This is a genomic window from Ruegeria sp. CDSB013, assembly GCF_059611165.1.
In genome coordinates this window covers 167,660-225,330 of the sequence record NZ_JBXWPA010000002.1, presented here as the reverse complement: position 1 = coordinate 225,330, position 57,671 = coordinate 167,660, and the positions used below count along the sequence as shown (strand labels likewise).

Below are 57,671 nucleotides of genomic sequence, written 5' to 3'. Positions count from 1 at the left end.
CGCAGCTGCCCTCGTGCTGTGAAGTGCGGCATAGTTTTTAGAAAAACGCAAACCTGCCTCTGCGTAAGCGATGGCATCGCGGTCTCGACCAAGCATTACGCAGGAGGTCGCGGCACCTCCGGAAGCCCCCACGAAAACGGCTCCATATCGGCCCAACCGAAGCGCTGTCTGAAAGCAGCTTAGTGCCATTTTCGGAAACCCGGCCCAGTTGTATCCCCAACCCATAAACAAATGCAGACGGGCATCTAATGGCGCTCGTTGCCGGATTTGCTCCAGCGCCACGGAAAGTCGATCTGCGTCCCCGTCAACATTGTAGTCAGCCACGGCAACACTCAGATCAAGCGTTGGGCTTTGACCTGCCATGTGTCGTCCGGCCTCGATCCAGTTTGGCAGTTTCTCGTAGTAAGATGAAAGTTTGCGACTAAGATCATAGGTTCTCGCGCCATTCATTGTCCAAATAGCCTCGGCATAGGCGGCAGCGAGGTTTGGTTTAGCTTCAATGGCCCTGGCGTGGTACGACAACGTCTCTTCATAGCTGCCGATGCTTGCCTCCGACCATGTGATCATGCCCATCAAGACGCACTGCTCGGCAGTCAGTTCGTCTTCAGGCAAAGCGGAGAGCTTTGCGGTCAGCGACTGGATCAAGATCCCACTAACGGCATCCAACAGCTTTTCTACGACCTCGTCTTGCCAATCAAAGATAGCTTCGACCGAACCGTCGAACTTCTGGGTCCAGATTTCAGAACCAGAAGAATCATTTAAGCGTGCTTCCAGGCGCAATCGGTCGCCGTGTCCACGCAGCACGCCACGAAGTGCATATCCCTCGGATGCTTCCGTGGAGGTTATTGCCGCGTTTAACCAGTTGATCGTCCGAAAATAAGAACCGAAATCTGAAGTGAGAGCTGCGGCCATTTCCTTGGGCTCAGCGCGTTGGTCGCTGCACGTGACAGGATGGATGGATAGCTTTGGCAAGCTCGTCTCTGAAAAAGAAGGCGAGCTTTGCGGTGCACCCACGTGTGGTCCATCGTGAATCCACACATCCAGGCTGCGCTGGATGTTCTTGAGCTTCTTTTTCCCCACCGCTTTGAAAGCATCTGCCAGAATGTGTTCAAGGTTCAAGTGTACGGGTTCAGAGATAGCAATGCCACCGGTTGGCGCAATTCTCTCAAGTCGAGCGGCAATGTTCACGCCGTCGCCCAGGATATCGTCACCTTTCTCTGTGATGTCACCCACATGAACACCGATCCGCATGTCTATTAACGAGTGTTCAGCCAACTGTTCTTGTAGCTGCATTGCTGCGGTTACAGCTTGCGCCGCGCTGTCAAATTGCACCAGCCAACCATCACCCATGCTCTTTACGACCCGACCTGATTGGCCTGCTATTGTTGGGGTGACGATATCGCTTTCCAGGTGATCAAGCATTAGAATTGTGGCTTGCTCATCTTTGTGCATAAGCGCCGAATACCCAACGACATCCGCGACCAGTATTGCCGCCAACCTTCGTTGCAAGTGTTGTCCCTTGTTCGACATGCATTCAACGATAGATGATGCGGCCCTCTACTCCAACCGCCTGAATACGAGGTTCGCTCAGGGCTTTTTACCGAAGCTCTCTGCCCTTGGCATAAACCTCCTATTTGCCCCAAGTTAAGCATTTCTACACGGCTTGTTCCTGGTTCAGTTGATGCTAGGGTTTTTACTAGAGAATACTGGGCGTTATTGGAGGGCGGTTGGGATGGCTGATCCGTTTCAAGATGTAGATGCTGCGGGTGCGGAGTTCATTTCCGCATTTGCTGACTCGATGGACGCGCGTCAGGCCGATCCCACAATGGAAAAGATCGTTTCAAGCTATCTGGCCAAACTTGAATTTGCCGAAGATAGCCTGACGGTTGAAGTCGGATGCGGCGCGGGAGCTGTTACGCGCCATATTGCGAAGAAAGCCAACCCCGCGCGCGTCATTGGTTTTGAGCCGTCGGTAGGCTTTGTGACCGAAGCAAGAGCGCGGGTCAGGTGCCACGACAATGTGGAGTTTGAGGTCGCAGATGGAGCGTCGCTGCCCCTGGATGATGGCGCAGTTGATAACTTGATAATGCACACGGTGCTTACCCATGTGGCAGACCCGGAACCTCTTTTGACCGAAGCATGGCGTGTTCTAAGGTCGGGAGGGTGTCTCGTGGTGTGTGACGCTGATTTTTCGAAAGCGTCCCTGGGAAACTTGCCAAAAAACGATCCTCTGGACGCCTGCGCCAAGATATTTGTTAACGAGTTTGTCACCGACCCATTTGTTGTCGCCAAGCTGCGCGGCCTGGCCTCAAACGCCGGGTTCACAGTCGGAGACTTCAGTCTTCAAGGCAGAAGTGTTCTGGACAACGACCAAATGCTCCCCTGGGTTGAAGAAACGGGAAAGGTGTTGATGAAACGCGGTGAAATTGGTGAGGATCTGCATAATGGATTGGTCGCCGAGTATCGCCGTCGAGCAAGAGCGCGCACACTTTTTGGCTATCAGGTATTCGCAACATTGATTGCGAGGCGGCCATAATGCTGTGGCGGTATTGTAAAACGATCAGCCCTGTTTACGCGTCACGACGATAAACTGGGTCATCGAAAAAAAGAAGCGTCCAACTTTTGCAAGGCTAAGCTGTTCGTCAAACCACGATTGCGCAACGGCGGGATCAACATGGTCATTTGCTAAAGCGTATTGCTTCATGAGGTGCATCATCATGATTGCGAGGCCATCAGGCTTTAGCTGGTGATCTGTCATTGTGAACGACAAGACATCTTCCACATTGTCGCCGCGAGCCTTTATCAGCGCGGGCAGTCTTTCCGGGAGGGAACCACTCACAAAGTGCTGGTTCCAGGAAGTCAGCATCTTTTGCATTCTGTCGGGCTCTTCGCTGAACCAAATCAAGCTGCCAAAGTGCAGATCGCTTATTACAAGCCAACCGCCGGGTTTGACGCACCGCAGCGTGTCAGCCAATGCACCGTCTACGTCTTCGATGTACTCAAAGACCTGTACCGAGACGGCCTTGTCAGCCCTCTCATCCTCAATGGGCAAGCTATTTGCGGCACCAGCCCGAAACTCCACGTTTGCGTAGTCACGGCATCGTTCTCTTGCGGCTGCCGTCATATCCTCGCTTGGGTCGATCCCGATGACATAGCCCTCCGAGCCGACTGCGCGGGCCAACTCCGCTGTTAACATCCCGTTGCCACAACCGACATCCAAAATAGTCTCACCAGGAGCCGGGCGCAGCGCATCAAATGAAGCCTGTCTTCGCCGTGTCAATTCAGCTCCCTGATAGGCGATTTCAAGCAATCTCGTTGTTTCAGCGTCAAATTTAAGCAACTCGCTCCCCTTACAAAGACCACATGTCCCCAAAACCTTATCAGAAAATGGGATTTCTACGAAAAGCAGGACGGATCATTTTGGTTTGAACATAGATCCACCAACAATAGATGAAGGTGCCGACTGGTATCGACGAATTGGTTAACCTCGGGAGGTAAGGACGCTTCTGCCGCTTTATCGAACCAGCTTTTTGTCGTCGCTCGAAAGTTCGAACAACATCAATTCAAGGGATGTCGAGGCCGTTCTCCCGTCCGAAATCGGTGTAAAAGCTGTCACTGCGGCATCGGTTCAAAGTGGCTTCGTCCGCTTCTCTTGGATCGGTGCCAGGGCTTTGAACACCTGTTCCTTCTATGAAGCGGTTCACGAGATTGAAGACACCACAGACTTGGATAGCATCGAACAGCGCGCTCTCTGACCAGCCTGCCGCGTAGACTGCATTTGCGTCGGCTTCCGTCATTCGGGATGGAGAGACGGTGAGCTTTTCAATGTAAGCCAGTAACGGTTTGAGATGATCCTCGACCGATGCCGTATCGCGGTCTGCCATCAGTGCCTCGATTGTCTCGACCTCAATGCCGTAGGCTTTGGCGAAAACGATGTGCGCCCCATGGCAATACGAACAAGCATTCAAGCCAGAGACATAGGCTGCAATCAATTCACGTTCAGCAACCGAGAGATCGCTCTCGCCCCTCATCACAAGGCTTTCGTACGCACAAAGCGGAGAAAGCTTGTCTGGAAAGGCTTGATAGACACTTCCCAGTGTTGCGTTCTCGGGCAGAGATGGAAACAGGCGTTTCATTCAATTCTCTTTCAATCTTGCTTTGGATCACTTCGTCTCAAAATGAGGAAGCAACGATGTGTACGCAACCTTAACGCAAATCCGGGTTCCGCACAGAATTTCCGTTGGAACACTACGAACGGCAGGTTTGCCTAACGAGACCCCAGCAAGTTCGTCGTTTGGTTAAAGGCAATTTCATTTGAGCCGTTCTCGTAAGTCTTCAAAGTATGGATTGAGCTCAAAACCGGGGCTTCACATCCAAGCATGGTGACTTCCGCCTTGCGGACTCTCCGGACCTTGAGGATTTCGTATGATGCTGATGCAGAAATGCCATGCAGACGCAAATTTAGGAGGCAATGACCGCTCTCCAGAAACACCTACTCGGTTCTGGAACACAATTTTGGTGCTAAATCAAACATGGGCAGTGTGCAGCATTACGATTGCAGCCTATGCGCTTGACGCCATCAAACCAAAACCAAGGACTCCCCCCCCGGAATGAAGAAAACTCAGGGCTTAGGGTTCTTCAGATCACGCTGTTTAAGTATCAATTCAGTGAAGAGTTTGAATCCTGACTACAATTAAATCTCATTTGTATTATGGAGTTAATTTTGAATTCAGAAGGTTCGAGATTTCAACGAATCTGATCGCCCTCCCGGCTGAGCCGGGTAATTCGGATACATTGTCATAGTAGCGCAAATAAACACCACAATACGCGGGATCTCCCCACGTATCGAGGTATAACGGCTGTAATTCTAGCTCTGTGATTCCATTGTTTTCCATTTGCTCTAATAGCAAATCATAGTCATCATCAGATGGCGAAGAGAGAACCTCCGCTGGTTCCTTGCTAACCGAACGAGCATCAAGCAGATAAGTTATCATCGTCGATGCCACTTGGTCTAACTCGTCATAGACCTTAGACAGTTGTTCGACGCCAAGCTTATGAGCACCTTGGCGAGCAGCAATTGCGCAAGCAATTGGATCGTCGAAAGAGCGGAGGTAATGGTTGCGAACGCTAAATATCTCGATCCGTTGCTCATCTGTCAGCGAATTTCCGTACTTCGATAACCGTAATCTATAGTCCTGTATTTGTTGATTGAGTGAGGTACGGGTGTTCTGATTATCTGGTAGGCGGTGTTTGTTCCCAAAGAGGCGATCAATAATATTATCCATATCTTCTGGAGCTTTTTGATCGATAGCCTGCCAGAACTCAGACAATTCCCCATTCAACATCATTTCCCGTATTTCTTTGCGATTGACGCCTGGGCCAAAATCGAGGGCTTCATCATCAACAACATGATTTGAAACAACGCCCTTAGCCGCATCAATATTTGTCCCGGCAACGAAAACCACGTTTGCTGCCAACTCGCCCCCGTCGGTATTAGCTCTATTAGGGCAGGCAAAAATGCGGCTTTCCGGCGCTACCGATGTTTCGCCACAAGTAGAAGCGTTTGAAAAAGACATCTCTTGTCCAAAACGCATGAGAATGGCTAGAACCGCGCAAAGAAGCGCCGCGCCATATATAAAGAATCTCGGTCTCAATTGCCTGCTGCCGCCAACTTCAATCGCCTCAAAGTAGTTTTGGGTTTGACTTAATACAACACCAGACTTTCTGTGCCCTTCCTCAGGGGTTTTGGGACAGATTTCAGGCGATTTTTGAAGAGAGTCTGTCCCATCGAACCTGCGCAGGATGCAAATTCGTCGCAGGGCTAAAGCGTGAAAGCTGACATTCGCCTCACCGCAATACTTTGGGAGGTATGGGCTCTTAACGGTCGAACAAACTGGTTTCAGCTACGACCGGTCCCGGATGGCGAACGGCAAATGCCGCCCGCCACTTCGGTTTAGATGTCGATCTTCTCAGCGATGCTGAGCGCGTCTTCCAATTCAACGCCCAGATAGCGCACCGTGCTATCGACCTTTGTGTGACCGAGCAGCAATTGCACCGCACGTAGATTGCCGGTCTTGCGATAGATCTCCGACGCTTTCGTCCGGCGCAGAGAGTGGGTGCCGTACCCACTGGGCTCAAGTCCAATGGCGGTCACCCAATCGCGCACCAATCTTCCATATTAACGTGTGGAGATATGTGGGCGGTCGTGAAGGCGACTGGGAAACATGAACTCCGTCCGCATCATTTCCGGCGTAGCCGTCCATGTCGCCACGGAATCCCGCGTGCGCACCAAAGAAAGTGCTGTAGAGATCGGTCTGATAAAAACACCGCGATGGGTAGCTTTCAAACAAGCCACGATGGTGTTTGATGCGACCGTCAGGGAGCAATATTTCATCTGGTGCAGTGTTCAAATAGTGGAGCTTCTTCTTGCCGCTTACGATTGGCTATTCTTGCCAATGAGAGCCCTAAGATTTTTTTCCCGGTCTAACGCGTTTTGAGCATTGTCGGTGCCAGTTTTGACCAGCGCTGCGAATCACCGGAGATGTCCGCAACTGCAAATGATCGAAGGGAACAATCTCGACAGCCAAAGCAACTTGGAGGCACGGACCCACGCGGCCTCACATTTGCAACGATCATCGGCAACAACGCTTGTACCTGTCACGGTTTGATATCGTTGACCGGAGCCTTTCTCAACAGGCTTACCCATCAGGTCGGAATTCTTAAGGTGAACGGTGACAGCTATAGCCTGACGCAAAGCAGGGCAAAACAGCTCAAAGACAACTCTTGAAATTGAATTTCGATTGGTCCTGACGGACCAAGGCACCTCGGCACACGCCAGCTATTTGGAGAGCGCGCGTGCCAAGGTGCCAGTCACTCTGAAATGGCCGGGTATTGCGCCTCCCAGTGGTCGGAAAACATACCGCCGTTGGTATTTCAATAATGAAAACGTCTGAAGTAGTTGAGACCATCTGGGTCTCCGTCCGTGACTGTAAGTCAAATCCAGTTAGCAACGAGCACCAAACTAGTTGGCATTGAGTGCTGTCGGTCATTTTTTGTTCCCAGAACGCCCAATCTTTTAAAGCTTTGTGATAATTGCCTTTTTGTGGGTCTTGCGGATGTGTACGTGGGCACATTTCGAAAGTTCCGTCCAAAAAATACTTGTTCCGTAACACCAAGTGATGAAGCAAGTCTTTTGAAGGGGGAATCTGACCTGATGAAAAAATTTTTAATAATTTACAAATATTTAGGTGCTCGAGGCTGCCTCTGGAACGAAATGGTTGGCATATAAATGGAACCATTTTGAACCATAAGCCACGTGGGCCACTTCTTCGGCATAGATGACCTCGAGCGCGGCAATTGCCTGCTCGGCTTTGGCCTTGCGGAATATGTCGATCATGCCGGGTGTCACGTCCAACCCACGCGCCTCGAGCACCATGGGGACAACCGCCAGTCGCCCCATCAAATCTTCGGCAGTGTCTTCGGCCGCGCGCCACATTCCCGCATGCGCGGGCAGGGCACCATAGTGGCTGCCCATGCTTTCCAGACAATCGCAGACCATCTCAAAATGCCGCGATTCTTCTTCGGCGCATTTGACCCAGTCATCGTAGAACCCGATGGGCATCGGCACGTGGCCAAACCGCGCGATGATGTCCCAATGCAGGTCGACGGCGTTCAGCTCGATATGCGCAACTGCGTGAAGCAGGGCGATACGCCCGGCCTCGCTTCCGGGCTTGCGCTTTGGAACCTCACGCGGCGACAGCAGCTCGGGCTTTTCCGGGCAGGCAGGGTTCAGCGGCGGAGTTGCGGTCCCGACCTCAATCTCAGGCGCGTCGCCCTTGCGCGATGCAAACCAAGTGGCAGCGTAATGCTTGGACAGGGCGGTTTTTTCCCGACCATCCGCTGTTGTCAGGACTTCGGTCGCCATCTGAGTCAGTGTTTTGGACACCGCGTTGTCTCCGCTGGTTGAGATGGACGGCTCTTAAACCGGATGACGGTCGTGGTCGAGAGGGTCACAGGGCGCGCACAGCCTCTAGCACCTCGTCCACATGGCCGGGGACTTTGACTTTGCGCCAGACCTTGGCGATCTTGCCCTCGCCATCGATCAGAAAGGTCGAGCGTTGAATTCCCATGGATTTCTTGCCGTACATGTTCTTTTCAACCCAGACGCCATAGTCCTCGCAGACCGAAGACCCTTCATCCGACAAAAGCGGAGTCGTCAGATTGTGTTTGGCAACAAACTTGTCGTGCTTGGCAACACTATCCCGCGAGATGCCAAAAACTTGAGCCCCCGCATCACCAAAGGCCTGAAGTTGTTCCGAGAAACCGATGGATTCCTTGGTGCAGCCCGGCGTATCATCGCGGGGGTAGAAAAACAGAACGACGGCACCGCCGCGCAGGTCCGATAGGGTCACTTCGCCGCCGCCGTCGCGGGGTAATGTGAAATCAGGGGCGATGTCTGTTACGTCGGGCATTGGAAACTCCGCTAAAGGATTTTAAGTGCTGCCCGGCATAATAGGGCGACGCGAGCGGGTTGAAAGACTTGGATAAAAAATTGGCTCAGCACGAAGACGCAAGTGGCGACCGGCCCGAGACGCCTGTCCGCCGCCGGTCACGCCGTCGTATCGCCGCGCGCTGGAGCATCGGAACCTTGTTTTTAATGTGCCTGCTGGTCGGAGCGGGCTGGTTCTTTTTGATCGGAAAACAGCTGCACGCGCCGGAATGGGTCACACAGAAAGTAGAAGCGCGTCTGGAACGCAGCCTTGGCGGTCTTAAATTCACCTTTGGGGACGCCAGCTTTATCGTAAACGAAAAGTGGCGCCCGCGTATCCGATTGACGGATGTGACCATCAGCGATGCGGCGGGGCGTCAGATCGTTCAGATTTCGGATTTGCGGACACGCCTGTCGATGCGTGAATTGCTGCGCGGCAAGATCAGACCGCGGCGGATCACTATGCTGGGTGCGCAGATTGCTTTGACCCGTGGTGAGGACGGTGCGCTGTCGCTGACAGTGGGGTCGGGCAGTGCCCCGGTGCAAAAGGCCCCGACGCTGGCACAGCTTATCGAGGAATCGGATGATGTGTTCCTGTCCCCGTTTCTGTCAGGTTTGCGGGCGGTCGATCTGGAATCGTTGACGCTGGACTATCAGGATCTGCGGCTGGGGCGGGCCTGGGTGTTTGACGGCGGGCATATCTCGATCATCCGGGACGGGGATGAAATGCGGCTAGCGACCGGGTTTTCGGTTCTGACCGGGCGCGACTACGCCAGCACGATTGAGGCGAACTATACCAGCGTGCTTGGTACCCCCCAGGCGAGTTTTGGGGTTTCGATCACCGATCTTCCCTCGGAAGACATTGCCACCCAAAGCGTTGCACTGGCTTGGTTGCAGGTGCTCAATGCTCCGATTTCTGGCGCGTTAAGGGGCAGTGTAGATGGGCAGGCCGCGCTGGGTCCGCTTTTTGCGACGTTGAACCTGGGCGAGGGCGTCCTGCAGCCTAGACCCGAGACGCGCCCGATCGGGTTCGAATCCGCGCGCGCTTACTTCACCTATGATCCCGCGCGTCATGTTCTGGAATTCAACGAGGCCTCGGTCGTGTCCGACGTGGGGGCCGTGCAGGCCGAAGGCAAAGCCTATTTGAACGGGGTCGAAAACGGTGTTCTTGAAAGCCTGACGTCACAGCTGACCCTGAACAGTATCGATATCTACCCCGGTGGTCTGTTCCCGGAATCGCTGGAAACGGCGCGGGCGGATGTGGATTTTCAACTCAAGCTTGCGCCGTTCGAGCTGCAGCTGGGGCAGTTGACGATCACGGATGCCCTGCACGAATTGCACGCAACGGGCAGGTTGATCGGCCAGCCCGACGGTTGGGATGCCGCGTTTGATGCGCAACTGGACAAGATGGGGTCTGAGAACCTGTTGCGATACTGGCCCGAAAGACTGGCGCCGAACCCGCGGAAATGGGTGTCGGAAAACCTGTTCGAAGGTCAGTTTTCAGATGTGGAGTTTTCACTACGCTTGCATCCGGGCAGTAAGCCGGACCTCTATCTGGGCCTTGGGTTCGATGAGGCCAAGATCAGGTTTGCCAAAACCTTGCCGCTGATCCAGGACGGGCGGGGCCGGCTTAGCCTGCTGAAAGATCGCTTTACCGTCACGGCTGAAAAAGGGGTTATCATCGCCGATCAGGGTGGCGCGGTGGATGCCTCGGGAACCTCGTTCATCATCCCGGATACAACTGCCAAGGGCGGAACACCGGCGATTGCTCGGATCGAGGCGCGCGGCAGCGTCGAGGCCGCCTTGTCGCTGCTGGACCGACCACCACTAAGCCTGATGTCTAAAGCCAACTTGCCGGTCGATCTGGCGGCTGGTGACGTAAGCTTGTCAGGCACTTTGTCATTGCCGCTGAAAAAGGGGCTGAAGTTTCACGACACCGAATTCCACTACACCGGTGAAATCGACAATGTGCAAAGCGACAAACTTGTGCCTGACTATTCCGTCAGCGCTGACCTTTTGAACCTGTCCGGCAATCAGACCGAGGTGAAGATCGACGGCTACGGCTTATTCGGCCAAGTGCCGATGCAGGTCGCGTGGCGCCAGCCCATTGGCGGAGACGGGCCTCAACGCAGCGAACTGACGGGCCAGATCGAACTGTCGCCGTTGCTGATGAACGAGCTGAAGGTGCCGCTGCCGCCGGGCATGCTGACTGGAAAAGGCACAGCGGATATCACCGTTGGAATCGGCGCGGATGAACCGGTCACACTCTCTGCGACCTCGGACCTCGCCGGGGTCGGAATGGCGATTCCTGAACTTGGCTGGCGCAAAGGGACAACTGCGACTGGTAAAATGACACTGGACGCCACGATGGGTGAAAAGCCCAAGGTGGATGATCTGACGCTTGATGTCGCGGGGCTGCGCACTAAAGCCTCGATCTTCTTCCGGGACGGGGGTGCCTTTGACCGGATACGGTTCAGTTCGTTTGATCTGGGCAACTGGCTGGCGGTGCCAGCCGAATTGATCAACACCGGCGGACCTGTCCCCAATATCGTCGTCCAGGGCGGTGTCATGAATCTGGGTCGCGCAACCTTTGGCGCGGGCGGTGGCGGAGGAGGAGGGTCAGGCCCCGGTCCAAGGATCGATGTTCTGTTGGACCGCCTGCAGGTGACCGAAGACATTGCACTGACCGGGTTCCGGGGCGCGTTTCAAACCACAGGCGGGGTGAACGGCACCTTTACGGCAAATGTAAACGGCGGCACGGCGGTCAGCGGCCAGGTGAGCCCGCGCGACAGCGGTAGCGCCGTGAACATAAAGTCGAAGGACGCAGGTGCCGTCCTGCGGTCAGCTGGTGTGATCACCCAGGCACGTGGCGGCAGTTTGGATCTGCAACTGGAACCGGTCAGCGCGCCGGGGAATTATGATGTGATCCTCAAAATACTAAACACACGCATTACCGATGCACCGGCAATGGCCGCACTGTTAGACGCGATCAGTCTTGTTGGTCTTTTGGACGAGATGACCGGGCAGGGGATTTTTTTCGCGACCATCGATAGCCGCATGCGGATCACTCCGACCGAAATCAAAGTTCTCAGCGGCAGTGCCGTTGGCCCGTCTATCGGCTTGTCCTTTGACGGCACGATCGACACGGTTGCGGGCATGCTGAACCTGCGTGGCGCAATCTCTCCGATCTATCTGGTGAACGCGATCGGAAGTGTGTTTACGAAAAAAGGCGAGGGGGTCATCGGGTTCAACTACAGCCTGACCGGGCCGCTTACGAAACCAAAGGTTTCCGTAAATCCGCTGTCTGGCCTTGCGCCCCTGTTCCTACGAAATTTGCTGCGCGCACCGGCCCCGACTGTATCAGATGGCCCCAATGCGCTGCCGAGAAAGCCGGATGAGCCCAAAAAGACCTTTGGCTCTCCACCACGGGACAATTGACCCGGATGGGCTGTTGCTGATTCCGATGTGGAATTGTATGGCGCGACTATGAAACTCAGCGATTTTGATTTCCATCTGCCTGAAGACCGGATTGCCACACGTCCTGCCAGCCCGCGCTCAACCGCGCGCCTGTTGGTGGCCGATGGTGACGTGATCTCGGATGCGCATGTCTTTGATCTGCCCGACTGGCTGCAGCCCGGCGACCGTTTGGTGCTGAACGACACGCGCGTCATCCCTGCGCGCCTGAACGGGCGGCGCCATCGCGACAGTGCACAAGGGCCGGTGTCTGCCGCGATCGAAGCCACATTGTTGGACCCGCAGGCTGATGGCACATGGGCGGCCCTGATCAAACCGCTGAAGAAAGTGAAGCTGGGCGAAGACATTCAGTTCTCGGATCAACTGAGCGCCACGCTGGAGCGGGTTGAGGACGGGCAAGCCTATCTGCGGTTCAATCTGTCGGGCGATGATTTTGATGCTGCTCTGGAACAGGCCGGTGCAATGCCTCTGCCGCCCTACATCGCCGCCAAGCGGCCTGCGGATGAGCAGGACAAGACGGATTACCAGACAATCTGGGCCCGCAATTCCGGTGCAGTTGCCGCCCCGACGGCGTCGCTGCATTTTGATGAGGCGTTGATGCAGGCGCTGGGCGCGCGCGGCGTCGCAGTCACTCATGTCACGCTGCATGTGGGCGCGGGCACATTTCTGCCGGTCAAAGTCGAGGACGTGACGACCCACAAGATGCACGCCGAATGGGGCAGTGTCAGCGCCGTCGCCGCGCAAGAGATCCGCGAGACCAAAGCCGAAGGGGGCAGGGTCATCCCGGTGGGCACAACGGCGTTACGGCTGATCGAAAGCGCCAGCCGGTCAGGCCAGATCGAACCATGGGAAGGTGAGACCGATATCTTCATATATCCCGGCTTTCAGTTCCACGTGACCGACGCGTTGATGACCAATTTCCACCTGCCAAAATCCACCTTGTTGATGCTGGTGTCGGCCCTGATGGGGCAGGAGCGAATGCGGAAGATGTACGCGCATGCGATTGAACAGAAATACCGGTTCTTCTCTTACGGCGATGCGTCGCTTTTGATCCCGTAAGGGACGTGTTGTCGGGATCGAATCTTTTCAATGTTGTAGACAAGCATGACCAAAGCCGTTTTTGATTGCAAAACGGTGTCACAGTCTTGGTCGGAATTTTTCGGAGGCCCCAATGATTCAGGTCCTTTCCAGCGCATGGGCGCTATTGCTTGGTATGGGCCTGTTGATGGTCGGAAACGGCCTTCAGGGGACAATTCTGGGTGTCCGGGGCGAGATCGAGGGGTTTTCGACCCTTCAGATGTCATTCGTGATGTCGGCCTATTTCGTCGGTTTCCTGGGTGGATCACGTCTTGCGCCTGAAATGATCCGACGGGTTGGTCATGTGCGGGTCTTCGCCGCGCTGGCATCGTTCATTTCTGCCGTGATGATCATGTATCCGTTGATGACCGACCCGGTTATCTGGATTCTGGGCCGTGTCGTGATCGGGTTCTGTTTCTCCGGAGTGTACGTCACTGCGGAAAGCTGGCTCAACAATGCAGCCAGCAACGAGAACCGTGGGCAGGCGCTGTCTCTTTACATGATCTTCCAGATGACAGGCATCATCAGCGCACAAGGTTTGGTTCTTTTGGGCGATCCGGCCGGGTTCGATACCTTTGTAATCGCCTCCATTCTGGTTTCGGTCTCTTTTGCGCCAATTCTCTTGTCGATCTCACCGACACCTGCGTTTGACACAACCAAACCGATGACTTTGCGCGAATTGTTCGGATATTCGCCCTTGGGCTGTGTTGGCATGTTTCTTCTGGGTGGCGTGTTCTCTGCACAGTTCGGGATGGCGTCGGTATACGGTGCCCGCGCGGGTCTGACACTGGTTGAGATTTCGACTTTTATTGCCGCATTCTATATTGGCGCTCTGGTTTTGCAGTATCCATTGGGATGGATGTCCGACCGCATGGATCGCCGTTTCCTGATCATGCTTGTTGCAGGGGTCGGCAGCTGCGCGGCGGTTGTGGGCTTGGTGTTCGGTGTGACGTTTCCAATCCTGCTGGGCGCGGCCTTTGTGATCGGCGGTATGTCGAACCCTCTGTATTCACTGCTGATTGCGCACGCGAATGACTTTCTGGAACACGAAGACATGGCCGCAGCGTCAGGGGGTCTCTTGTTCATCAACGGCATGGGGGCCATTGCGGGCCCGTTGATCACCGGTTGGCTCATGGGGGATGCGGTCTTTGGACCTCCGGGCTTTTTCCTTTTCATCGCAATACTGCTGGTCGTTATGGCGGGCTATGCGCTTTACCGTATGACCCAGCGCGCGGCGATCCCGGTCGACGAAACAGGCACCATGTCGCCGCTCTATCCAACGGCGTCCCCAGTTGTGATGGAATTGGCGCAGGAGTTGGCCATCGAGGCCGCAGAAGCCGAGCAGGAAACGCAAGATGTTGCCTAGAACACGAATTTATGTCGCAAGTGTTGCAATAATTTACTGTTACAATTCTGTAAAACACACTTAAATGAATTTAAGTCCCTTGGGGGGGGAAACACGACGGAGTTAAGGGCATGGCAAGTCCTGAAGATGTACTGAGTTTTTGGTTAGATGAAGTTGGTCCCAAGGGTTGGTATCTGCAGGATGACGCATTGGATGCAGAAATCCGCGACAGGTTCCTGACCACATGGGAGGCTGCGAGTGAAGGCAAGTTCTCTCTCTGGCTGACCTATCCCAGCGGTGCATTGGCGTACATCATCCTGATGGATCAGTTTCCACGCAACATGTTCCGAGGAAGCGCTGAGGCCTTCGCCTCAGACCGCGCGGCGTTGTCAGCAGCGAAATGTGCGGTGGACAAAGGGTGGGATATGAAGATCGACGAACCGGCCCGCCAGTTCTTTTATCTTCCATTGATGCATTCGGAAAACCTGTGTGACCAGGAACGCTGTGTGCGCCTGATGTGTCAAAACATGACCGATGGCGACGACGGCAACCTGTTGCACGCAAGGGCGCATCGCGAAGTGATCCGCAAGTTCGGTCGGTTCCCATACCGCAACGACGCTCTCTCGCGCCCAATGACCGAGCACGAGGCCGCCTATGTCGACATGGGCGGATATGGCGCGACCGTGCGCGAGCTGCAGACAGCCGGCTAGGACGCCGGCTCGCAGCCTCGGATTGCAATGATCCGGTCGGCGACAATGTCGGCCGAATTTTCAATTGCAGTGTTGATTAACTGGTCCGGGGCCTCGGTCAAATCGGCTATTCTCGCCTGTGAAGCTTGCAGGTTATTCTCTAAATCATTCAGCTTTTCCAAAGCTTCAGACAGTTTTCGGGCGGTGGCACTATCGGTTGCTGTTCCGCTAAGCTGAAGGGATGACAGGTCGCTGCGCAATGCCGTCAGTTCACCGCGTATCCCTTGAATGTCTTCCTTCAGGGGCGCTACGATCTGGACCTTCTCGGCAAACTTGACGGTAATGTCGTCGACTGTAGAAGCCAGCTTCCATCCCAGAAACAGGCATAGTGCAATCAGGATAAGCGTTGCATTCAGCACGGCGAGCAACAGATCTTTAAGCGTTTTGGCCATGGTAAGCCTTTCGAATGACTTGGGTTTCACAAAGTCCGGACAGGCCCGGTGCGTATCTTCTAGCCATAGGTTAACGCGCGGTATAGGCTGAAAACAGCGCATACCGCGCCAGTTTACCCTGCGTCTGTTTTGTCGCGGGAGCAATATGTTGATGCATTCAGGAGATTAGTTTAATGGTAAACTAATTTCTGAATCGACCTGCGCCGAGAGGGAAACATGGCAGCACAATCTTTTGATCTGATCGTAATTGGCGCCGGTCCCGGTGGCTACGTGGCCGCTATCCGTGCGGCTCAGCTGGGCCTGAAGACCGCCGTGGTCGAACGCGAGCATTTGGGCGGTATCTGTCTGAACTGGGGCTGTATCCCGACCAAGGCGTTGCTGCGAACGTCCGAAGTGTTCCATCTGATGGAGCGAGCCAAGGATTTCGGCCTGAGCGCTGACAAGATTGGCTTTGATCTGGATGCGGTCGTCAAGCGTTCGCGCGGCGTTGCAGCTCAGCTGTCGGGCGGCATCGGTCATTTGTTGAAAAAGAACAAAGTTACCGTGGTCATGGGCGCGGCAACGATCCCTGCTAAAGGCAAGGTCACCGTCAAAACCGACAAGGGTACCGAGGAACTGACCGCCAAGAACATCGTTCTGGCCACCGGTGCGCGGGCGCGGGAACTGCCCGGATTGGAAGCGGATGGCGATCTTGTTTGGACCTACAAGCACGCACTCCAGCCGCCGCGGATGCCAAAAAAACTGTTGGTGATCGGGTCTGGCGCAATCGGAATCGAATTCGCCAGCTTCTATAATACGTTGGGCGCAGACACGACCGTGGTCGAGGTTATGGACCGGGTCCTGCCGGTCGAGGACGCAGAAATCAGCGCGCTGGCCAAGAAGGCCTTTACCAAACAAGGCATGACCATCATGGAAAAGGCGATGGTCAAGCAACTGGACCGCGCCAAGGGTAAGGTCACCGCGCATATTGAGGTTAAGGGCAAGGTCGAAAAGCACGACTTCGACACCGTAATCTCGGCCGTGGGGATTGTTGGAAACGTTGAAAACCTTGGGCTCGAGGCCTTGGGCGTCAAGATTGACCGCACCCATGTCGTCACGGATGAATTCTGCCGCACAGGTGTTGATGGCCTTTATGCCATCGGTGATATCGCAGGCGCGCCCTGGCTGGCGCACAAAGCCAGCCATGAAGGTGTTATGGTTGCCGAGCTGATCGCTGGCAAACACGCACATCCGGTGAAGCCCGAGAGCATAGCCGGGTGCACATACTGTCAGCCGCAGGTGGCGTCAGTTGGGTACTCTGAGGCGAAGGCCAAAGAACTGGGCTATGACATCAAGGTCGGTCGGTTCCCCTTCATCGGCAACGGCAAAGCCATTGCACTGGGCGAGCCCGAGGGCCTGATAAAGACAATCTTTGACGCAAAAACCGGTGAGCTGCTGGGTGCGCACATGATCGGCGCAGAAGTCACCGAGTTGATTCAGGGTTACGTCGTGGGACGCCAGCTGGAAACCACCGAAGAGGACCTGATGAACACCGTCTTCCCGCATCCAACCCTGTCTGAAATGATGCATGAAAGTGTGTTGGACGCTTACGGACGCGTAATTCACATGTAACAGGGGCCTAACCCCAGAAAAAAGGCACCGCGAATTAGGCGGTGCCTTTTTTGTTTACTTGTTCAAAGCATCCAGAATGCGCGCCCACGAGCGAATACCCTTGTGGAAACTTTTCACGTCATATTTTTCGTTCGGTGAGTGGATGGCGTCGTCGTCATTGGCATAGCCAACCAGCATCGAGTCCAATCCAAGAACCGAATCGAAATAGCCAACCACCGGGATCGAGCCGCCCATGCCGGTATAGACAGCTTCCCGGTCCCATTCATCCGACAACGCGCCGCGCGCGGCTTCGAATTCCGGCCGGTCGAGGTTCATGACCGACGCGGGCGAACCTTCGAGGTCGTTGTCCCAGACAACTTTCGCGTCGGGCGACAGGCGATCTTCGACATGTTTACGGACCTTGTCGCGCAGGGCATCGGGGTCCATGTCGCCGACCAGGCGGCAGGTGATCTTGCAATGTGCTTCGGACGGGATCACGGTTTTTGATCCCGCGCCATTGTAGCCACCCCACAAACCGTTTACTTCCAGTGTTGGACGCGCCCATTGCTGTTCCAATGTGGAATAGCCCTTTTCACCATGGGGTTGCGAATAGCCAACCGAGTTCAGGTATTCCGCCTCATCAAAACCGCAGTTTTCCCATTGGCGCAGTTGCTCGGCGGGCACTTCGTGTACACCTTCGTAAAATCCGTCAACGGCCACGCGACCGGTTTCGTCATCGTAGAACGAGGCGACGATCTTCGACATCTCACGCAGCGGATTCAAGCCCGGGCCGCCATAGTGGCCGGAATGCAGATCGATGCGTGGGCCGATGATAGTGAACTCATCCTTGAGCATGCCGCGCAATTGCGAGGCGATGGAGGGCACCCCACGCGAGACCATCGAGGTGTCGCAAACCAGCGCAAGATCGGCTTTCAATTCGTCTTTGTTGGCTTCGAGGAACGGCACCAACGAGGGTGAGCCGGATTCTTCTTCGCCTTCGAAGAAGAACGTGATGCGGCAGGGCAGGGATCCGTGAATTGCTTTCCACGCACGGCAAGCTTCGACAAAGGTCATCAACTGGCCTTTGTCATCCGACGAGCCGCGACCGCGGATGACCTGACCGTTGTCAGTATCTTCCAGCGCTGGGTCGAACGGGTCGCGGTTCCAAAGCTCCAGAGGATCAACAGGTTGCACGTCGTAGTGGCCATAAAACAGAACATGCGGGCCGTCGCTGCCCTCGCCCACGTGGCCAACGACCATCGGGTGACCCGGGGTTTCGCGTTTTTCGGCCGTAATGCCGATGCTCTGCAGGTCTGTGACCAGCCAGTCGGCGGCCTGATCAACCTGCTCTTTGTAGGCCGGGTCGGTCGAAATCGATGGGATGCGCAGAAATTCCATCAAACGGTCGATGGACGTGGACAGATCGGTGTCGATCCTGCTCAGAACAGCGTCTAGTGACATGGGCCTCTCCTGAATGGCGTGAACTGGTGCGGAACCTATCAGCACCGGCGGTGCCGTCCAGTGCGTATCGACGGGATTTGGGGTATACTATCGGAAACGGGACATGTGACTTTGGAACGCCTGCGTCGTTTCCTCGCGTCTGATGGCCGTAACTTTACTTGTCCCGTGGCAAGATCAGGGATAATTGATGCAAATCAATGTCGCGACTCCGGCAATGCCGCTACTCAAGGCATTCAAGGGGAAGCAAACCGCAGAGACAGAATGTATGGTCATCTGGGGGAGTAACGGGTTCGGCAACCAGCAGGTCAATGCCGGGCACAGAAGGAGAAACCGGTGGACTATACTGCTCAGCTCGATTCAGCGATTGCCAGGCTGCATGACGAAGGTCGTTACCGGACCTTTATTGATATCGAACGCCAGAACGGTCATTTCCCGCATGCTGTACGGACGCGTCCGGACGGCTCGCAGCAGAATATCACGGTGTGGTGTGGAAACGACTATCTGGGTATGGGCCAGAACCCGGTTGTTCTGAATGCTATGCATGATGCCGTTGATGCTGCCGGTGCAGGTTCCGGCGGAACGCGCAACATTTCGGGCACCACTGTCTATCACAAGCAACTTGAAGCTGAGTTGGCGGATTTGCACGGTAAAGAAGCGGCGTTGCTGTTCACCAGCGCGTACATCGCCAATGACGCGACGCTCAGCACGTTGCCCAAGCTGTTCCCGGGCCTGATCATTTATTCTGACGCGCTGAACCATGCCTCGATGATTGAAGGCGTGCGCCGCAATGGCGGCGACAAGCGAATCTTCCGTCACAACGACGTCGCGCATCTGCGCGAGCTGCTTGAGGCCGACGATCCTGCGACACCCAAACTGATCGCTTTCGAGTCGGTATATTCGATGGACGGCGATTTCGGCCCGATCGAAGAGATCTGCGACCTGGCAGATGAATTTGGCGCGCTGACCTATATCGACGAGGTGCACGCGGTCGGCATGTACGGTCCCCGTGGTGGAGGCGTGACCGAACGTGATCGCTTGGCGCATCGCATCGACATCATCAACGGAACATTGGCCAAGGCTTATGGCGTGATGGGGGGCTATATCGCCGCCAGTGAGAAAATGTGTGACGCTGTGCGTTCTTACGCGCCGGGTTTCATCTTCACGACATCGTTGCCGCCGGCCGTTGCCGCAGGTGCTGCCGCATCTGTCGCCTATCTGAAGGGTGCGTCGGAATTGCGCGAGCAGCACCAGACTCAGGCCAAGGTGCTCAAGCTGCGACTGAAAGGGATGGGTCTGCCGCTGATTGATCACGGCAGCCACATTGTACCGGTGATCGTTGGCAATCCGGTGCACACCAAGATCCTTAGCGATAAGCTGTTGGATGACCATGGAATCTACGTCCAGCCCATCAACTTCCCGACCGTGCCGCGTGGTACGGAACGCCTGCGTTTTACCCCGTCACCGGTCCACGGACCGGGTGAAATGAACCGACTGATCCATGCGATGGACGAACTTTGGTCACATTGTGCGCTAAATCGCGCCGAACTTGCAGGATAACCTCACGCCAAAGTGTGCAATGCATTTGTCGCGTGTTAAGCTTACGCTAACAAAAGAGACGCACGAATCGTTAGGTAGGCGATTCGCCGTTGGCGTGTAACACGCGTAAGGCAGAATGGGGCAGCAGGAATGATTGGGCGCAGATCACAGCGCGATTCCGAACAAGACACGGACGTCCGGCCAAAGGGCTTTGACGACTATGAGGTGCGGCTTGGCGACAGGATGCGCGGCGAACGCGCGACGATGGGCAAGTCTCTTCTGGATGTTCAGCGCGAACTGCGGATCAAGGCCAACTACATCGCTGCCATTGAAGACGCTGATCCTGATGCGTTTGACACACCCGGCTTCATCGCCGGGTATGTGCGTTCTTATGCGCGCTATCTGGGCATGAACCCGGATGATACTTTTGCCACCTTCTGCGCCGAGAGCGGCTTCGAAGTTGCCCATGGTATGTCAGCCGAGGCTTCGGTTGTGCGCAAACCATCCGGCGGGTTGCCCGCGCGGGGTCCGATGGGGCGCGATCCGTTCATCTCGCCGAATACACCTTACATCCCAGGCAGGGAATCTCTGGTCAGCCAGATCGAACCCCGTGCCATTGGCTCGTCTCTGGTTCTGCTGGCGGTAATTGGCGGCATTGGCTACGGCGGCTGGGCCGTCTTGAACAAAATCCAGCAGGTACAAGTAAGCCCGGTTGAACAAGCCCCGGTGGTTCTGTCCGATCTCGACCCGTTGGATGCAGCCCGCGCTCCGGTAGAAGTTGCCGAAGCCGCAGATGCCACCGCACCGACCCCTGAGGCGCTGGATCGTCTTTATCGCCCACAGGCGCTGGATGTTCCGGTTCTTGTGGCACGTGACGCTCCGATTGCTACGCTGGACCCGCGTACCGTGGGTACGTTCCGTCCACCAGAGGCACCACGGATTGAAGTGGCCGAGGTGCACACAGTTGAACGCCTCGCATTGCCGCAGGTAGTCGAGCAGGTTGATACCGCGCTCAAAATTGTTGCCGTTGCACCATCTTGGATGCGTATTCGCGCCGCAGATGGGAGCGTCCTATTCGAAGGTACGCTAGGCACAGTCGAGCAGGGCAACACATTCGAGATTCCTCTGACCGAAGAACCGCCGCAGCTGCGCGCAGGGGCTTCGGGTTCGGTATACTTCTCGATGAATGGTGAGCATTTTGGACCGGTTGGCGCGCCGGGCACAGTGACCAAAGGTGTTCTGCTGTCCAAAGACGCGGTTGCCGAACGCTATGAGGTTGCCGATCTGGAAGCCGAACAGAATAGCGCCCTCAAACAATTGGTGGCCGAACTTCAGGCGGAAGTACCTGAAACGCCGGCTGAGTGATCTGGCCATTGCGGTGGCCGGGTAGGCGGACTATTTAAAGACGCAACTCAGGCAGCTCTGGATCCGTCCTCATGTCCCTTAATCATGTCCGCCCGTGGCGAAACATTTATCGCCGCAAATCCCGCCAGATCATGGTCGGGAATGTTCCGGTCGGGGGCGACGCGCCCATTGCTGTTCAGACCATGACCAATACGCTGACAACAGACGTTGCTGGGACCGTTGCGCAGGTTCAAGCCGCCGCCGAAGCGGGCGCTGATATTGTGCGCGTGTCCGTCCCAGATGAGGCGTCATCGAAGGCGTTGAAAGAGATTGTGCGCGAAAGCCCGGTTCCCATCGTGGCCGACATCCACTTTCACTACCGTCGGGGCATCGAAGCTGCCGAAGCGGGGGCTGCATGTCTGCGCATCAATCCAGGCAATATCGGCGATGAAAAGCGTGTGAAGGAAGTCATCAACGCCGCGCGCGACCACAATTGCTCGATCCGGATCGGGGTAAACGCGGGCAGTCTGGAAAAGCACCTGCTTGAGAAATATGGCGAACCATGTCCCGAGGCGATGGTCGAAAGCGGGTTGGAGCATATTCGCATCCTGCAGGACAACGACTTTCACGAATTCAAGATCAGCGTGAAGGCCAGCGACGTCTTTCTGTCCGCAGCGGCCTATCAGGGCATTGCCGAGGCCACGGATGCGCCGATCCACCTAGGCATCACCGAAGCTGGCGGACTGGTGTCTGGCACCATCAAATCGGCCATCGGGCTGGGTAATCTGCTGTGGATGGGCATCGGCGACACGATCCGTGTCAGCCTGTCCGCTGACCCGGTCGAAGAGGTAAAGGTGGGCTTTGAGATCCTGAAATCTCTGGGCCTGCGCCATCGCGGCGTGAACATAATCTCGTGCCCGTCCTGCGCGCGGCAGGGCTTTGACGTGATCAAAGCGGTCGAGGCGCTGGAGCAGCGGCTAGAACACATCAAGACCCCGATGAGCCTGTCCATCATCGGTTGCGTCGTGAATGGCCCGGGCGAGGCTTTGATGACCGATGTCGGCTTTACCGGCGGCGGGGCAGGGTCCGGCATGGTTTATCTGGCAGGTAAGGCCAGCCACAAAATGTCGAACGATCAGATGATCGATCACATCGTGGAAGAGGTCGAAAAGAAAGCGGCCGAGATTGATGCGGCTCAGGAAGCTGCCGAGTAGCACGCATTACCAACCCTCACCTACGGTGACGCACAAGTCTAACCGCTTATCGTCCGCATGATCTTTGTGCAATTTGCCCGAGCGGCCATTATTTTGCCAGAATTGACCGAGAAATAGGCCCTCGAATTGAGTAGTTTAAGGGCGTTGTTGCATGAAGTTTCTTGCCGGTGTAGCCACAGTTTCTTGTCTTGTCCTGACGGCCTGCAGCAGCGGCTCAGGGTACTTGGATCGCTACCCTAGGGATGTGAATGTTCCAATACCATCCAACGTCGCTCAAACCCAATTGCGATACCTGTCTGCTGATCTCGCGGCGAGTACGGATGGTAGCACTGTCGAAGGCATTATCGTTACCCTGTCAGTTGGAGGCCAAGGAAGGCCGCCCAAGGAGACACCGCAGGTGCTGGCCGATCCGAACCTAGCCGCTCGAGTTGCAGTTTCTCTTTGGGATGGAAGTGATCCTCATGCCGCAATGGGCGTCGCAAAGCAGGTTGCGCGTTCGACCTATTGTAGGTCCGGTCCGATCACTGCGAACAATAGTGTACGGCGTATTACGAACCCACAGGATCTCAATTCTGTTTTAACGGAAAGCCGCAGACTGGGGCGCGACGTTATTCCTGCAGGAATCAAGGGAGAATCCGTACCGGCTGCGCAGTTTCGCTCAGACGGTACGAATAGATGGGTCGTATGGCTGTATTGCGACGCGCCGTTTCCATACTAACTTTGCACCGTCGACAAGTTTTGCAGTGGAGGCGGGGTCTCCGCCTCCGAGCATTTAGCCCTGTTCTGCGCGCACACCGTCCGCAATCTGCTTCATCTGATCCGCTGGCAGGAATCCACGCAGCATTTCGGTGCCCAGAACAAATGAAGGTGTTCCTGAAATCTGCATACGCTGCGCCAGCGCACGGGTCTGACCGATTTCATCCGTAACCTGCTCGCTGTCCATGGCCGCAATGATCGCATCGCTGTCCAGGCCGAGGCCATCCGAGATCCGGCGCAGGGAGACTTCGGAAGGCTCTCCGCCGAATTCCATCAGCGCGTCATGGACCTGTTTGTAGGCGTCAGCGCCAGCCACATGTTTGGTTGCGACCGCAAAGCGCGAAGACAGGACCGAGGCGTCGCCCAAGATCGGGAATTCCTTGATCACAAGGCGGATGTTGCCATCTTCGGCCAACAGGCTCGCGACTTCGGGCACGGCGCGGCGACAGTAGCCGCAGCGGTAATCCATGAATTCGACCAGAGTGATGTCGCCATCCGGGTTGCCGCCAACCCAGCTATAGCCGTCGTTGAACAACTCGTCTGCGTTGGCCGCGACCAGATCCTTATCTGCGGCGGCTTCGGCAACGGCGTTGCGCTGTTCAAGGATGTTGATCGCTTCGATGATCACTTCGGGGTTTTCCAGAAGGTACTCGCGCACCTGCTCACCGAACTGCTCGCGTTCGGCATCGCTCATGGTGCTCAGGTCCAGGGCCTGCGCGGGGCCGGTGATCAGGGAAAGCCCCAGAAGGGCGGGTGCAGCATGTCTGAGGATCATTTCCGGTTCCTTTTCTCTTTCTTCGCTCGTTCCGAGGCAATCAACACATCCTGTGCCCGTTGCCAACCAGGTGAACCTTCGGGCAATTGCCCGACGGCGCGTTTTGCGTGAATGCCTGCGTCGACCAGGCGGCCTTGCAGGGCATAGCGTTCTGCGGTCACAGCCGAGGCCATGCCGTTATTTCCGACCTTGGCATAAGCCATTCCAAGATCCTGCATCAGTCGTGCATTGCGATAGTCCCGCGCGCGCGCCTTTTCAAGCACCTTCAGGGCGTCGGTCGTCTGCCCATCTGCCAGCAAGGCGCGCCCGTACCCCGCCAGAAGCAACGGATCATTCGGAGACATCTCAACTGCCTGTCCGTAAGCTTTAATTGCGTCTGACAACTTTCTGTTTTCCAGTAGAATTTGCCCTTTTAATTCATAAAAGAACGGATCATCGGGCCGGATTTCCAGCGCGCCGTCGATTGCGGTCCTTGCGCGGGCCAGATCGCGGTTCTGATGATGGGCGGCAGCTTCGCGCATCAGGCGTATGTCCTGCGCGCTTTCCTCTTTCAACCGGCGCAAGGTCCAGCCCGGCGAACGCAGGAAGGCCGATAGCTTGCCCTTGACCCGCGCGAACCAGTAGTCGGCGTTGGGGTTTGGTGAGGCATGATCGCTGAACTCGCCCACAAACGCCTCAGCGGCACGCAGCCGTTCGCGGCTGGTGGGGTGGGATCGCATATAGGGGTCTTGGTTGGCTGTGTTCAGCAACTCCTGACCTGCAAACTTTTGGTGAAGGGCAACCATCCCGTTGGGTGAGATCCCCGCCGCGCGCAGGTAGCTGGCAGAACTGCGGTCGGCCGATGCCTCTTCTGCCCGTGTGTGCCCCAGGAAGCTGCGCAGGGCAGACGCGGATGTGCCAGCGGCGATTCCCGCTGCGGCCTCGCCACCACCTGCGGCCGCGGCGATCAGGGCTAGCGCAGTGCCCAGCTGGGCTTTGCGCTGTGCGGCGCGCATGTTTTCAACCCGTCTGGCCAGATGGCCGTTGGCGATATGGGCCGCCTCATGGGCGATCACAGCCTGCAGCATCTCGGGGCTTTCGACGGTCAGGATTAGCCCGTAGTTTACGTATATCGCGTTGTAATCAATGACAAATGCGTTGAATGTACTGTCATTGACGACCAGAATTTTCACTCGATTGGTGTTTAGCCCGGCGGCCCGCAGAATGGGAAAGGCCAGTTCGCGCAACCCGTGCTCGATATCGGGGTCGCGGATCAGGCTTTGAGCGCTGGACTGAAACGCACTGCCCATCCATGTCACTGCAATCAGCAACAGGGCCGGGATTGACGCCAGCCTGGATAAGCGTTCAAAAGCCATGGCTGCAACATGGGAGATGGGCATGAGAAACTCAACCCGATCCGGGGTCGATCCCTTCATCGTGATGGACGTGATGGAGGCCGCGCGCCGCGCTGAAGAGGCCGGGCGGCACATCATCCATATGGAGGTCGGCCAGCCGGGGACGGGCGCGCCCAAGGGGGCCGTTCAGGCCTTGGCCAGAGAAATGGATCAAGGCCCGTTGGGCTATACCGTGGCTTTGGGTCTGCCCGCGCTGCGGCAACGGATCGCAAGCCTGTACGGTGAGTGGTACAACGTCGATCTCAACCCCGACCGCGTCGTGGTTACACCGGGGTCGTCCGGCGGGTTTCTGCTGGCTTTCACTGCCCTATTCGATAGCGGTGACCGCGTCGGTATCGGCGCGCCGGGCTATCCCTCTTATCGGCAAATTTTAAAAGCGTTAGGTCTGGTCCCTGTCGATCTGCCCACCGCACCCGAAAACCGGCTGCAACCTGTGCCATCCGATTTCGCAGGGCTCGACCTGCAGGGCCTGATGGTTGCGTCGCCCGCGAACCCCACGGGCACGATGCTGGATCACAGAGCCATGGGCGCGCTTATTGACGCCGCGCAGGGGCAGGGCGCTTCGTTCATCAGTGATGAGATTTACCATGGGCTGGAATATGAGGCCAAAGCCGTCACCGCGTTGGAGCTGACGGATGAGTGCTATGTGATCAACTCGTTTTCCAAGTATTTCTCGATGACTGGCTGGCGCGTTGGCTGGATGGTGGTTCCCGAAGATCAGGTGAGGGTGGTTGAACGGATTGCCCAGAACATGTTCATCTGTGCGCCGCACGCCAGCCAAGTGGCTGCGCTGGCGGCAATGGATTGCAATGGCGAATTGCAGGCCAATCTGGATGTCTATCGCCGCAACCGCCAATTGATGCTGGAAGGGCTGCCCAAGGCCGGTTTCACCAATATCGCGCCGCCGGATGGGGCGTTTTATGTCTACGCCGACGTTTCGGACCTGACCGACGACAGCCGGGCCTTTGCGGCCGAGGTGTTGGAAAAGGCCGGGGTAGCCGTCACGCCGGGACTGGATTTCGACCCGTTGCGCGGTCATACGACGCTGCGGTTTTCATACGCGCGCTCGACGGCGGACATCGAAGAGGGTCTGCAGCGACTGCACCGCTTTATGGCGGATCGCGGTGCGATCACGGAACAGGCCTGAGCCGTTCACAACGGGCCCCGGATGCGGTAGGGTGCCAGACAAACGATCTCGGGAAAACTTGAGGCCATGAGCAGGATCATTTACGCCATTGCGCTGTTTTGGGCGCTGTCTACTGCCGCAGTCGCGCATGACTTCAGCGCGCTTGCGCGCGTGTTGCCTGATGACAGTCGCATAGTGGACGAAGGTCGCGCAGGGGTGAGGGTCGATCTGGGCCTCAGCCAAGGCGTGCCTTACCGCGTGTTCACATTGCAAGATCCCTATCGCATGGTACTTGATTTTCAAGAGGTTGACTGGACAGGACTTGACCGCGAAGCGCTTCTGCAAACCGATCGTATCAGCGGTGTTCAGTTCGGAGCATATGTTCCCGGCTGGTCTCGGATGGTTCTGGAGCTTGGCGCGCCTTTGGCCGTCGACCGCGCCGAGATGAAAATTGATGAAACGGCTGGAGGGGCGCAACTGTCGCTGCTTCTGCAAGGAACCGATTTCGATTCATTCGCCGCCGGCGCAGGCGCACCCCGTCAACAAGGTTGGGATTTGCCCGAACCCGCAGTAACGCCGGCCCAGCCGCGCCGCGGCGGGGGAGGCGCGTTGCGGGTCATGCTTGACCCCGGTCATGGCGGCATCGACCCGGGGGCCGAGGTCGACGGGTTGGACGAAAAGACCCTGATGCTGACCTTCGCGCGCGAACTTCGCGAGCATTTGTTGCGGACCGGAGGGTTCGAAGTGGTGATGACGCGGGTTGATGACCAATTCGTCTCGCTCGAACGGCGCATCGCGCTGGCGCATAGGGCCGGTGCCGATGTGTTTATCTCACTGCATGCAGATATCCTGTCTGAAGGGCGGGCGCATGGTGCCGCAGTATATACTTTGTCAGACGAAGCATCAGATGTGGCCAGTGACAAGCTGGCGGAACGTCATGACCGCGGTGATCTGATCTCGGGGATTGATTTGAGCGGTGCGGATGACCAAGTGGCCGATATCCTGCTGGATATCGCGCGGCAGGAAACCAAGCCTCGAACTGATGCGTTGGCCCGTGCGCTGGCTGATGGCATGACACAACAGGGCGGCCCGATGAACAGCAGGCCGATCCGCACGGCCTCATTCTCGGTTCTCAAGGCAGCGGATATTCCTTCGGTTCTGGTCGAGCTTGGGTTTCTATCCAGCCCTCGGGACCTGCAGAATATCAGAAACACGGAATGGCGTGTTGGAATGGCGCAGGGCATTGTCGATGGTCTGCAGAAGTGGCGGCAGGACGACCTGATCAAAAGATCCCTGATTGGTCAGTGACCCTGCGACGTAAACCGGCTATTATTGGCCATCGTGTTTTGACCCTGCGCCGGGCCATCACTATATAGGCGTCACCGCGAGTAAAAGGCAGTAACGTGATCCGTTTCATTCTTTCGATTTTCGGGGCGATCTTCAGCCTCGTGACATTGGGTATCTTCATGGCCGCGCTGGTCGTCGGCGCGATCTTCTGGATGTATGGGCGCGACCTGCCCAGCCATGAATCGTTGGCGCAGTACAAACCGCCCACGATCAGCCGAATCTATTCGGGCGAAGGCCAGTTGATCGACGAGTTCGCGCAGGAACGCCGTTTGTTCACGCCGTCCGAAGAGATTCCAGATCTGGTGAAGCAGGCGTTTATCTCGGCTGAGGACAAGAATTTCTACACCCACCAAGGTTACGATCCGCGCGGTATCATTGCCGCCGGTGTCGAGGCGGTGAAGTCCAAGGGCGAAACCGTTCGCGGTGCATCGACCATTACACAACAGGTGATGAAGAATTTCCTGCTGTCCGGTGACCGCCGCGCCGAACGGAAAATCAAGGAAATCATCCTCGCCACCCGGCTTGAGGATACGCTGGACAAGGAACAAATCCTCGAACTCTATATGAACGAGATCTTTCTGGGTCAGAACTCCTATGGCGTGACCGCTGCTGCGCAGACCTATTTCAACAAGACTTTGCAGGAACTGGAGCCGCACGAGGCCGCAACTTTGGCCGCCATGCCCAAGGCACCGTCGGATTATCACCCGGTTCGGCAAAAGGACCGCCTGCTGGCGCGCCGCAACTACGTTTTGCGCGAGATGAACCAGAATGGGTATATCGATCAGGCGACCTATGAGGTCGAAGTCGAAATGCCCCTCCGATCGGTCCAGAACGGAGATTTCGAAAGCTTCCGTACGGCGTTGCCGCCGCGTGACTATTTCACCGACGAGATCCGCCGCCAACTGAGCGAGGATTTCGGCGAGGGCGAATTCTTTACTGGGGGTTTCGCGGTTCGCGCTTCGGTTGACGAGGAAATGCAGCTTGAGGCAGCCAAGGCCTTGCGCACCGCATTGCAGAAATACGACCGTTCACGTGGGAAGTGGCGTGGTACGGGCGAGGTGATCCCTGAAGAAAAACTGGCGGATGAGGCGCAATGGCGCGAAGCCTTGGCCATCATGGAAATTCCCCGCGACGTAGTGCTGCCGACCCAGTGGTATCCGGCCGTTGTACTGAATGTGGGTGAACAGCAATTGACCGTAGGGATCGAGGACGGTCCGGCAGACGGCATCGTCCCGCGTGCTGACATCAAATGGATGCAAGGTGATTTTGCGGCAAACTTCAAGCGCGGTGACGTCATTCTGGTCATGGCTGGAGAGGAAGGCCAGTGGTCCGCCCGTCAGGTGCCGGAAGTGCAGGGCGGCTTTGTTGCGATGGACGTGAACTCGGGCCGTGTTCTGGCGATGCAGGGCGGGTTCTCGTATCAGGATTCGGTGTTCAACCGCGCCACGCAGGCGCAGCGCCAGCCCGGCTCCAGCTTTAAACCCTTCGTCTATGCCGCTGCGCTGGACAGTGGTTACAGTCCAGCGACCATCGTTGTGGACGCCCCGATCGAAGTGAACACCCCCCAAGGTCTGTGGCGACCCAAGAACTCTTCGAACAAGTTCTATGGTCCGACGCCGCTGCGCACCGGGATCGAACAATCGCGGAACCTGATGACCATTCGTCTGGCGCAAGAGGTGACCATGCCTGTTGTCGCTGGCTACGCGGAACGGTTTGGCGTCTATGACCGTATGGGCGCGTTCCTGGCGAACTCGCTGGGGTCGGAAGAAACCACGCTGTACAAGATGGTCGCCGCGTACGCGATGTTCGCAAATGGCGGTGAGCGGGTCGAGCCCACACTGGTTGACCGAATTCAGGATCGGTTCGGCAAGACGATCTATCGCCATGATGACCGTCAGTGCTTGGATTGTAACTCGGCCTGGCTTGAGCCGGACGAGTCGCCCACCATCGAGACCAATCGCTCTCAGGTCATGGATGCGATCACCGCCTATCAGTTGACGTCGATGATGAAAGGTGTGGTGGATCGCGGGACCGCGTCCAGTGTCGTCAATCTGCCGGTGCCGACTGCGGGTAAAACGGGTACGACGAACGAATCCAAGGATGCGTGGTTCATTGGCTTCACCTCGAACATCGTTGCTGGTTGCTATATCGGTTATGACCGCCCGCGTCCGATGGGGCGGGGGGCCTATGGGGGTACGTTGTGCGGGCCAGTGTTCCAGAGCTTCATGGAGAAAGCCGTCGAGAAATACGGCGGTGGTCCGTTTGATGTGCCCGAAGGCGGCCACTTCATCAAGATCGACCGCTTTAGTGGCGCGCGCCTGCCTGCCGATGCTTCCGGTGACTATGTCGTGGCCGAATATTTCCGCGATGGCGTCGACGGCTTTATCGACCGTGTCTACGACGGTGGCTTTGCGATGGGCTCCGACCTGCCTCTGTTCGAAGAGGCCAGCTCGGGCCGTCAGGTTACCACGTCGACCGGCAACACAATCACTGTTGGCCCCAACGCCAGCCAGGGTGATCTGCAGGGCGGCGGTCTTTACTGATCCGCTGCTTGCAGGAGAAGGTTCAACAGGTCTTCTTCCGGGTCATGTGTGACGGTGCCATCTGCGCGCCAGAAGATCGACAGAGCACATTTTGCGGCACCCCATTGGGCAAGTCGTCCTTTTTTTACCCGCATGGCGGTCGCGTATAGCGCCAGGCCAGTTTCAATCTGTTCAGGTCGGCGAACCCACTCTGGCATGCCTTTGGGGTGGCGCAGGGCATTGGCCAGCTCGAATGCCGGGTCGCCGATGTACCCCTTGGCGTCAAAGACCCGAGGCCCGGCAGGTGTTGCGATCACGTTGTCATGATGCAGGTCCCCGTGCAGCGGAACAACCGTATCCTGCGTGTCCAGAAGGTGACGGCCAATGCTGATCGCTTGCATCATGTCGTGCCGTAGTCGGATCGGGCAATCGTCCGAGAATTGACAGTCGAAAACTGGCGCGAAGACTTCCTGAAGCGGTTTCAGCCGGGTCGTGTCGATGGTCGGCCTTTGGTGCAGTCGATCCGCTGCCGTCGCCAGGCCGCGCACTGCTTCATCCGGGCGACCTGACCGCGCGATATCCCCAAGTGACGGTCCTTCAAGCCATTCCGTCAAAACGGCGTTGGGGCCCTCGGCCAATATGTGCACAGCACCCCGATCACGCCACAGGTGCATCAGGTGCGGGCCCGCTGTTTCATTGCCACGGTTTGGGCGGCGATAGATCTTGAGCGCTGCAAGCGTGTTGTCCAAAGTTCGGACCTTCCACACGTGTGCATGCCCGGTATTTGCGACGGGCTGTGCGTCTTCCAAATCCCATCCTGTCAGAAACTCGCTCAACGCGTTTTGCATTCCGTCTCGCCTGTCTTGTGGTGGCCCGCGCCTCTTGCTATCACGCAGGCCTGATTGAGCAAGTTGGGACAAGACCATGCGCGCCGAAACCCAGAACACCGTGGCGGAAATCGAAAAGTCGCTGGAGCTGCTGGCGCAGCGCATGGACTATGAGACCGCCCCTCATCGTCTTGAGGAATTCAACGCGCGCGTCGAGGATCCTAACCTATGGGACAACCCCGAGAACGCGCAGAAACTGATGCGCGAGCGTCAGATGTTGGTCGATGCCATTGAGACCTACGAATCCATCAAGACCGATCTAAGCGACAATATCGAGCTGATCGAACTTGGTGAGATGGAAGAGGATGAAGAGGTCGTCACCGACGCCGAAGACGCCATTCAAAAATTGGGGGCGAAGGCCGCCAAGAAAGAGCTTGAGGCGTTGCTGGATGGCGAAGCCGACGGCAATGACACGTTCCTTGAAATCAACTCGGGCGCCGGTGGCACCGAAAGCTGTGACTGGGCCTCGATGCTGGCGCGCATGTATGTCCGTTGGGCCGAGAAGAAGGGCTACACGGTCGAGCTGCAGTCCGAGACTGCGGGCGAAGAGGCGGGCATCAAATCCGCCGCCTACAAGATTTCGGGTCACAACGCCTATGGCTGGCTGAAATCCGAAAGCGGTGTGCATCGTCTGGTGCGGATTTCGCCATTTGACTCGGCAGCCAAGCGGCATACATCCTTCAGTTCGGTCTGGGTCTATCCGGTGGTCGACGACAATATCGAGATTGAGGTGAACCCGTCCGAAATTCGCATCGACACATATCGGTCATCGGGCGCGGGTGGTCAGCACGTGAACACCACGGATTCGGCAGTTCGAATTACGCACATTCCGACCGGGATCGTCGTGACCAGTTCTGAGAAGTCGCAACACCAGAACCGCGATATTGCCATGAAAGCCCTGAAATCGCGCCTGTATCAGCAGGAATTGGACCGTCGCAACGCGGACATTAACGCGGCACATGAAGCCAAGGGTGATGCCGGCTGGGGCAACCAGATCCGGTCTTATGTTTTGCAGCCCTATCAGATGGTCAAGGATCTGCGTACCAACCATGAGACATCGGACACCAAAGGTGTACTGGATGGCGATCTGGATGGGTTCATGGCTGCCACCCTTGCGATGGATGTGGCGGGCAAGAGCCGCTCCGAGGCGCAAGGCGACGGCTGAGACGCCGCAAGGGGGCGCTGCCCCCGTCTCCGCAGGCGGAGACTCCCCCGGGATATTTTTGGCCAGATGAGTTGGATCCGTGCGCTGCGGTGTGCATGGTAAAAGATATATGTAAAACACGGGTTTAAATGGGGTTGTGGCCTCGTTAGGCTGATCGCGACTTGGTAACACTGAATGCGATGGGTCCCGGATGGATTTAAGTCAGACAACCGCAACTGCCTTGTTGGCGGCGCTTTCGGCCCGGCGTCTTTCTGCAGCTGATTTGATGCGTGAAACCTTGGATCGCATTGCGGCGATCAACCCGCCTCTGAATGCGATTGTTGCGCTGCGCGATGAAGACTCGCTGATGGCCGAGGCGCGGGCGTTGGATGCGGGGCCAGTGACAGGCCCGTTGCATGGTCTGCCGATCGCGGTCAAAGATCTGGTGAATGTCGCCGGAGTGGTGTCGTCGCAGGGATCACCGCTGTATCGCGATCATGTACCCGAACAGGACGATCTGATAGCCGCACGGATGCGGGCGGCCGGCGCAATCCTGATCGGTAAAACAAATACGCCAGAGTTTGGCTTGGGCTCGCACACGTTCAATCCCGTTTATGGTGCCACGCGTAACCCGTATGATCACTCTAAGACATGCGGTGGATCATCGGGTGGGGCAGCGGTTGCGCTGGCCACCGGGATGGTGGCGCTGGCGGATGGCTCTGACATGATGGGCAGTTTGCGCAATCCGGCGGCCTGGAACAATGTCTATGGGTTTCGCCCAAGTTGGGGACGTGTGCCGCCTGAACCGGCGGGCGACGTATACCTTCACCAACTGTCCACGCTTGGCCCAATGGCACGAGCCCCGGAAGATCTGGGTGTGTTGTTGGACGTAATTTCAGGGCCTGACCCGCGGCATCCTGCAACCCCGCATAATGCTGCGGTGTCCCCAGTTCAGGCGGCCGATCTGTCCGGTATGCGGATCGGCTGGCTGGGCGACTGGGGCGGGGCGATGCCGTTTGAGGATAGTATTTTGGACCTGTGCCAGGATGCGCTGTCCGTTTTCGTACAGCAGGGGGCGCAGGTTGAAGCTGTTGGGCCGCCCTTTGATGCGGAACGCATATTCGAAAGCTGGTCGACCTTACGATCCTGGAGCGTGGCGGCAAGTCTGGCCCCGCAGTCTGAACAGCGGGCGCAGTTGAAGGACACGGCGCAATGGGAGCTTGACCAGGGGCAAGCCCTGACGGCGATGCAGGTGCATCAGGCGAGTGTTGTACGATCGGATTGGTTCCGGTGCGCGGCTGAACTGTTCGAAGGGTTTGATGCGTTGACCCTGCCGTCTACTCAGGTCTGGCCGTTTGAACTTGAGCTTCCGTATCCCACCGAGATTGCCGGTAAAAGCATGGAAACCTATCACCGCTGGATGCAGGTCATGATTCCAGTCAGTCTGATTGGCTTGCCGTGTCTGTCGGTGCCGGTGGGGTTTGGGGCAGGCGGGTTGCCGATGGGCATGCAGGTCTTTGGCCCGCGTGGCGCGGATGCGGATATATTGTCAATCGGGGTCGCGTATCACGACGCAACAAGGTGGCCCCAAAAACAACCGGCTTGAGGAGAGCGCCGGAAACAGGAGGAGAAACAGAGCATGGAAAAACCCTTTGGGGTTCCGGATATGGGACCTGTGGATACCGGAATGCTGCGCGAGGCGTTGCGCCGTGCCTGGGCTGATTTTCGTCGGGCACCAGTTTTTGGCCTGTTGTTCGGTGGGTTCTATGTTTTGGCTGGCTTGGCCATGGCGTGGGTCACGGTGCAGACGCAGACGTCATACTGGCTGGTGTTGGCCACCATCGGCTTTCCACTACTCGGCCCCTTTGCGGCGGTGGGGTTGTATGAGGTGTCACACCGGCTGGAACAGGGTGACCCATTGAATTTCAAAGAGGTTTTCGGCGTGGTCCTGCAGCAGAGCCGCCGTCAATTACCGTCCATCTGCGCGATCATCGTGGTGATTTTTCTGTTTTGGTTTTTTCTTGGCCATATGATCTTTGCGTTGTTCATGGGGCTGTCGACCATGACCAACGTCTCCAGTTCGCTAGAGGTCTTTATGACGCCCAATGGCCTGATTATGCTGGCCGTCGGCAGCGTTGTGGGTGCCATTTTTGCGCTTATTCTATACATGATCACGGTTCTTTCGATCCCGATGTTGCTGGACCGGGAACTGGACTTCGTGACCGCGATGATCGCCAGTTTCAGCTATGTCCGTTCGAACCCGAAAATCATGCTGGGGTGGGGTGTGTTCGTGGCTGTCGTGACATTTTTGGCCATGATCCCGTGGTTTTTGGGGTTGTTGATCCTTTTGCCGTTGCTGGGGCATGCCAGTTGGCACCTGTATCGTCTGATCACTCTGGCAGGAGCCGGGAAAGACGCTTGAAGAGCCTATGCAGCGCTTTGCTTGAGCCGTTTGGCAGCGCGCGCCGCAGGAAGGGCGGCCTTTGCCTGATTGCCCAAATAGTTCAGCGAAATCCGGCGCATTGTGGTCGCCTGAGCGTTGGTCTTGGACAGGCAAATTGCAATGCCACGCCATCGCTCGGAGTTTTCTTCAGCGCCGCGCGTTACAAGGTAGATACGGCTGTTTTGGGCTGCGCGGCTGGACATAAGGATAAAAATCTGCCGTCCGGCGCAAGCCGCGATGCCTTGTACTTCACGTCTGGTGGTGTCGGCCGGTATCCCCTCATTTTCGGGCTCATAGCTGCGCACCAGGGTGCATTGCGGCAAACGGCGCGTGTGGATCAGCCGGTGTCTGGTCATGGGAGATCCGTCCAGTCCCGTTTCCGTCGCATAATAAAAGCCCGCCGGCAGCAGGTTTTCGGTTAGCGTCGAGGGGCCGGACCCCAGGAATTCAGTCAGGGCCGAAGCCGCCGGATGTTCCGGTGGCGTTTCAATTTCCTCCAGAGGCCGCAACAGGATACGGGCGTCGACCTCGAAAAACCGGCACATGCGATCCAGAACATCGGGGCGGGGAAAGCTCTCACCGGCCAGATATCTGTTGAATTGGGTCCTGTTGATGCCCAGCTGGCGGCACAGCTCGGACACGGACGAATATTGCCGCGACAATTGTCGCAGATTGTCGCCGAACATCCGGCGCAATTCATCAGGACTGCGGATACTCATGGTCATTTCTGTCCCAGGTTCCAGAGTGTCATTTCAAAAAGTGCGACGCACCCGACCTTTTTGGCCGTGCATGCATTCACAATCGTACTGGTGACCCCAGCTGGCGCATCCCAACACCACGCTACGCCCCCGAAGTTAACGTAGGGGCAGGCAAACGCAATAGGCTTTACGTCAATTTGTATGATCTTTTTGGGTAACCATGCTCATAAGCAACATACAGCAGTATTGTTTGAGCATGTCCTGGGACTGCGCCTCGCCCCGGTACCAAAAGGGGGGCGAGGCGAAAAAGTCAGTCGCCGCGCAGCAGGGCGGCCACGCCGGTGCGTGCAATCTCGACAAGGCCCAGCGGGCGCATCAGATCGGCAAAGGCATCGATTTTGTCCGGGGCACCGGTGAGTTCGAAGATGAACGAATTCAACGTGCTATCGACAACGCTGGCGCGAAAGATATCGGCCAGACGCAGCGCCTCGACCCGCTTGTCGCCCGCGCCGACAACCTTGATGATCGCCAGTTCCCTCTCGACCGAGGGGCCTTCGACAGTCAGGTCGTGAACATCGTGCACCGGAACGATACGGCCCAATTGGGCTTTGATCTGTTCGATCACCTGAGGGGTGCCGGTGGTGACGATGGTGATGCGGCTTAGGTGGCCAGTGTGATCCACCTCGGCGACTGTCAGGCTTTCGATGTTGTAACCCCGGCCCGAAAACAATCCGATCACCCGGGCCAAGACACCCGGTTCGTTTTCGACCAGGACAGCAATCGTATGGCGTTCCTGCACGTCCGAAAACGTGGGGCGTAGGTTATAGGCGGAATGGCGCGTTGCGCCTTGTTTGATATGTAGGGCAGACATTTATGTCCCTTTCATAATCCTGTGATGGCCGGGTGCCAGAGCACCCAACAAAATCCGTCGAATTGTGTCAGACCAGAACCGAGCCTTTGGAATCGATCACGCCCTGCGTCTCGGCTTCGCCCAGCAGCATCTCGTTATGCGCCTTGCCCGATGGGATCATGGGGAAGCAGTTCTCGTGCTTTTCGACCAGACAGTCGAAGATCACTGGACCGTCATAGTTGATCATCTCCATGATCGCGTCATCCAGATCGGCCGGATCGGAACACAGGATACCCTTGGCCCCAAATGCCTCGGCGAGTTTGACGAAATCGGGCAGGGCTTCGGACCAGGAATGCGAATATCGTTCGCCATGCAGCAGTTCCTGCCACTGACGCACCATACCAAGGCGTTCATTGTTCAGAATGAACTGTTTCACCGGCAGGCGGTACTGCGCCGCAGTGCCCATTTCCTGCATGTTCATCAGCCACGAAGCCTCGCCTGCGACGTTGATGACCAGTGCATCCGGGTGCGCCATCTGCACGCCGATGGAGGCGGGGAAGCCGTAACCCATGGTGCCCAATCCGCCCGAGGTCATCCAGCGGTTCGGATCTTCGAACCCCAGATACTGTGCGGCCCACATCTGGTGCTGACCGACCTCGGTGGTGATGTAACGGTCGTGCTTTTTGGTCAGCTCTTCCAGCCGTTCAAGCGCGTATTGCGGTTTGATCGTCTTTTCGCTGTTGGTGTAGGCCAGACAGTTCACTTTGCGCCATTCGGTGATCTGATCCTGCCACTTGGCAACCGACGCCTCATCTGTCTTGCGGCCACGCGCTTTCCAAACCTTCAGGATGTCCTCCAGCACATGTGCAACATCGCCAACAATCGGGATGTCCACGCGGATCACCTTGTTGATCGAGGACGGGTCGATGTCGATATGGGCCTTTTTCGAATTGGGCGAGAACGCGTCGATCCGCCCGGTGATCCGGTCATCGAACCGCGCACCGATGTTGATCATCAGGTCGCAGTCATGCATTGCCAGATTGGCCTCATAGAGTCCGTGCATGCCCAGCATGCCCAGCCAGTTCTTGCCCGACGCCGGGTAGGCGCCCAGACCCATCAGGGTTGAGGTGATCGGGAAGCCTGTCGCATCAACCAGTTCACGAAGCAACTGGCTGGCCGCTGTGCCGGAATTAATAACGCCGCCGCCGGTGTAAAAGACGGGTTTCTTGGCGGTCTCAATTGCGGCCACCAGTTCGGTGATCTCTTCCAGATCGCCTTTCAGGACCGGCTGGTAATGCGAGGTCGAAGGCTTCGGCGCGCTATATTCGCCCGAGGCGAACTGAACGTCCTTGGGGATATCGACCAGAACCGGACCAGGGCGGCCGGAGGTGGCGACATGGAATGCCTCGTGCATCGTGTCGGACAGCGATTCGGTATCCTTGACCAGCCAGTTATGCTTGGTGCAGGGGCGGGTGATGCCAACGGTATCGGCCTCTTGGAACGCGTCCGAGCCGATCATGAAGGTTGGAACCTGTCCGGTCAGAACCACAATCGGGATCGAATCCAGCAGCGCATCCGTCAGGCCGGTCACGGCATTTGTCGCGCCGGGGCCAGAGGTCACAAGGGCAACGCCGGGCTTGCCGGTCGAACGGGCATAGCCTTCGGCTGCGTGAACCGCGCCTTGTTCATGCCGCACCAGAATGTGACGAATATCGTTTTGCAGAAAAATCTCATCATAGATCGGTAGCACAGCACCGCCGGGGTATCCGAATACCGTGTCCACGCCCTGATCCTTGAGGGCCTGAACTACCATCTTTGCGCCGGTCATCTCACGTGTCATCTGCTTTGCTCCGTTCGCGACATGTGTCTTGCGTTTGACAAAAAAAAGCCCCCGAGATTTTCGGAGGCGCATGGGTTCGATTATGGTTTACCGTTACCGGCCCATGCGCGTGGTTCCTACGATTACGACTAGCGTTCTCATCGCCAGAGGCTCCTTCTTTGCGTGCAGGGACATTATGAGCCGGGGGAAGGGGCGTCAACAGGCTTTTGCACCAATTTTCTAACTCTGAGGGTGAAATTTGCGACATTTTATTGCGCAGATTGACGCATGCAGGGAATATTCAGGAAAAATACCCCCTTTGACCTCCGGATTTCTGACTTGAGGGTAGTCAAAAAGCGGCATCGCGATGTCCGAAACAAGCATGATGAGCAGTTTTGACTGCGGCACGCTGAGATTGACCGAACAAAAAAGGGAGGCGGAGGATGATCCATGATCTGATAGATCTGGGGCGGTATCCGATCGATTGCCCGGGCTCGCGCGCATATGATCGGTTGATCGGTGATCTGCGCCGCGAGTTGGATCAGGACGGTTGTGCCGTTTTGCCCGGTTTTATCCACCCCGAAGGTTTGGCGCAGCTATTGAAAGAGGCGGATGCCGTGGCCGACCGCGCGCATCGGTCTTTCAACCGCACCAACGCTTATTTCTCAAAGGACGATCCACGGTTGGACCTGAACCACCCGAAACGCAGATTTTATGACCGGTCGAACGCCTTTGTTCCCGCGGACAATTTCCCCAAATCGGGTCCACTGCGCCGAATCTATGAATTCGAGGGCTTCTTGCCGTTCATACGCGATGGGCTGGATGAGCCGGAGGATCGGTTCTTTCGCTATGATGATCCGCTGGCGGATGTGATCGTCAACGTGGTCGAGGAAGGGCAGGGCTTTCCCTGGCATTTCGATACAAACAACTACACCGTGACACTGGCCATCCAGAATGGCGAGACGGGTGGGGCCTTTGAATATGTGCCGAACCTGCGCAGCGCCGAGGACGAGAATTTCTTGTCCGTGGCCTCTGTGCTGGATGGAAACCGGGCACTGGTCAGGACGCTGGAGTTGCAGCCCGGAGACTTGCAGATCTTCAAGGGCAGATACGCCTTGCACCGGGTCGCCCCGGTCCAAGGGGCGCGTAGCCGGTATGTCGGTATCTTTTCCTTTGTGGAAGCCGAAGGCATGTGTGGTGGGATTGAACGTACCAGGCAGCTGTATGGGCGGGTTCTGCCGCATCATCACCAGCGAGTGGGATTGCGCAAGGATCAGTTGTTGGATTGACCGGCTGCAGGTTACAATCGAGAGCAGAGGCTACCGTGGGAGGGGCATATGCCGGAATTGCTACAGCTTACGCCTTTTGTTCTGTGCTCGTCACTGCAAAAGCAGATTGACTTCTATTGCGACCGGTTGGGATTTACCTGCGGTTTCAGGCAGGACAATTATGCCTTTCTGTCGAGTGGTAGGGTCGCCATCCGCTTACTTGAATGCCCGCCGCGCGATGATGGGCGTGCTTTAGGGGATGATCAGTCCTTCTATATCGATGTTGCAGGGATTGATGATCTGTATGAAACCCTCAAGGCAGGGTTGGCTGATTTACCAGAGGGGCGCGTGCGTCCGCCGTTTGATCAGCCGTATCAACAACGCGAGTTTCACGTCCTGGATGAGGACGGAACACTGGTGTTTTTTGGCGAAGGTTTGCGAGCAAAGTCTTGAGTTAAAAAGCTCCAGCCCGTCGTCGATGCGCCTTCGGCGCACGTCCTCCGGTTGGGCCAGGCAGCGCATTCCGCGCTGCGGGGTCAGAAGCCAGGGCTTGTGCCTTGTAGTACGCCATGTTCAAGCGCATAGCGGGTCAGGCCAGCGGTGGATGAAATCCCAAGTTTGCGACGGATGTTCTTGCGGTGCGTTTCAACTGTTCGAACCGAGATATCCAATGCTGCGGCGACTTCCTTGTTGGATTTGCCCTGCGCCAATTCCAGCAGAATTGTCTGTTCGCGCCCGGTCAATGCCTCGCGGGCGCTATCGCCTTTGGGCTGAAGCGATCCACTGGCTCCGGTGCACAAGTACTGCTCACCACGCATCACTGCGTCGATAGCCTGTTTGATCTCGTCCGTCGGCACGTCCTTGAGCACGTATCCGCTGGCGCCGTGGCTCAGCGCGGTCGAGATGTATTCGGGGCTGTCATGCATGGACAGGATCAGGATGCGTGTTCGGGGCAGGCGTTCCAGAATGATCTCGGTCGCGCTAAGGCCGCCTAAACCGGGCATGTTCAGGTCCATCAGGATCACGTCGGGCGCAAGATCGGTCGCTTGATCCACAGCCTCTTGTCCGCTGCCCAAGGTCCCGACCACCTCGATCTCATCATAGCTTTCAAGGATCGACTGAATCCCTTCGGCGACCATGGGGTGGTCGTCAACGATAAGAACCCGGATTTTCTGATCGCTCATGTACCAGCCTTTCGGTTAGGCGTTGCGTCCTCTTGCGGCGGCAGCATGTGGCTCAGAGGCAGGCTGACCTCGATCACTGTGCCGCTGCGTGGGGCGCGTGATGACAGAATGCGCAGCGATCCGTCAAGCTGTTCGATGCGTTCCTGCATGTTGCGCAGGCCGATACCGGGGTTGGCGGGATCAGGTGTGGTGCGTAACCCACGGCCATTGTCGGTGATCCGCATTGTCGCGCCTTTCTTGTGGCCGCGCAGGTCGATTGTAACACGGGTCGCGCCGGAGTGGCGTTCAATATTGGTCAATGCCTCTTGAGCAATACGGTAGAGGGCGATCTTGCTGTCCTGGTCCAGCCGGTTGCGGAACACAACGGTCGAGAATTCGGTCTCGATCCCGGTGCGTTCGCAGAAATCGTCGGTCAGCGCCTTGAGGGCAGGGCCAAGGCCCAGATCGTCCAGCACGCCGGGCCGCAAGTCGCGGCTGATGCGGCGGACTTCTGTAATAGCCGCGCCCAGTGTGTCGATGCCCTTTTCCAGAGGTGCCTGTGCCCCGGCATCGTCACCGCGAGACAGGCGACGGCGGGCATTGTCCAGCGCATAGCGGACACCGACGAGGATCTGGCTGATACCGTCATGCAATTCGCGCGCCACGCGCCCACGCTCTTCCTCTTGCGCATCAAAAACCCGCTGCGTCAGTTCTTTAAGTTTGGCATCTGCCAGGCGGCGCTCGCGGACGTTCAGCAACATGCCCGAGGTGAAGACAACCAATACCGCGGCAAGAACAATTGCGCCAATATAAGAGAAAGTCCGTTGCACTCGGGCCTCAACCTCGGCCCGCGCGTTGGCGACTGTCGCGACGATGTCGTCGATGAAAACTCCTGTGCCGACAGCCCACCGCCAATCCTGCAGGCCGACCACATAGGCGATCATTTGCGCCTCTTCGCCTGTCGAAGGTTTTTGCCACATGAAACTGTGCCAGCCCGCACCTTGACGGGCTAGGCTGATGAATTCGTCCACAACAGGAGTGCCGTCGCTATCGGTCAGCCCCTCCCAGTTCCGGTTGATGAATTCGGTCTGGCGCGGGCTGACGAGATTGTTGCCGTCATAGTCATAGACAAAAAAGAACCCGTCCTTGCCGTAGATCATCGCTGACAGGATTTGCGTCACAAGGTTCTGCGCGACCTTATCCTCTGTAGATGCCCGTCCGTAGATATAGGCAAACCCGTTTCGAGCCTGCGTGACATAGTTCTTAAGTTCTTCTTTCTTGGCTTCAATCAGTCGCCGCTCAAGCGCTTCAATTTCACGTTCGGCGGTTGCCCGGGATTCATGAACCACGAAGAACGCAATCGCGGCCACTGCGACGACCAGAGGGATCGCCGCCACAAGCGACAATTTCTGGCCGTAGGTCAGTGAAATCAGATTACGGAATCCCCTCATAGGCGAATCGATACGCAAGCAGGCGGCAAATTGCAAAATTTTTGGTGAATTGGCGCATATGAGAGGGCCGGCGCGAAGAATTATTTTGCATTTGTCACGGTTTGCACCCGGGAAAACATCAAAAACGCGATCCCCTACGTAGTACTAGGTATTCACATTCACATCTTGGTCATTAGGCTGACGCGCACTGAAAACGACTACGCCCGGCAATTGCCCGGGTTTTGAATATGTAGGGGAGGAACACTCATATGGATCGTCGTTCATTTCTAAAAACATCTGCTCTGGGCGGCTCGGCAGCTGCAGCCACCACGCTGGCGGCACCGGCATATGCGCAGGGTAAGCGCACGCTGACCATGGTAACCTCGTGGGGTCGCGGCCTGGCGGGTGTTTTCGACAGCGCACAGCGCTGCGCCGACAGCATCACCGCAATGTCGGACGGTAACCTGACCGTTGACATCAAAGCTGCCGGTGAACTGGTTGGCGCATTCGAAGTCTTTGACGCGGTATCGTCGGGGCAGGCCGACATGTATCACGCAGCGGACTATTACTTTGTTGGTCAGCACCCGGGCTATGCCTTCTTTACCGCTGTTCCGTTCGGCATGACCGCTCAGGAAATGGTAAACTGGTATTACCAGGATGGCGGCATGGAGCTGCATGACGAGCTGGGCCAGATCTTTGGTCTGAAGTCGTTCCTGGCAGGTAACACCGGCGCGCAGGCGGGTGGCTGGTACTCGAAAGAGATCAACGGTCCAGAAGACTTCCAAGGTCTGAAATTCCGTATGCCCGGTCTGGGTGGCCAAGCTCTGGGTAAACTGGGCGCGTCCGTGCAGAACATTCCGGGTTCGGAAGTGTATCAGGCGCTGTCGTCCGGCGCGATCGACGGTACCGAGTGGATCGGTCCGTGGGCTGACGAAAAAGCCGGTTTCCAGGAAATCACCAAGGTGTACTACACCGCCGGTTTCCACGAGCCGAACGCAGGCCTGTCGCTGGCAACCAACCGCGACGTGTTCGACAGCCTGACACCTGCTCAGCAGAAGATCATCGAGATTGCCGCTGCCGAAGCACACCAGTGGAACCTGGCACAATTCCTGGCCAACAACGGTGCCGCTCTGCAGCGCCTGCAATCAGGCGGCGTCAAGGTCATGGAATTCCCGGACAGCGTTTGGGATGCGTTTGGTGCGGCCAGCCAGGAAGTGCTGGACGAAAACATGGGCGACGAGCTGTTCAAGAAAATCCACGACAGCGCCATGGCGTCGTCGGCCTCGTCGGCTGGATGGCTGGACCTGTCGTCGGGTGTTTACACCACGCAGCGTAACCGCGTCCGCGGCTAAACGTTTTCCAAACGTTCCATTGGTTTCCCCGCCTTTGCGGGGAAACCTTTCTCTGTTGCGTATGCGCGGACCCATCAAACCGCTATAATCAGCAGTGCAACTGATACGACCTGGGGACAACATGCAGGACGAAAACGGTATCTCGTTCTTCGGCGCCCTGTGGAACGGACTTGTGTGGTTCGTTCAAAACATTGCCGAAGCCTTCTATAATTTCGGATACGCCATAACGCATCCGCAACTCTGGCTGAACTGGTCGGACAAAGAAGCCATCATGCGCTTTGTCTACTATGGCGGCTCGGTCGAGTTCTTCTTTGTGGTTTTCACCCTCTTTCTGGTTCTGACGGCCATCGGGCTGTACTACCGGAATTTCATGTGGGGGATGGTGCGGGGCCTGGAAGGGTTCGCCAACACCACCGGGCGCTTCTTTGCATGGGCCGGTTTGCTGATGGTCATTCAGCAGATCGTTATCGTTTTCATGCAACGCGTGTTTACCCGCCCGGATATGTCCTTTGGTCTGGGTATCCCGTTTCAAATGGATATCAGTTGGTTCGCCGAAGAGCTGAAGCTTTATAACGCGATGGTCGTCTGCCTGTGTTGCACCTACACATTTGTGCAGGGCGGCCATGTCCGTGTTGATCTGATTTATGCCGGCATCAGCCACCGCGCCAAGCGTGTGGTGGACATGTTGGGCGCGCTTTTGTTCATGATGCCGATGGCCGTGCTGACGTGGATGTATGGCTGGTATTTCATGTGGCGGCACCTGATCGTACCGAAACCGTCGGCCAGTGACACGCTGGATCGTCTGGTGATGAAATCCCGTGCGCTGCGCTGGAACATCGAAACCATCGGGTTCAGCCCAAATGGGTTCAACGGATACTTCCTGTTCAAGATCCTGCTGATTGCATTTGCCGGAATGGTGTTCCTGCACGCAATCGCATTCCTGTACCGCTCGTATCTGGAATACGTCGAAGGGCCGGACAGCGTTGGAAAATACCTCGACAAGGACAGCCTTGGCGAGGGTGAAGAAGCCTACGAAGGCGCACATTAGGGACGGAGACCCAGACTATGTTATTCGGACTTGATGGCGTCGAGATAGGCCTCATTATCGTATTCTTCTGCCTCTTCGGGGGCATCCTTTCCGGCTTTCCGGTGGCCTTTGCCATCGGCGGCGCCGGTATCATTTCATTCGGGATCATCGCGGCGCTGGATAGCGCCGGTCTGTTAATACACCAGGCAATTGATACCAGTTCCCAAGCATACCGAGACCTTGTGAATTCGGGCGTCAAACCGGACACGGTGTCGGTGTTCCGCTTCCCGGATTTACCAAGGATCGCCGAGCCGGTGTTTGTGCAAGGCTGGGAAACCGCGCTGGATCGCAACGTGTCGTTCATCGTGAACCGCATGAACGAACGCGTTCTGGCGGGGCAGTCTATTGAGACCCTGCTGGCCGTCCTGATGTTCGTTCTGATGGGCATCACGCTGGAACGCTCAAAGATCGCGAACGATCTGCTGACAACAATGGCGCGCGTCTTTGGACCGTTGCCGGGTGGTCTGGCCGTGTCGATCGTGGTCGTGGGTGCATTCCTGGCGGCCTCGACCGGAATTGTTGGCGCGACCGTGGTAACCATGGGCCTGCTGGCGCTGCCGACTATGTTGCGCAACAACTACTCGCCTGAACTGGCGACGGGTGTGATTGCGGCATCGGGCACGTTGGGGCAGATCATTCCGCCGTCCATCGTGATCGTTCTGTTGGGCACCTTGGCGGGTGATCTCTATTCAACTGCGCAGGAAACGCGCGCTCAGGACGCTGGCTGTACCGATGCGCTGACTTATCTGGGGGAACCGGCTGTGGTTTCGGTCGGGACGCTGTTCCAGGCCGCCTTGTTGCCAGGGATCATGTTGGCCTTGCTCTATGCGCTGTATGCCTTTGGCTATGCGCTGCTGAACCCTGAGAAAGCACCGGCGGTGCCAATGTCGGGTGGCAGTGGTGAGCCGATCACGCGCGGCGAAGGTCTGACCTGGTTGCTTGGTGCACCTGTTGCTCTGATCGTTGGCGCAGTTCTGCTGAGCAGCTCGGGCGTCATTGGCAGCCAGAATATCAACGTCTCGGCGTTCTCGGACATCGGTGAGGGCGCGTCGTTGCGGACCAATGTGTCCGAGCAGTGCAAGGCCTCGATGATCGAACTGCATGGGCAATCTGCCTGGGATCAAGCCGTATCCGAGCAGGAGGCGATTGACGCCGCAGGTGGTGTCGCCAACGCCGAACGACTGAGCGAAGAGGCGCTGGTCGAGGCGCGCGAGGCCAAGATCGCCGCTGCGGCGCCGATTGGTACTGGTGTTGCGGTGATTGTGGTTCTGCTGGGTCTGACACTGGTCATGGGCCGCGGCATTGCGCCGTCCAAACCGACGCAACCGTTAATCCTAGGGGCTATCGGTCTGCTGTTGATGTTGCTGGTTGATGTTCTGTTGATTGCACCAACAACGTCTTCGGGATTGACCTTCGTCCTTCTGGCTTTGCCCTTTGCCTTGGCAATGTACGGCTGCAAGGAGGCGGCAGCCCGGTGTGCCACGAACGATCTGATCCGGGTGGTCTTCCCGCCATTGGTTCTGATTATCGCGGTGCTAGGATCAATTCTGGGTGGTGTGACCAACCCGACACCAGCGGCCGCGTTGGGAGCGGGCGGAGCGATCATGCTGGCAGCCTATCGCAAGCTGCAGGACCAAGAGCGCTCGGGCAAGGTGATCATCTGGGCCACTTTTGCCGTGATCATTGCGCTGCTGATGGGCGTGAACTTTGATTTGCGCATCAATCAGAGCAATGTGAACTTTGAGACCTGGGTCGCCTTCATAATTGCTTACGGTGCTTATCTGTATGCTCTGTTCGGTCTGTTGTTTGGGTGCTGGGTTTTGTTCACCAGCGGTGTTCTGACGCCCGTGGTGCGCGAGACGGCCAAGGTGACCTCGATGGTGTTCACGATCCTGATCGGATCGCAACTGCTGAACCTGGTGGTGATCTCGTTCGGAGGAGAGCACTATATTCAGCAGTTCCTGCGCAGCTTTGACAACGAGTTCACGGTCTTCCTGATCGTGATGCTGGTTCTGTTCATTCTGGGCTTCGTGCTGGATTTCCTCGAGATCATCTACATCGTGATCCCCATCGTGGGACCGGTGATTTACGGTGGCTCGTTCGATCCGAAATGGGTGACGATCATGGTGGCGGTGAACCTTCAGACGTCGTTCCTGACGCCGCCCTTCGGGTTTGCGCTATTCTACTTACGAGGGGTCGCGCCCAAAGAAGTCACAACAGGCCACATCTATCGTGGGATCATTCCGTTCGTGATCATTCAGGTGGTCGGGATTGCGATCCTGTGGTTCTTCCCGTCGATCGTGACCATCGTTCCGGATCTGATCCCGAATTGATGCGACGTTCATAACCAAATTGAAAAGGGGGCCTGTGGGCCCCCTTTGCTTTGGTGTTGGGGGAAGGGGCGCTGCCCCTTCTTGGTCTGCGACCAATTCAACTCCGGGGTATTTTTTGCGAGATGAAGTGCGGATCAAGTGAACTGGATCAGGTCCCAGCGATTGCCGAACGGGTCGCGCCAGACGGCGACGGTGCCATAGGGCTCATTGCGCGGGTCTTCTTCGAAATGGACGCCTGCTGTGACCATTGCGTTGTGGTCACGTTGGAAATCATCTGTTTGAAGGAAAAAGCCGACGCGCCCCCCGGTTTGGTTTCCAACGGCGGCGGTCTGGCTTGGGCCATCGGCCTTTGCCAGCAGCAGGGATGCGTCACCCGAACCCGGCGGGGCAACCCGGATCCAGCGTTTGCCGCCGCCGAGGTCTATATCCTGCAGCAGGGTGAAACTGAGTGTTTGGGTATAGAAGGCGATCGCGTCGTCGTAGTCCGGCACCACAAGGGTGACGGCGAAAAGACTTTGGGTCATGGGGTGTCAGCCCTTGGTGGGGTGGCGGTCGGGCAGTTGAATGCTGGCAACCTGTTCCGCGATTGGCGCGGTGGACAAAGGGTGGCGGCTGGAATCCGTCAGTTCAGATGGATTGTTTACGCTGATCCATTCGCCCTGGTAATAGGCTTCAAGCCCCGAGAAGCGCGCTTTGTAACCCATCTTGGGGCTGCCCGGCACCCAGTATCCAAGGTAGACATAGGGCAACCCGGCTTCGCGCGCGATGTCGATGTGATCGAGGATCATATACGTGCCCAGCGAGTTCTGCGGTTGCTGGGGGGTATAAAACGAGTAGACCATGCTGAGGCCGTCATCCAGGACATCTGTCAGGCTGACGCCGATCAGATCCCCGGATTTAGGGTCGGCATATTCCACGACCCGGCTTCGGATCGGGGTTTCTTCGATCATCGCGGCGAATTCGAAAACGTCCATATCGGCCATTCCACCATCCGCGTGGCGAGTGTCCAGATAGCGGCGGAAGAGTTCGTATTGCTCGTCCGTGGCCCAGGGTGAATTCGCCCTGCGTTGCAGGTACGCGTTGCGTTTAGCCGCACGTTTCTGGCTTTTGCTTGGGCGGAAGGCCGTCACGTCGATCCGGGCCGACAGACAGGCCGCGCAATCGGAGCAGGACGGGCGGTACAACACGTTTTGCGATCGGCGAAACCCTTGTTGGGACAATGAGTTATTTAGCTGATCTGCACCTTCCCCCTGAAGGGCAGTGAACAATTTACGCTCCATCCTGCCCTCAAGATAAGGGCAAGGCTGTGGGGCCGTCACATAGAATTGTGGCGCGATTGGCAGCGTGTGTCGCATGAACGTTCCGTGTTTCCTTGGACCGGATGATAACAACCGATCCTAAAACCGCCAAGTGATTCACGTCGTTGAATTTTTTACGCGCGCTGGTTGATCATGACAGTTCCAAGGAACGCATCAGTAAGTCCCTGGCCACGTGCGCTGGTCAGCATCATGATGACTGAGATGATCTGTATGACCGGAAAGGCCATGCTGACAAAATACCCGGCCGTGTGGGCCACCGCTTTGCCCAAATCCATCCGGGATCCGAATGAATCGCGCAGTTCGATCCCCATAAAGCGCATGCCCAGTGTGGCCGAGCCATTGGCGATGGTAATCACGCGGTAGACGAAACTGACGACTGCGTAGATCAAGGCCAGGACGAAGAAGCCCAGACCAAAGGTCAGCAGGATGGCCACCGTACACAACAGCGAGATAAAGGCGATGTCGAAAAGCCAGGCGATAAAACGCTTGGTCGCGACAGACTGGTAAAACTCCGGCTGTCGGTCTGGGTCGGGCAGGTGGGTCATATGTTGATTTCCGGCTGAGAATTTAGGACACCCTGTCCCGAATGTCGGGACAGGGCAAGGTCGGCTTAGGCGCGTTCGCCGTTTTCAGTCTCATCGTTGTTTTCACGGGCGCGTTCGTCCATGAACTGGTCAAACTCGGCCTTGTCCTTGGCATCGCGCAGGCGGCGCAGGAAGGATTCGAATTCCTGTTGTTCGCGCTCGAGCCGGGCCAGAGTGTCGGACTTGTAGGCGTCAAACGCGCTATTGCCGGATGGCTTCATCGCACTCATGTGGCTGTGCCAGGATTTGCGACGGCTGCAGGATTTGCTGAACATGCGTTTGCTCCAGATCATATAGGCAAGAAGCGCCAGGCCAACGGGCCAGAAAAAGATGAAACCAAGGACCATGGCGGCGATCCAGGCCCCTTTGCCCTTGTCATCCATCCAGGCTTCGGCACGAGAGAGCCACCCCGGATTTTGTGGGACGGCGTGGTCGGACAATGCGGTCATTTGGGTTCTCCGGGTTTGATGTAAATTGCGTTCACATTGTCTAGATGGGGACTGAAGCGGGGGTTGCAAGGGGTCGATGTAAAAATGATTTACATTTTGGATTTTGCGACGGTTGACCTTGCTGAGGAACGGGCGCACTTTCCGCCTATGCAACATGTTGAAAATACGACACCTCCGACGCTGGATGAAATTCTAAACCTGGAAAAGCAGGTTTGGACCGCCCTGATGGAAGGCAATGCGGCTGCAGACCGGGCCTTGCTGAGCCCAGATTTTCTTGGGGTTTATCCGACGGGGTTTGCGAACCGGGATGATCACGTGGGACAGTTTGCCGACGCTCCGACGATGGCGCGCTATGAGCTAAGCGACACCCGGTTGCGGGTTTTGACCTCGGATATCGTTCTGCTGTCGTACCAGGCCGACTATCAGCGACCCAAGGCCGAGGGTTGGGAGGCGATGCTAATCTCGTCGCTTTGGGAGCGGCGGCATGACGTCTGGGTCAACAGTTTCAGTCAGGATACGCCCCTGGAGGGGAAATGACTGGACCTCTTTCCATTCAGCGCCTGCCACGTGCATTCGACCAGTCGCTTGGCGATGATGCGCGCGCGGCGGTCAGTGGCATTACATCCGAACAGGGCGAGTTGATCGCTGGGGCAGCAGGGTCCAGCCCCTATCTGAAAAACTTGATCGATCACGAAAGCGATTGGTTGGCCTCAGCGTTGCAAAACCCCGATGACGCGCTGGCCGACGTTTTGCAGGCCGCGCGAATGCTGTCGCCGGATCAGTTGAAACCGGGGCTGCGACTGGCCAAGCGACGGATGGCGTTGCTGACCGCCCTGGCTGATCTGGCGGGCGCGTGGCCGTTGGAAAAGGTGACCGCGGCGCTAACCGATTTTGGCGCGTTGGCGGCGGATGTGGCGGCCAAGGCCGAGATCGCCAACCTGATCCGGCGCGGCAAACTTCCGGGCATGGGGCCGGACGATGTCGAAACCGCCGCCGGGATGATTATCCTGGCGATGGGCAAGATGGGCGCGTACGAGTTGAATTACAGCTCGGACATCGACCTGATCGTCCTGTTCGATGAGACGCGGTTTGATCCCGATGACTTCTACGAAGCGCGGCAAGGCATGGTGCGGGCGACACGCAATTTCTGCGCCACGCTCAGCGATAAGACGGCGGATGGGTATGTATTCCGCACTGATCTGCGCCTGCGCCCGGATCCGGCTGTGACGCCGGTCTGTATGGCGGCTGAGGCAGCCGAGCGGTACTATGAAAGCCTGGGCCGCACGTGGGAGCGCGCGGCCTATATAAAAGCACGCCCATGCGCTGGCGATATTGTGGCAGGACAACGGTTTCTGGATACGCTGCGCCCCTTTGTCTGGCGGCGTCACCTGGATTTTGCTGCCATTCAGGACGCCCATGACATGCGTTTGCGTATCCGAGAGAACAAGGGAACAGGTGGTTCGCTGAGTATTCCGGGCCATGACATGAAGCTGGGACAGGGCGGCATTCGCGAGATTGAGTTCTTTACCCAGACACGCCAATTGATTGCTGGTGGCCGCGACGCGGACCTGCGCGTTCGTGGAACCGTTCCCGGCTTGGCGGCTCTGGCCGAAAAAGGCTGGGTCCCGCAGGACGTGGCAGACAAGCTGACTGATCATTACCGCGCCCATCGCGAGGTCGAACATCGCATACAAATGGTCCATGACGCCCAGACCCACAAGGTGCCGCAATCGCCGGACGGGATAGAACGCGTCGCTTGCCTGATGGGGATCGACGTCGACGAACTAACCCGTGACCTGACCCACAGGCTGACCGAAGTGCACGAACTGACCGAGGGCTTTTTTGCGCCCGGTTCCTCGACGCGCGCGCCAGTTGGCGAGGTGGATTTTGACCAGAACGTTCTGGCCCGCTGGACGACATATCCCGCACTGCGATCGCAACGCGGCGCGCGGATTTTCGAACGCCTCAAGCCCGAGCTGCTATCGCGTTTGGCAAAAACGGCGCAACCGGACGAGGCGCTGCGGGCACTTGATGGTTTTCTGTCAGGCCTGCCCGCCGGCGTTCAACTGTTTTCACTGTTCGAGGCCAACCCCCAACTGATCGACCTGCTGATTGATATTGTCGGGACATCCCACGCGCTTGCGGCGCATCTGTCGCGCAATGCATCGGTGTTTGATGCGGTGATCGGCGGCAGTTTCTTTAGCGACTGGCCGGGGCAGGCTACACTGCAGGCGGATCTGGATCAGGCCCTTTCGGAGGAATCAGATTACGAAAGCCAGTTGGATCTGGCCCGCCGCTGGTGCAAGGAATGGCACTTTCGCGTTGGCGTTCATCACCTGCGCGGGCTGATCGATGGTGAACAGGCGGGGCAGCAATACGCTCAGCTTGCAAGCGCGGTGATTGCCGCGATCCTGCCGCGCGTATCGAATCATTTTGCCCGTAAACACGGCCCTGCCCCGGGGCGCGGTGCAACCGTGCTGGGCATGGGGTCACTTGGGGCTGGGCGGATCAACTCGCAATCCGATTTGGATATGATCGTGATCTATGACCCGCTGGATCAGGATATGTCCGAGGGGCCACGCCCCTTGGCCACTCGCACTTATTATGCACGGTTTACGCAGGCGCTGATCACGGCCCTATCAGCGCCGATGTCGCAAGGGCGGCTGTATGAGGTCGATATGCGCCTGCGTCCGTCAGGCAATCAGGGGCCGGTGGCGACAAGTTGGGCCAGCTTTACAAACTATCAGCAGAACGAAGCGTGGGTTTGGGAACATCTTGCCCTGACACGGGCCCGCGTTATCGCCGGAGACGATGGTTTGGCCGAAGATATCGAGACGTTCCGCACAACCCTGCTGTCGCAACCGCGTGACCAGCAGAAGGCCCTGCGCGAAGTGGCCGAGATGCGCGCCCGCTTGGCCGCAGCCAAATCACCTGCGGGGATCTGGGACGCCAAAAACGGCCCCGGCCGGATGATGGATATCGAACTGATGGCCGAAACCGGGGCGCTGTTGTCAGGCGTCGTACAGCGCGATGTGCATTCCGGTTTGGATGGCGCCGTCGCTGCTGGTTTGCTGGACGTCGCTCAGGCGCAAACGCTGAAGGACTGCTACGACCTATGCTGGTCCGTACAATGCGCGGCGCGCTTGTTGTCCGGCAAGGTCATCGAAGCTGACAAGGTCGGCGAGGGCGGATCTGCCTTCCTGTGCCGCGCGACTGGATTTGAACAGGTTGAACAGCTGCAAAGCGCGCTGCAAGACAACTACAGCACGGCCGCCGAGATTATTGGCGGCGTGATCAGGGACGAAGATGATGGCGCAGAGTAAAGATCCAAATGATCACAAGGGGTTGATCCGCGAAGCGTACCGGATCGAAGGCATCACGTTGCCTGAATGCCGCAGCATCTTTCTGGACTGGGCTCTCAGCCTGCCTGCTGAACGGGACCAATCCCAGGCGTTGATCGACCTGCATGCCGCCTATTCCCAGCAGGACGCCGATCACCCGATGACGCAGGTGCTGGCAGAGGGATTACAAACTGCCCAAGCGCCCAAGCGCCGGGGCGGTTGGCGGTCCCGCGACCGCTAGGGCTTTTCCCCCGGGGTATTCGCGACTATGAGGGCTTCATGACCCAAACTGCCGATCACTCCCGTATCCGCCTGAAACCCAAAGCCAACGCACGTGGCCTGCGCCACGGTTTTCCGTGGGTGTATGCCAATGACATCGTGACGGATCGCCGGACGCGTAAAATCCCGGCAGGGGCGCTGGCGGTGCTTGAGGATGACAAACGCGCGCCCATAGCGCTGGTTGCGGTGAATCCTGACTCCAAAATCATGTGCCGCGTTCTGGACCGAGATCTGGACGTGCAACTGGACGCCGCGTGGTTCGAAACCCGCCTGCGTCGCGCGCTTGAGATGCGCGAACGCCTGTTCGACGCACCCTATTATCGCCTGATCCATGCCGAAGCGGACGGCTTTCCCGGCGTCATCATCGATCGGTTTGGCGATGCCTGTGTGATCCAGCCCAATGCCGCGTGGGCCGAGGCGCATCTGGAAACTCTGACCGAGGCTCTGGTCACTGTTACCGGCGTGACAACCGTGCTCAAAAACGCGTCGGGCCGGACACGAGGGCTGGAAGGCCTGGATGATGTGAACCTCACCCTGCGTGGCACCGCCCCCGGTGCGCCGCTGCCGGTGCCGATGAACGGCGCCACGTATATGGCCGACCTGACAGGCGGCCAAAAAACCGGGCTGTTCTACGACCAACGGCCCAACCACGCCTTCGCTAAGCGACTGGTGCAGCCCGGCGCGCGGGTATTGGACGTCTTCAGTCACGTGGGCGGATTCGGGCTGGCCATGTTGGCCGGTGGCGCGGGGCAGGCGCTGTCCGTAGATGGATCTGCAGCCGCGCTGGACCTCGCGGCCAAAGGGGCCGAGGCCTCTGGTTTTGCTGACGCGTTCCAAACCAGACAAGGCGATGCCTTCGATGCCCTGACCCAATTGGGTGAAGAGGGCGCGCAGTTCGACGTCGTCATCTGCGATCCACCCGCCTTTGCGCCTTCGAGACAAGCGCTGGACGCTGGCCTGCGCGCCTATGAACGTGTGGCCCGCTTGGCGGCAGCTCTGGTCAAACCCGCCGGTTATCTGGGCCTGTGCTCGTGTTCACACGCGGCTGATCTGGGCCGGTTCCGCGACGCGTCGTCTCGTGGGATTGGTCGGGCGGGGCGACAGGCGCAACTGATCCATACGGGCTTTGCCGGACCCGACCATCCGCAACTGCCGCAACTGGCGGAAAGCGGCTATCTCAAAGCCGTGTTCTACCGGCTGTGAAGGCGGTTCTGGATACCTGCGTAATCTACCCTACGGTGATGCGAGAGATGCTGCTCGGCGCTGCCAAACTAGGCCATTTCACGCCCGTATGGTCGGCGCGCATCCTCGGGGAATGGGCGCGCGCGGCCCGCAAGCTGGGCCCTACAGGCGAGGCTCAGGCTCGTGCTGAAATTGCACTGGCGCAAGCCAATTGGCCGAAAGCCGAGTTTCCTGCAGCAACCAATGTCGAACAGCGGCTCTGGCTGCCGGACAGCGCGGATATCCACGTTCTGGCAACGGCCGTTGCATCCTCGGCGGACGTGATCGTTACCGTCAACGCCAAAGACTTTCCCCGAAACATCCTGTCCGAGGAAGGGCTGGACCGCCGCGATCCGGACAGTCTGCTGCACGGATTCTGGCAATCCGATCCCGGGGGCATAAGCGACACAGCCAACCGTGTCCTGGCCGAGGCCAACCGCCTGTCGGGCGACCAATGGACCTTGCGCCCGCTGATGAAAAAAGCCCGTCTCCCACGTCTGGGCAAAGCGCTCGCCGCGTAACCGGGATTCAGCTTCATCCGGCTAAAAATATCCCGGAGAGCGCGAGAGGCTGGCCTCTCGCTGCCTTTAAATCAGCCACGGGTCCAACGCTGCTCTAATGCCTCCAGGGCCGCGATCCGTTCGTCTGTTTTTGGATGGCTCATCAACCAGGCGGGCACAACGCCAGCACGCTGCTGCGTCAGGTCTTCCAGCTTGTGAAACAACGACTTCTGCGGTCCGATTCCAATCCCGGCCTTGGTCAGCAAGGCAGCTGCATATTCGTCAGCTTCATATTCATCACTGCGCGAAAGGCGCGATGCCAGCAGATGCGTCAGCATATTGGCAATCCACGCGCCGATGAACGGGATGAACCGATTGAGCAACATCATCAACGCAGCCCGGAGTGCATTCTGCCCGGAAAAGTCGATCATCCGACGGCGGGCATGACCCAGCGCCACATGGCCCAGCTCATGCGCGATGACGCTGGCCATTTCCTCGGCCGAAACCTCGCCACTGCGAAATTTGCGGTAGAATCCGCGCGTGATGAAAATCCGTCCGTCCGGTGCCGCCAGACCGTTTACCGGGTCAATCTCATAGATGTAGACCGGCACCCGGTCGATCTCTAACGCTGCAGCCAGCCGGTCGGTCATGCGTTTCAGGGCAGGGTCGGCCAGCTCGGTAGATTTTGCATCCAGATCCTTATGTGTGCGCCAGACGGAAATCCGGTACATCACAAGGGCATAGGCAATGGCCAGCAGGATCGGGGTCAGACGTAGCATCTTACAAATATGGTTCCGGGCCGGGGATTAGGCAACCGCGCTTGAGCTTTTGTGCCATAAAGGTGAATGGGTCCAATTCTTGCCCATTTTCCCGCATAGCACGAATTCGATGCAAGGTTTTCAACAAGGTGGATTTTGTTATGAAGAGTTTCTGTTTGCGGATGTACATATTTTGCCTGCGATCATTGGGGATGTACGGCATTCTTGTGTCTGTAGCATCGGCCGGGGCGCTGGCTATCGGCTTTTCCAAGGGGTTCCACATTGGACCGTTGGTTTTGTCCACATCGATTGCGTTGGCTATCAGTTTGGCGATGGCCATTTCGAAGCTGACGCCAAGTTGGCTGGCTGACCCCGCTGGAATGATCAAAGCCTTTGTCATTTTTGTGGGCTCGGGGCCGCTCGTTCTTCTATTCGGGATCGTCAGTATGACCGTAGTTCTGCCCATGGAACTAGACGCTTCACTGGGTAAATCGCTTTCTATTCTGATCGCGCTTCCCGCATGGGCTTTGGGGGTTGGTTTGGGCTGGACCGCCCTAATTTATGGAATTCTGCCAGACAAAAGCCAGCCCGGTCCTTCACCGCTGCCCAGCGCAGCACCTCCACCGCCACCGGCTACAAGCGCCGATTTGCGAAGCCTACGTCAGTCCCGCATGAGTCGATGAGTATCGAAGAAACGCGCCCATTCACCTCGGCTTAGTCGTCGTCTCGGCGGGCTTGCACGGCGCATTTTTACAATCAACATATCGTCACAGTCTGAAACACAGCGGCTGCCAGACTTGTCGTAGGGCAGATCGCGCCATAACTTTGATATTATGTGGTCATTTGCCGATATCCGACCAGCCTATAGCCGGGCTGAACGAGTCAGTGATGGCGTTGTTCATGTCCTTGGCGTTGCAGCGGCAATTGTTGCCGTTCCGGCGCTGATCGCGTTGACTGCCCTATACCGGACCGAGCCTGCCGCGGTTCTTGGGGTCTCGGTCTACGGCTTCACGCTCATCCTGATGCTGTCGTTTTCGGCTTTGTACAATATGGTTCAGTCTGACAGATGGGGCGAGCTGCTGCGCCGCCTCGATCACTCTGGGATTTACGTCAAGATTGCAGGTACTTACACGCCGTTCATCTTGCTTTCCGGTGCCCCAATGACCGGGCTCATGATCGGTCTTTGGTCATCTGCGACCCTTGGATCAATCCTGAAAATGATCGACCCGCACCGGTTCCGTTGGTTCGGTTTGGCGCTGTATGTGTTGATGGGATGGGCGTCCGTTTGGGCGGGTCAATCGCTGCTGGCCGACTTGTCGCAGCCTGTTGTGGCGCTGATGATCACCGGAGGCATCGTCTATACCGCGGGCATCGCCTTTTATCTTCTGGATTGGTTGCCGTTCCACAACACAATCTGGCATGTCTTCGTTCTGACAGGTAGCGTGTTGTTTTTTCTTGCAGTTTCGTTCCGCATTGCCTGGGCGCCGGTCCTGCAGATCTGATGGTCAGCGGGTCAGTTCCCGCATGCCCTGTTCCAACCCGGCCAGCGTCATCGGCACCATGCGGTCCTCGAAAACCTCGCGGATCATGCCGATGGAATGGGTGTATTCCCAGTACTTTTCCGGCACCGGGTTGATCCACAGATTTGATGTCCACTGCTCGCGCGCGCGTTGCAGCCAGACCTGACCGGCTTCCTGGTTCCAGTGCTCATTCGCACCACCGGGATAGGCAATCTCATAAGGACTCATCGAGGCGTCGCCGACGAAGATGCACTTGTAGTCTGAACCATAAGTGCGCAGTACCTCGTGGGTCGAGGTCTGCTGATCCCATCGGCGGTGATTGTCACGCCAGACGCCTTCATACAGGCAATTGTGAAAGTAGTAATATTCCAGATGCTTGAACTCGGTTCTTGCAGCGGAAAACAGCTCTTCGACAACTTTGATATGTGGATCCATCGAGCCGCCCACATCCAGAAACAACAGCACTTTGACTGCGTTGTGACGCTCGGGGCGGGTTTTGACGTCGAGATAGCCATGTTCGGCGGTGGCGCGGATGGTGCCGTCCAGATCCAGTTCCTCGGCCGCACCTTCGCGGGCCCAGCGACGCAGGCGCTTCAGCGCGACCTTGATATTGCGCGTACCCAGTTCAACCGTGTC

51 protein-coding genes and 1 pseudogene (2 of these 52 running past the window's edge) are annotated in these 57,671 nt (G+C 57.3%); 28 read left to right on the top strand and 24 right to left on the bottom strand.

Translation table 11 applies throughout. The features are described 5' to 3' along the window. Positions 1–1,530, bottom strand: the 5' portion of a protein-coding gene (locus AC2FJF_RS04575) for an adenylate/guanylate cyclase domain-containing protein (RefSeq protein WP_496723355.1). The gene continues 168 nt to the left of window position 1, outside the view; the window shows 1,530 of its 1,698 coding nt (coding positions 1–1,530); its start codon is at positions 1,528–1,530; its stop codon lies beyond the left edge, outside the window. 202 nt (positions 1,531–1,732) lie between these two features. Here AC2FJF_RS04575 and AC2FJF_RS04570 point away from each other — a divergent pair, with 202 nt between their 5' ends. Further along, positions 1,733–2,536, top strand: a complete 804-nt coding sequence (locus tag AC2FJF_RS04570) for a class I SAM-dependent methyltransferase (RefSeq protein ID WP_496723353.1) — start codon at positions 1,733–1,735, stop codon at positions 2,534–2,536. Positions 2,537–2,560: 24 nt separating this feature from the next. Here the strand turns inward: AC2FJF_RS04570 and AC2FJF_RS04565 are convergent, their stop codons facing one another. The 4 genes and pseudogenes from AC2FJF_RS04565 to AC2FJF_RS04550 all read right to left on the bottom strand — a co-directional run. Then, positions 2,561–3,340 (bottom strand): methyltransferase domain-containing protein, encoded by a 780-nt coding sequence (locus tag AC2FJF_RS04565; RefSeq protein ID WP_496723351.1) that lies wholly within the window; start codon positions 3,338–3,340, stop codon positions 2,561–2,563. Positions 3,341–3,563: 223 nt separating this feature from the next. After that, positions 3,564–4,136, bottom strand: coding sequence for a carboxymuconolactone decarboxylase family protein (locus AC2FJF_RS04560; RefSeq protein ID WP_496723349.1), 573 nt, complete (start codon positions 4,134–4,136; stop codon positions 3,564–3,566). 573 nt (positions 4,137–4,709) lie between these two features. After that, entirely contained in the window at positions 4,710–5,594 is an 885-nt protein-coding gene (locus AC2FJF_RS04555) for a hypothetical protein (RefSeq protein ID WP_496723347.1), read from the bottom strand. A 359-nt stretch (positions 5,595–5,953) separates the two neighbouring features. Then, positions 5,954–6,262, bottom strand: a pseudogene (locus AC2FJF_RS04550) (tyrosine-type recombinase/integrase); the annotation flags it as partial. Between AC2FJF_RS04550 and AC2FJF_RS04545 the strand changes: the two are divergent. Beyond that, positions 6,225–6,497 (top strand): hypothetical protein, encoded by a 273-nt coding sequence (locus tag AC2FJF_RS04545; RefSeq protein WP_496723883.1) that lies wholly within the window; start codon positions 6,225–6,227, stop codon positions 6,495–6,497. The pseudogene AC2FJF_RS04550 and the gene AC2FJF_RS04545 sit on opposite strands and share 38 nt — an antisense overlap. Before the next feature lie 746 nt (positions 6,498–7,243). Here AC2FJF_RS04545 and AC2FJF_RS04540 read toward each other — a convergent pair. Then, on the bottom strand, positions 7,244–7,924 hold the full coding sequence (locus AC2FJF_RS04540) for a ferritin-like domain-containing protein (RefSeq protein ID WP_496723857.1): 681 nt from the start codon (positions 7,922–7,924) through the stop codon (positions 7,244–7,246). Between the two features lie 85 nt (positions 7,925–8,009). Continuing rightward, positions 8,010–8,471, bottom strand: a complete 462-nt coding sequence (locus AC2FJF_RS04535; RefSeq protein WP_496723345.1) for a peroxiredoxin — start codon at positions 8,469–8,471, stop codon at positions 8,010–8,012. A 68-nt stretch (positions 8,472–8,539) separates the two neighbouring features. On the opposite strand from AC2FJF_RS04535, the gene AC2FJF_RS04530 reads away from it, so the two are divergent. The 4 genes from AC2FJF_RS04530 (at position 8,540) to AC2FJF_RS04515 (ending at position 15,094) form a co-directional block, all read left to right on the top strand. Beyond that, entirely contained in the window at positions 8,540–11,926 is a 3,387-nt protein-coding gene (locus tag AC2FJF_RS04530; protein ID WP_496723343.1) for a YhdP family protein, read from the top strand. Between the two features lie 48 nt (positions 11,927–11,974). Next, positions 11,975–13,021 (top strand): tRNA preQ1(34) S-adenosylmethionine ribosyltransferase-isomerase QueA, encoded by a 1,047-nt coding sequence (gene queA / locus AC2FJF_RS04525; RefSeq protein ID WP_496723341.1) that lies wholly within the window; start codon positions 11,975–11,977, stop codon positions 13,019–13,021. 112 nt (positions 13,022–13,133) lie between these two features. Continuing rightward, complete coding sequence (locus AC2FJF_RS04520; protein WP_496723339.1) at positions 13,134–14,405, top strand: MFS transporter; 1,272 nt, start codon at positions 13,134–13,136, stop codon at positions 14,403–14,405. A gap of 110 nt (positions 14,406–14,515) precedes the next feature. After that, on the top strand, positions 14,516–15,094 hold the full coding sequence (locus AC2FJF_RS04515; RefSeq protein ID WP_058273984.1) for a DUF924 family protein: 579 nt from the start codon (positions 14,516–14,518) through the stop codon (positions 15,092–15,094). On the opposite strand, the gene AC2FJF_RS04510 is transcribed toward AC2FJF_RS04515, so the two are convergent. Then, positions 15,091–15,525 carry a hypothetical protein gene (locus AC2FJF_RS04510; RefSeq protein ID WP_496723337.1) on the bottom strand — a complete coding sequence of 145 codons (435 nt, stop codon included), beginning with the start codon at positions 15,523–15,525 and terminating at the stop codon, positions 15,091–15,093. The genes AC2FJF_RS04515 and AC2FJF_RS04510 overlap by 4 nt on opposite strands. 216 nt (positions 15,526–15,741) lie before the next feature. On the opposite strand from AC2FJF_RS04510, the gene lpdA reads away from it, so the two are divergent. After that, the gene (gene lpdA / locus AC2FJF_RS04505) at positions 15,742–17,136 is read left to right on the top strand and encodes a dihydrolipoyl dehydrogenase (RefSeq protein ID WP_496723335.1); all 1,395 of its coding nucleotides are present in this window, start codon (positions 15,742–15,744) and stop codon (positions 17,134–17,136) included. A 54-nt stretch (positions 17,137–17,190) separates the two neighbouring features. Here lpdA and AC2FJF_RS04500 read toward each other — a convergent pair whose 3' ends face one another. Further along, positions 17,191–18,576: a dipeptidase gene (locus AC2FJF_RS04500; RefSeq protein WP_496723333.1), complete on the bottom strand. Its 1,386-nt coding sequence runs from the start codon at positions 18,574–18,576 to the stop codon at positions 17,191–17,193. A gap of 333 nt (positions 18,577–18,909) precedes the next feature. Between AC2FJF_RS04500 and hemA the strand changes: the two genes are divergently transcribed. The 3 genes from hemA to ispG all read left to right on the top strand — a co-directional run bounded on the left by hemA (position 18,910) and on the right by ispG (position 22,670). Next, positions 18,910–20,133: a 5-aminolevulinate synthase gene (hemA, locus tag AC2FJF_RS04495; RefSeq protein ID WP_496723331.1), complete on the top strand. Its 1,224-nt coding sequence runs from the start codon at positions 18,910–18,912 to the stop codon at positions 20,131–20,133. A gap of 129 nt (positions 20,134–20,262) precedes the next feature. Continuing rightward, entirely contained in the window at positions 20,263–21,477 is a 1,215-nt protein-coding gene (locus AC2FJF_RS04490; protein ID WP_496723329.1) for a helix-turn-helix domain-containing protein, read from the top strand. Between the two features lie 71 nt (positions 21,478–21,548). Further along, entirely contained in the window at positions 21,549–22,670 is a 1,122-nt protein-coding gene (gene ispG / locus AC2FJF_RS04485) for a flavodoxin-dependent (E)-4-hydroxy-3-methylbut-2-enyl-diphosphate synthase (protein ID WP_496723327.1), read from the top strand. Positions 22,671–23,442: 772 nt separating this feature from the next. On the opposite strand, the gene AC2FJF_RS04480 is transcribed toward ispG, so the two are convergent. Next, complete coding sequence (locus AC2FJF_RS04480) at positions 23,443–24,201, bottom strand: DsbA family protein (RefSeq protein ID WP_496723325.1); 759 nt, start codon at positions 24,199–24,201, stop codon at positions 23,443–23,445. Then, positions 24,198–25,580, bottom strand: coding sequence for a M48 family metalloprotease (locus tag AC2FJF_RS04475; RefSeq protein ID WP_496723323.1), 1,383 nt, complete (start codon positions 25,578–25,580; stop codon positions 24,198–24,200). The genes AC2FJF_RS04480 and AC2FJF_RS04475 overlap by 4 nt, the downstream gene beginning before the upstream one ends. Between AC2FJF_RS04475 and AC2FJF_RS04470 the strand changes: the two genes are divergently transcribed. From AC2FJF_RS04470 to AC2FJF_RS04460, 3 genes are all read left to right on the top strand, one after another. After that, positions 25,579–26,742: a pyridoxal phosphate-dependent aminotransferase gene (locus AC2FJF_RS04470; RefSeq protein WP_496723321.1), complete on the top strand. Its 1,164-nt coding sequence runs from the start codon at positions 25,579–25,581 to the stop codon at positions 26,740–26,742. The two genes, AC2FJF_RS04475 and AC2FJF_RS04470, sit on opposite strands and share 2 nt — an antisense overlap. A 66-nt stretch (positions 26,743–26,808) precedes the next feature. After that, positions 26,809–28,029 (top strand): N-acetylmuramoyl-L-alanine amidase, encoded by a 1,221-nt coding sequence (locus tag AC2FJF_RS04465; protein ID WP_496723319.1) that lies wholly within the window; start codon positions 26,809–26,811, stop codon positions 28,027–28,029. 95 nt (positions 28,030–28,124) lie between these two features. Beyond that, the gene (locus tag AC2FJF_RS04460) at positions 28,125–30,611 is read left to right on the top strand and encodes a penicillin-binding protein 1A (protein ID WP_496723317.1); all 2,487 of its coding nucleotides are present in this window, start codon (positions 28,125–28,127) and stop codon (positions 30,609–30,611) included. Here AC2FJF_RS04460 and AC2FJF_RS04455 read toward each other — a convergent pair. Beyond that, entirely contained in the window at positions 30,605–31,438 is an 834-nt protein-coding gene (locus AC2FJF_RS04455) for an aminoglycoside phosphotransferase family protein (protein ID WP_496723315.1), read from the bottom strand. The genes AC2FJF_RS04460 and AC2FJF_RS04455 overlap by 7 nt on opposite strands. Positions 31,439–31,514: 76 nt before the next feature. Here AC2FJF_RS04455 and prfB point away from each other — a divergent pair, with 76 nt between their 5' ends. The 3 genes from prfB to AC2FJF_RS04440 all read left to right on the top strand — a co-directional run bounded on the left by prfB (position 31,515) and on the right by AC2FJF_RS04440 (position 35,043). Further along, complete coding sequence (gene prfB, locus AC2FJF_RS04450) at positions 31,515–32,642, top strand: peptide chain release factor 2 (RefSeq protein ID WP_058277539.1); 1,128 nt, start codon at positions 31,515–31,517, stop codon at positions 32,640–32,642. A 190-nt stretch (positions 32,643–32,832) separates the two neighbouring features. Beyond that, entirely contained in the window at positions 32,833–34,227 is a 1,395-nt protein-coding gene (locus AC2FJF_RS04445; RefSeq protein WP_496723313.1) for an amidase, read from the top strand. A gap of 33 nt (positions 34,228–34,260) precedes the next feature. Beyond that, positions 34,261–35,043 (top strand): DUF2189 domain-containing protein, encoded by a 783-nt coding sequence (locus AC2FJF_RS04440; RefSeq protein ID WP_496723311.1) that lies wholly within the window; start codon positions 34,261–34,263, stop codon positions 35,041–35,043. 5 nt (positions 35,044–35,048) lie between these two features. Here AC2FJF_RS04440 and AC2FJF_RS04435 read toward each other — a convergent pair whose 3' ends face one another. From AC2FJF_RS04435 to AC2FJF_RS04425, 3 genes are all read right to left on the bottom strand, one after another. Continuing rightward, positions 35,049–35,783: a helix-turn-helix domain-containing protein gene (locus AC2FJF_RS04435; RefSeq protein ID WP_496723309.1), complete on the bottom strand. Its 735-nt coding sequence runs from the start codon at positions 35,781–35,783 to the stop codon at positions 35,049–35,051. A gap of 289 nt (positions 35,784–36,072) precedes the next feature. Further along, positions 36,073–36,633 (bottom strand): acetolactate synthase small subunit, encoded by a 561-nt coding sequence (gene ilvN / locus AC2FJF_RS04430; RefSeq protein WP_496723307.1) that lies wholly within the window; start codon positions 36,631–36,633, stop codon positions 36,073–36,075. A 67-nt stretch (positions 36,634–36,700) separates the two neighbouring features. After that, entirely contained in the window at positions 36,701–38,452 is a 1,752-nt protein-coding gene (locus AC2FJF_RS04425; protein WP_496723305.1) for an acetolactate synthase 3 large subunit, read from the bottom strand. A gap of 422 nt (positions 38,453–38,874) precedes the next feature. Here AC2FJF_RS04425 and AC2FJF_RS04420 point away from each other — a divergent pair, with 422 nt between their 5' ends. Together AC2FJF_RS04420 and AC2FJF_RS04415 are read left to right on the top strand one after the other, a co-directional pair. Then, entirely contained in the window at positions 38,875–39,720 is an 846-nt protein-coding gene (locus AC2FJF_RS04420) for a HalD/BesD family halogenase (RefSeq protein WP_496723304.1), read from the top strand. Positions 39,721–39,768: 48 nt separating this feature from the next. Next, positions 39,769–40,152, top strand: a complete 384-nt coding sequence (locus tag AC2FJF_RS04415) for a bleomycin resistance protein (RefSeq protein WP_496723302.1) — start codon at positions 39,769–39,771, stop codon at positions 40,150–40,152. An 83-nt stretch (positions 40,153–40,235) separates the two neighbouring features. Here the strand turns inward: AC2FJF_RS04415 and AC2FJF_RS04410 are convergent, their stop codons facing one another. Both AC2FJF_RS04410 and AC2FJF_RS04405 read right to left on the bottom strand, forming a co-directional pair. Further along, a complete protein-coding gene (locus tag AC2FJF_RS04410) occupies positions 40,236–40,883 on the bottom strand; it encodes a response regulator transcription factor (RefSeq protein WP_496723300.1) in 648 nt (215 codons plus the stop codon). Continuing rightward, positions 40,880–42,313, bottom strand: coding sequence for a cache domain-containing protein (locus AC2FJF_RS04405; RefSeq protein WP_282169385.1), 1,434 nt, complete (start codon positions 42,311–42,313; stop codon positions 40,880–40,882). Before AC2FJF_RS04405 ends, AC2FJF_RS04410 begins: the two co-directional genes overlap by 4 nt. Positions 42,314–42,561: 248 nt before the next feature. Here AC2FJF_RS04405 and AC2FJF_RS04400 point away from each other — a divergent pair, with 248 nt between their 5' ends. The 3 genes from AC2FJF_RS04400 (at position 42,562) to AC2FJF_RS04390 (ending at position 47,064) form a co-directional block, all read left to right on the top strand. Further along, on the top strand, positions 42,562–43,644 hold the full coding sequence (locus AC2FJF_RS04400; RefSeq protein WP_109311369.1) for a TRAP transporter substrate-binding protein: 1,083 nt from the start codon (positions 42,562–42,564) through the stop codon (positions 43,642–43,644). 121 nt (positions 43,645–43,765) lie between these two features. Continuing rightward, positions 43,766–44,692, top strand: a complete 927-nt coding sequence (locus AC2FJF_RS04395) for a TRAP transporter small permease subunit (RefSeq protein ID WP_496723297.1) — start codon at positions 43,766–43,768, stop codon at positions 44,690–44,692. Between the two features lie 17 nt (positions 44,693–44,709). After that, positions 44,710–47,064 (top strand): TRAP transporter large permease subunit, encoded by a 2,355-nt coding sequence (locus tag AC2FJF_RS04390; protein ID WP_496723295.1) that lies wholly within the window; start codon positions 44,710–44,712, stop codon positions 47,062–47,064. A 134-nt stretch (positions 47,065–47,198) separates the two neighbouring features. On the opposite strand, the gene AC2FJF_RS04385 is transcribed toward AC2FJF_RS04390, so the two are convergent. The 4 genes from AC2FJF_RS04385 to AC2FJF_RS04370 form a co-directional block, all read right to left on the bottom strand. Beyond that, on the bottom strand, positions 47,199–47,588 hold the full coding sequence (locus AC2FJF_RS04385) for a VOC family protein (RefSeq protein ID WP_496723293.1): 390 nt from the start codon (positions 47,586–47,588) through the stop codon (positions 47,199–47,201). A gap of 6 nt (positions 47,589–47,594) precedes the next feature. Beyond that, complete coding sequence (locus AC2FJF_RS04380) at positions 47,595–48,419, bottom strand: arginyltransferase (protein ID WP_058274522.1); 825 nt, start codon at positions 48,417–48,419, stop codon at positions 47,595–47,597. A gap of 77 nt (positions 48,420–48,496) precedes the next feature. Continuing rightward, positions 48,497–48,928, bottom strand: a complete 432-nt coding sequence (locus AC2FJF_RS04375) for an RDD family protein (protein WP_058274521.1) — start codon at positions 48,926–48,928, stop codon at positions 48,497–48,499. Positions 48,929–48,993: 65 nt separating this feature from the next. Next, entirely contained in the window at positions 48,994–49,416 is a 423-nt protein-coding gene (locus AC2FJF_RS04370; RefSeq protein WP_496723291.1) for a DUF2852 domain-containing protein, read from the bottom strand. 84 nt (positions 49,417–49,500) lie between these two features. On the opposite strand from AC2FJF_RS04370, the gene AC2FJF_RS04365 reads away from it, so the two are divergent. Genes AC2FJF_RS04365 through AC2FJF_RS04345 form a run of 5 tightly spaced genes read left to right on the top strand, consistent with a single transcriptional unit; the run spans position 49,501 to position 54,778 of the window. Beyond that, on the top strand, positions 49,501–49,953 hold the full coding sequence (locus AC2FJF_RS04365) for a DUF4440 domain-containing protein (RefSeq protein ID WP_496723289.1): 453 nt from the start codon (positions 49,501–49,503) through the stop codon (positions 49,951–49,953). Further along, entirely contained in the window at positions 49,950–52,739 is a 2,790-nt protein-coding gene (locus AC2FJF_RS04360) for a [protein-PII] uridylyltransferase family protein (protein WP_496723287.1), read from the top strand. Before AC2FJF_RS04365 ends, AC2FJF_RS04360 begins: the two co-directional genes overlap by 4 nt. Further along, on the top strand, positions 52,726–52,998 hold the full coding sequence (locus tag AC2FJF_RS04355) for a hypothetical protein (protein WP_496723285.1): 273 nt from the start codon (positions 52,726–52,728) through the stop codon (positions 52,996–52,998). The genes AC2FJF_RS04360 and AC2FJF_RS04355 overlap by 14 nt, the downstream gene beginning before the upstream one ends. A 38-nt stretch (positions 52,999–53,036) precedes the next feature. Then, positions 53,037–54,239: an RSP_2647 family RNA methyltransferase gene (locus AC2FJF_RS04350; protein WP_496723283.1), complete on the top strand. Its 1,203-nt coding sequence runs from the start codon at positions 53,037–53,039 to the stop codon at positions 54,237–54,239. Then, positions 54,236–54,778 carry an RSP_2648 family PIN domain-containing protein gene (locus AC2FJF_RS04345; RefSeq protein WP_496723281.1) on the top strand — a complete coding sequence of 181 codons (543 nt, stop codon included), beginning with the start codon at positions 54,236–54,238 and terminating at the stop codon, positions 54,776–54,778. Before AC2FJF_RS04350 ends, AC2FJF_RS04345 begins: the two co-directional genes overlap by 4 nt. A 71-nt stretch (positions 54,779–54,849) precedes the next feature. Here AC2FJF_RS04345 and AC2FJF_RS04340 read toward each other — a convergent pair whose 3' ends face one another. Next, the gene (locus AC2FJF_RS04340) at positions 54,850–55,536 is read right to left on the bottom strand and encodes a M48 family metallopeptidase (RefSeq protein ID WP_496723279.1); all 687 of its coding nucleotides are present in this window, start codon (positions 55,534–55,536) and stop codon (positions 54,850–54,852) included. A gap of 1 nt (position 55,537) precedes the next feature. Then, positions 55,538–55,855 (bottom strand): hypothetical protein, encoded by a 318-nt coding sequence (locus AC2FJF_RS04335; protein WP_496723276.1) that lies wholly within the window; start codon positions 55,853–55,855, stop codon positions 55,538–55,540. Here AC2FJF_RS04335 and AC2FJF_RS04330 point away from each other — a divergent pair. Both AC2FJF_RS04330 and trhA read left to right on the top strand, forming a co-directional pair. Next, on the top strand, positions 55,848–56,198 hold the full coding sequence (locus AC2FJF_RS04330; RefSeq protein ID WP_496723274.1) for a hypothetical protein: 351 nt from the start codon (positions 55,848–55,850) through the stop codon (positions 56,196–56,198). The two genes, AC2FJF_RS04335 and AC2FJF_RS04330, sit on opposite strands and share 8 nt — an antisense overlap. Positions 56,199–56,348: 150 nt before the next feature. Further along, positions 56,349–57,017 (top strand): PAQR family membrane homeostasis protein TrhA, encoded by a 669-nt coding sequence (gene trhA / locus AC2FJF_RS04325; RefSeq protein ID WP_113789438.1) that lies wholly within the window; start codon positions 56,349–56,351, stop codon positions 57,015–57,017. Positions 57,018–57,020: 3 nt separating this feature from the next. On the opposite strand, the gene AC2FJF_RS04320 is transcribed toward trhA, so the two are convergent. Next, positions 57,021–57,671: the 3' portion of a vWA domain-containing protein gene (locus AC2FJF_RS04320; protein ID WP_496723271.1), read on the bottom strand. 534 nt of this gene lie beyond the right edge of the window; only the last 651 of its 1,185 coding nucleotides appear in the window; its start codon lies beyond the right edge, outside the window; its stop codon occupies positions 57,021–57,023.

Coding starts and splice junctions, on each gene's coding strand:
- AC2FJF_RS04360 (WP_496723287.1), top strand. CDS start 49,950: ATGACTGGACCTCTTTCCATTCAGCGCCTGCCACGTGCATTCGACCAG.
- AC2FJF_RS04375 (WP_058274521.1), bottom strand. CDS start 48,928: ATGACCCACCTGCCCGACCCAGACCGACAGCCGGAGTTTTACCAGTCT.
- AC2FJF_RS04370 (WP_496723291.1), bottom strand. CDS start 49,416: ATGACCGCATTGTCCGACCACGCCGTCCCACAAAATCCGGGGTGGCTC.
- AC2FJF_RS04540 (WP_496723857.1), bottom strand. CDS start 7,924: ATGGCGACCGAAGTCCTGACAACAGCGGATGGTCGGGAAAAAACCGCC.
- AC2FJF_RS04465 (WP_496723319.1), top strand. CDS start 26,809: ATGAGCAGGATCATTTACGCCATTGCGCTGTTTTGGGCGCTGTCTACT.
- ilvN (WP_496723307.1), bottom strand. CDS start 36,633: ATGTCTGCCCTACATATCAAACAAGGCGCAACGCGCCATTCCGCCTAT.
- AC2FJF_RS04395 (WP_496723297.1), top strand. CDS start 43,766: ATGCAGGACGAAAACGGTATCTCGTTCTTCGGCGCCCTGTGGAACGGA.
- queA (WP_496723341.1), top strand. CDS start 11,975: ATGAAACTCAGCGATTTTGATTTCCATCTGCCTGAAGACCGGATTGCC.
- AC2FJF_RS04380 (WP_058274522.1), bottom strand. CDS start 48,419: ATGCGACACACGCTGCCAATCGCGCCACAATTCTATGTGACGGCCCCA.
- ispG (WP_496723327.1), top strand. CDS start 21,549: ATGTCCCTTAATCATGTCCGCCCGTGGCGAAACATTTATCGCCGCAAA.
- AC2FJF_RS04355 (WP_496723285.1), top strand. CDS start 52,726: ATGGCGCAGAGTAAAGATCCAAATGATCACAAGGGGTTGATCCGCGAA.
- AC2FJF_RS04415 (WP_496723302.1), top strand. CDS start 39,769: ATGCCGGAATTGCTACAGCTTACGCCTTTTGTTCTGTGCTCGTCACTG.
- AC2FJF_RS04365 (WP_496723289.1), top strand. CDS start 49,501: ATGATTTACATTTTGGATTTTGCGACGGTTGACCTTGCTGAGGAACGG.
- AC2FJF_RS04510 (WP_496723337.1), bottom strand. CDS start 15,525: ATGGCCAAAACGCTTAAAGATCTGTTGCTCGCCGTGCTGAATGCAACG.
- AC2FJF_RS04335 (WP_496723276.1), bottom strand. CDS start 55,855: ATGGCCATCGCCAAACTGATAGCCAACGCAATCGATGTGGACAAAACC.
- AC2FJF_RS04475 (WP_496723323.1), bottom strand. CDS start 25,580: ATGCCCATCTCCCATGTTGCAGCCATGGCTTTTGAACGCTTATCCAGG.
- AC2FJF_RS04350 (WP_496723283.1), top strand. CDS start 53,037: ATGACCCAAACTGCCGATCACTCCCGTATCCGCCTGAAACCCAAAGCC.
- AC2FJF_RS04535 (WP_496723345.1), bottom strand. CDS start 8,471: ATGCCCGACGTAACAGACATCGCCCCTGATTTCACATTACCCCGCGAC.
- AC2FJF_RS04330 (WP_496723274.1), top strand. CDS start 55,848: ATGGCCATTTCGAAGCTGACGCCAAGTTGGCTGGCTGACCCCGCTGGA.
- AC2FJF_RS04470 (WP_496723321.1), top strand. CDS start 25,579: ATGAGAAACTCAACCCGATCCGGGGTCGATCCCTTCATCGTGATGGAC.
- AC2FJF_RS04455 (WP_496723315.1), bottom strand. CDS start 31,438: ATGCAAAACGCGTTGAGCGAGTTTCTGACAGGATGGGATTTGGAAGAC.
- AC2FJF_RS04390 (WP_496723295.1), top strand. CDS start 44,710: ATGTTATTCGGACTTGATGGCGTCGAGATAGGCCTCATTATCGTATTC.
- AC2FJF_RS04545 (WP_496723883.1), top strand. CDS start 6,225: ATGAACTCCGTCCGCATCATTTCCGGCGTAGCCGTCCATGTCGCCACG.
- AC2FJF_RS04480 (WP_496723325.1), bottom strand. CDS start 24,201: ATGATCCTCAGACATGCTGCACCCGCCCTTCTGGGGCTTTCCCTGATC.
- AC2FJF_RS04435 (WP_496723309.1), bottom strand. CDS start 35,783: ATGAGTATCCGCAGTCCTGATGAATTGCGCCGGATGTTCGGCGACAAT.
- prfB (WP_058277539.1), top strand. CDS start 31,515: ATGCGCGCCGAAACCCAGAACACCGTGGCGGAAATCGAAAAGTCGCTG.
- AC2FJF_RS04410 (WP_496723300.1), bottom strand. CDS start 40,883: ATGAGCGATCAGAAAATCCGGGTTCTTATCGTTGACGACCACCCCATG.
- AC2FJF_RS04570 (WP_496723353.1), top strand. CDS start 1,733: ATGGCTGATCCGTTTCAAGATGTAGATGCTGCGGGTGCGGAGTTCATT.
- AC2FJF_RS04405 (WP_282169385.1), bottom strand. CDS start 42,313: ATGAGGGGATTCCGTAATCTGATTTCACTGACCTACGGCCAGAAATTG.
- AC2FJF_RS04340 (WP_496723279.1), bottom strand. CDS start 55,536: ATGCTACGTCTGACCCCGATCCTGCTGGCCATTGCCTATGCCCTTGTG.
- AC2FJF_RS04400 (WP_109311369.1), top strand. CDS start 42,562: ATGGATCGTCGTTCATTTCTAAAAACATCTGCTCTGGGCGGCTCGGCA.
- AC2FJF_RS04560 (WP_496723349.1), bottom strand. CDS start 4,136: ATGAAACGCCTGTTTCCATCTCTGCCCGAGAACGCAACACTGGGAAGT.
- AC2FJF_RS04500 (WP_496723333.1), bottom strand. CDS start 18,576: ATGTCACTAGACGCTGTTCTGAGCAGGATCGACACCGATCTGTCCACG.
- AC2FJF_RS04490 (WP_496723329.1), top strand. CDS start 20,263: ATGATTGGGCGCAGATCACAGCGCGATTCCGAACAAGACACGGACGTC.
- AC2FJF_RS04520 (WP_496723339.1), top strand. CDS start 13,134: ATGATTCAGGTCCTTTCCAGCGCATGGGCGCTATTGCTTGGTATGGGC.
- AC2FJF_RS04555 (WP_496723347.1), bottom strand. CDS start 5,594: ATGCGTTTTGGACAAGAGATGTCTTTTTCAAACGCTTCTACTTGTGGC.
- AC2FJF_RS04385 (WP_496723293.1), bottom strand. CDS start 47,588: ATGACCCAAAGTCTTTTCGCCGTCACCCTTGTGGTGCCGGACTACGAC.
- AC2FJF_RS04420 (WP_496723304.1), top strand. CDS start 38,875: ATGATCCATGATCTGATAGATCTGGGGCGGTATCCGATCGATTGCCCG.
- trhA (WP_113789438.1), top strand. CDS start 56,349: ATGTGGTCATTTGCCGATATCCGACCAGCCTATAGCCGGGCTGAACGA.
- AC2FJF_RS04425 (WP_496723305.1), bottom strand. CDS start 38,452: ATGACACGTGAGATGACCGGCGCAAAGATGGTAGTTCAGGCCCTCAAG.
- lpdA (WP_496723335.1), top strand. CDS start 15,742: ATGGCAGCACAATCTTTTGATCTGATCGTAATTGGCGCCGGTCCCGGT.
- AC2FJF_RS04445 (WP_496723313.1), top strand. CDS start 32,833: ATGGATTTAAGTCAGACAACCGCAACTGCCTTGTTGGCGGCGCTTTCG.
- AC2FJF_RS04515 (WP_058273984.1), top strand. CDS start 14,516: ATGGCAAGTCCTGAAGATGTACTGAGTTTTTGGTTAGATGAAGTTGGT.
- AC2FJF_RS04440 (WP_496723311.1), top strand. CDS start 34,261: ATGGAAAAACCCTTTGGGGTTCCGGATATGGGACCTGTGGATACCGGA.